The organism is Rugosimonospora acidiphila, from assembly GCF_039543385.1.
GTDB lineage: Bacteria > Actinomycetota > Actinomycetes > Mycobacteriales > Micromonosporaceae > Rugosimonospora > Rugosimonospora acidiphila.
Genome location: NZ_BAABJQ010000010.1, coordinates 56864 through 114534, shown reverse-complemented (window position 1 = coordinate 114534; position 57671 = coordinate 56864). Strand labels below are relative to the sequence as shown.

The following is a 57671-nucleotide window of genomic DNA, read 5'->3' as shown; positions in this document are numbered from 1 at the left end:
ACGCGTTCGGCCGCAGCCTCTGGCTGTCCGCGCTGACCGCCGTGCTCGGCGCGATCCTCGGCGCCCTGCTGGCGTACGCGCTGGTCACGGCCCGACCGGACGGGCTGCTGCGCCGCCTGGTCACCTCGGCCTGCGGCGTGCTGGCCCAGTTCGGTGGGGTCACCCTCGCCTTCGCCTTCATCGCCACCATCGGCCTGTCCGGGTTCGTCACGCTGTTCATGCAGAACCAACTCGGCATCAACATCTACTCCGGCGGGGTCTGGCTGTTCGACATGCCCGGCCTCGTGCTCGTCTACACGTACTTCCAGATCCCGCTGATGGTCATCGTCTTCCTGCCCGCGCTCGACGGCATCCGTCCACAGTGGAGAGAGGCGACCGCGAGCCTGGGCGGTTCGACATGGCAGTACTGGCGGCGGGTCGCCATGCCGCTGCTCGCCCCGGCGTTCCTCGGCTCCACCCTGCTGCTGTTCTCCAACGCCTTCTCCGCGTACGCCACGGCGGCGGCGCTGGTCAGCCAGGGCAGCCCGATCGTGCCGTTGCAGATCCGCAGCGCGCTGACCAGTGAGATCGTGCTCGGTAACCAGAACCTCGGTAAGGCGATGGCGCTGGGCATGGTCGTCGTGGTCGCCGTGGTCATGTGGCTATACGCGCTGCTGCAACGGAGGACCTCGCGATGGCTGGCCTGATCGCGCGCCGGGCCCGGCGGCAGGCGACGTTCCGCTGGATCGTCGTCGTCGTGCTCGGCATCTTCTTCCTGCTGCCGCTGGTGGCCATGCTGATGTTCACCATTCGGGAACCCGGCGGGCAGTACACGTTTGACACCTGGCGGCAGTTCTTCGACTGGCCACAGCTCGCCAACACCTACCCCGAGCTGTGGGAGGGCATGAAGTCATCCGGCGGGCTGGTCCTGCTGACCGTGGCGCTCATGCTGGTCATGCTGGTACCGACGGTGGTCTGGACCCGGCTCCGGCTGCCCTGGCTGCGCCGGGTGGTCGAGTACCTGTGCCTGTTGCCGTTGACGATTCCGGCGATCGTACTGGTGGTCGGGCTGGCCCCGGTCTACGCCTGGGTCACCTACTTCCTCGGTGGGTCCGCGCTCACCCTGACCTTCGCGTACACCGTCCTGGTGCTGCCATACGCGTACCGCGCCATCGACGCCGGCCTGTCCGGCATCGACGTGCGCACCCTCTCCGAGGCGGCCCGCAGCCTCGGCGCCAGCTGGGGCACGGTGATGTGGCGGGTGGTGCTGCCGAACATCCGCTCGGCGGTGCTGTCCGCGGCGTTCCTCACGGTGGCGCTGGTCCTCGGCGAGTTCACCATCGCCTCGCTGCTCAACCGGACCAACCTCCAGGTCGCCGTCAACCTGCTCGGCAAGAGCAGCGCGACCATGTCCGTCGCGGTGTCGCTGGCCGCGCTGGTGCTGGCCTTCATCCTGCTCTTCGCGCTCTCCTTCGCCAGCCGGCGGCGGGGGCAAACCACCAGGGGGACCTCGTGACCACGGTCGGTCTTTCAGACAGCGTCGCCGTACACCTGGACGGGCTGCGCCGCAGGTTCGCCGGCGTACAGGCGCTGGACAACCTCGACCTCGAAATGGCGCCGGGCGAACTGATCGCGCTGCTCGGCCCGTCCGGCTGCGGCAAGACCACTGCCCTGCGGGTGCTCGCCGGGCTGGAGGACGCCGACAGCGGCCGGGTGCTGGTCGGCGGCAAGGACATCACCAACGTGCCGGCCAACCGCCGGGACATGGGCATGGTGTTCCAGGCGTACAGCCTCTTCCCGCACCTGACCGCGCTGCAGAACGTCGAGTTCGGGATGGCGCTGCGCAAGATGAAGCCGGCGGCCCGGCGCGAGCGGGCCGGCGAGATGCTCGACCTGGTCGGCATCGGCACGCACGCGGAGCGGTACCCGCACCAGCTCTCCGGCGGCCAGCAGCAGCGGGTCGCGCTGGCCCGGGCGCTGGCCATCCGGCCCAAGGTGCTGCTGCTCGACGAGCCGCTGTCCGCGCTGGACGCGAAGGTGCGCGTCCAGCTGCGCGACGAGATCCGCCGCATCCAGCTGGAGGTGGGCACCACCACCCTGTTCGTCACGCACGACCAGGAGGAGGCGTTGGCTGTCGCCGACCGGGTGGGCGTGATGCGCGCCGGCCGGCTGGAGCAGCTGGCCGCGCCCGAGGAGGTGTACCAGCAGCCGGCCACGGCGTTCGTGGCGGACTTCGTCGGGCTGTCCAACCGGCTTCCCGGCACGCTGTCCGGCGCGAGCGTCGAGGTGCTGGACACCGTACTGCCGGTGGTGGATCCGAGCGCGGCGCCGGCCGGCCCGGTCACCGTGCTGGTGCGACCGGAGGCGGTCGAGCTGTCCGTCGACCCGGACGGCTCGAGCCGGGTGTTCGCGGCCAGCTTCCTCGGCCCGACCAGCCGGGTGACCGTGGCGCTGCCGACCGGGGACCTGATCATCGCCCAGGTCGCCAGCGCGATGCTGCCGGAGATCCCGCCGGGCGCCGCGGTGCGGGTGGCCCTGCGCAGGGTGCCGGTGGTGGTCGAGGCCGGCGGCGGGGCGGCTCAGCCGGCCCGCGTCTGAGGCTCGTTCCTAACCCTTCGACTCCCCCTCCCCCGGGCCGGCGGGCCCGGGTTCGGTCGAGATCCGCTCGGCCGGCCCGGGTCCGGCCGGTCCCGCCTCCGGCGGCCCGTACCCGGTCGGGTCCGGGCCGTCCGGGTAGCCGGGTCCGGCCGGGACCTGCTCGTCCGGTCCGTACGCCGGTGGCGGGCCGTAGCCCGTCGGGGGTGGGCCGGGCGGCGGTGGCACCCGGTCGAGCCGGTCGAGCAGGTCGTCCAGCCGGATGGGCAGGCTGCGCACCCGCACGCCGGTCGCGTGGTAGACCGCGTTGGCGACCGCCGCCGCCGCGCCGACGATGCCGAGCTCCCCGAGGCCCTTGATACCCAAGGGGTTGAGGTGGGTGTCCTCCTCCTCGATGAGGTACGCCTCGACGTCACGCACGTCCGCGCACGCCGCTACGTGGTAGGTGGCCAGATCCCGGTTGACGTACGCGCCGTACCGGGAATCCATCGCCCCCTCCTCGAACAGGGCCATCGAGATACCCATCGTCATCGCGCCGATCAGCTGAGAGCGCGCGGTAAGCGGATTGACGATCCGACCGGCGGCGAACACCCCGAGCAGCCGGTCGACCCGGATCTCGCCGGTGTCGATGTCCACCCGCACCTGGCAGAACTGCGCACCAAACGAGTAGCGCGCGTACGGCTGCAGGCCCTTGACGTCGTTGGCGGTGTCCACCCGTACCTCGATGCCGCCCTCCGGTACCTTCCCGCCCTCCAGCCGCAGCCGGTCGCACAGCGCCCGGCACGCCTTGACCACGGCCCAGCCCCAGGACGCCGTGCCCAGCGAGCCGCCCGCGCCCATGGCCGGCCCGATCGCGCTGTCCCCGATGCTGATCCGCACCCGCTCCAGGCCCACGTCCAGCTCCCGCGCGGCCACCTGCCACAGCGCCGTGCGGGCGCCGGTACCGATGTCGACAGCGTTGATCAGCACGTGGAAGTACCCGTCCGGCTCGGCCCGCGCGATGGCGGTGCTCGGCATCGCGCGGGCCGGCAGGGTGGACGCGGCCATGCCGGTGCCCAGCAGCCAGTCACCCTGCCGGTTCGAGGCCGGCCTCGGATCGCGCCCGGCCCAGCCGAACCGGTGCGCCCCCTCGCGCAGGCAGGCGACCAGGCCGCGGCTGCTGTACCGCAGCCCGTCCTCGGGTTCGAACTCCGCGTCGTTGCGGATGCGCAGCTCCACCGGGTCCCAGCCGCCGGCCACCGCCAGCTCGTCGATGGCCGACTCCAGCGCGAACGAGCCCGGTGTCTCGCCCGGCGCGCGCATCCATGCCGGCGACGGCACGTCCAGCCGGACCAGCCGGTGCGTGGTGCGCCGGTGCGGGCCGGCGTACATCCACCGGGTGATGACCGCGGTCTGCTCGGCGAACTCCATGAGCTCCGAGCTCTGGCTGATGGCGTCGTGGCCGATCGCCACCAGCCGGCCACCCGCGTCCGCGCCCAGCCGCATCCGCTGGATGGTCGGCGTGCGGTACCCGACGTTGACGAACTGGTGCTGGCGGGTGAGCGCCACCTTCACCGGGTGGCCGACGTGGCGGGCGGCCATCGCGGCCAGCACGACGTTGGGTCGGGGGTGGCCGCCCTTGGACCCGAAACCGCCGCCGATGTGCTGCGCGATCACCCGTACCGCGTCGGGTTCGATCCCGAACAGGCCGGCCAGCGAGGTCGCCACCGCGGTCGGGTACTGGGTCGAGTCGTACACGGTCAACCGGTCGCCCTCCCACCAGGCGATACTGGCGTGCGGCTCCATCGGATTGTTGTGCTCGGCCGGGGTGTGGTACGTCTCATCCACCCGGATCGAGGCGGTGGCCAGCGCCCCGTCGAAGTCACCCACCGCAGTGTCGGTCTGGTAGGTCGGGTTCACCTTGACCGGCCGGTACAGTCCCGGATGCCGATCGGTGAGCACCACGTCGTGCGGCCGGGTGTCGGCCTCGACGACCACCAGGTCGGCGGCGTGCCGCGCCGCCTCCAGGGTGTCCGCCACCACCAGGGCGACGAACTGCCCCCGATAGGCGATGGTCGGCTCCTGAAGCAGGTACAGCTCCGGATTCTCCTGGGACTGCAGGCGCATCGCGTTGGTGTGCCACAGCACGGTCAGCACCCCGTTCGTGGCCAGCGCCGCCTCCGGATCGATCAGCGTCAGCCGGCCCTTGACGAACGGCGACGGCACCGGCCAGGCGTAGACCGCCTCCGGCACCGGAAACTCGAACGCGTACCGCGCCGTGCCGGTCACCTTCTCCCGGCCCTCGACCCGGGTCACGTCGGCCCCGAAGGCACCGCGGAAGTCCTGCCCCGCCACCTCGATCTCGCTCTCCAGCTCGACTCGCTCCCGGGCGCCCTTCATACCCCTTTCCGCCGCGACGAACCGCGATCGGACCGGTCATCCGGAACGTGCCGTCCTCGCCGGCCCTGTCCCCCCGGTTTACCGCGATGCCCAAGGGGGCCGGTTTACCCCGATGCCCGAGGGGTAGCCCCGCTGGGCGGGCGCGGACCGTTCCGCGACGGCGGGAGGCGGTGCGATGACGACGACCGGTCAGCGGGACGTCGTGGACGTCCTGATCGACCAGCACGAACAGATCAGGAGGCTGCTCTCCGAGGTCCGTGCCGCGCAGGGCGGGCGCCGGCGAGACCTGTTCGAGGACCTGGTCCGGCTGCTCGCCGCGCACGAGAGCGCCGAGGAGACGGTGGTGCATCCGAGCGCCCGCGCGGTGTTGAGGGCCGGGCACGACGTGGTGGACCTGCGGCTGGACGAGGAGCACGGGGCGAAGCAGACCCTGGCCTCCCTGTACGGCCTCGGAGTGGACCACCCCACCTTCGACCGCCGGCTGGCCGAGCTGACCCGGCAGGTCCTCGAGCACGCCGCCAACGAGGAGAACGAGGAACTCCGGTACCTGCGGGAGAACCTCGAACCGGCGCGGCTGGTGGCGATGGCCGCGGAGTTCGAGGCCGCGCAGGCGAAGGCACCCACCCGCCCGCATCCCCGGGCGGGCACGTCGCGCGCGGCCAACCTCGCGGCCGGGCCGCCCCTGGCCCTGTTCGATCGGCTGCGCGACGCGGTCCGCGAGTGGCGCGAGCCCCACGACGGCCACGGCGCCTAGGCCGGGGAGGCAGCCGTGCGGACCAGCGAGAGCCAGATCGACGCCGGCCGGCGGCGGGTGCTGGTGGTGGTGTGTGACAAGGGCGAGGATCCGGTCGCCACGGTGACCTCGGCCGTGACGGAGCACGGGATCCTGGCCGCGCAGGTCACCGCGGTCGGCGGCCTCGCCGGCGGGGAGTTGGGGTACTTCGACCGGGTGGCCCGGCGGTACCTGCCGATCCCGGTCACCGAGCAGGTAGAGGTGCTTTCGTTGGTCGGCGACGTCGCCGGGCACGACGGCAAGCCCCGGCTGCACCTGCACGCGGTGCTCGGCCGCCGGGACGGGTCCACCCTGGGCGGGCACCTGCTGCGGGGCGAGGTCTGGCCGACCCTCGAGGTCATGGTCACCGAGGTGGCGGCGGAGCTGGCCCGGCGGTACGACCCGGAGACCGGGCTGTCGCTCCTGTCCCCCTGACGGCCCCTCGATGACCCGCGGGACGCCGCGCGCCTGGGCGGTACAGGTGCTCGGACTGGTGGCCGGGTACGCCGACGCGGCCGCGTACCTCGGGCTCGGTCACGTGTTCGCCGCCAACATGACCGGCAACACCGTGCTGCTCGGCATCGACGTGGTTTCGTGGGCCACTGGCCGGCGGTTGGTGAACGCGCCGCCGCTGCCGGTGGCGTCGCTGTTCGCGTTCGCGCTGGGCACGCTGGGCGCCGCCCTGGTGCTGCGGGCGGTGGCCTGGCGCACCGGGTACCGGCTCGGGCTGCTGCTGGAGGCCGTTCTGCTGTTCGGGGTGGCCGCCGGCTGGACGGTCGCCGGGGCACGCCCCGGCCTGTACCCGGCCCTGGCGCTGCTGGTCGTGCTGTCGGCGGCGATGGGCGCGCAGAGCGCGGTGGCCCAGCGGGTCGGTGTGCCGGGCGTGCCGACCACGGTGGTGACCAGCTCCATGGTCACCGCCATCGTCCGCACCGTGTCCGGCCAGCGGCCGGTGGCGCCGGCCGTGGCCTGGGCGGCGTACCTGGTCGGCGGGGCCGCCGGAGCGGTCGGCACCGAGCTGCTCGGCGCCGAGGTCGGGTGGATTCCCCCGGTGGTGCTCGCGGTACTGGCCGCCACCTCCACGGAGACCGACTCCGATACCGCTACTCGCCCGGCTCGTTGAGGTCGAGCACACCTAATCGAGCACGGTGCAGCCTTGGCCGACCTTGGCGAGGATGATGCGCAGGTGCCCGGGGGCGGGGTCGATCAGGTACCGGTTGCGGGCGACCAGCAGCAGTGGGATGTCCACGGCGCTGTCCGTGTACGCGTACGCGACCGGCATGACGATGCCCGCCGCGCGCAGCCGGTGCACCTTCTCCGCGCCCCGGCAGCCGCGCACCGGCCGCATGCCCGAGCGCCCCGGGCGCAGCTGCGCGGCGACCACCTCGACGCCGTCGAGACCGAGTTCCTGGCAGATCGCGACGGCCAGCGGCTCCGCGCACGCGGTGGCGATCACGACGCGGTCGCCGGCGTCCAGATGTGCGTGCAGCCGCTCAAGGGCGACGGCTATCCGGTTCCCGGAGCGCTCACCGGCGTGCTCGGCGGCGAACCGTTCGGCCAGCGCGGCGAAGCGCTCGGCGGTCAGCCCGGTGGTGGCGAGCCAGAGCAGGCCGGTGACCGCCAGCCGCCGGGTCGGCGGCACCACGAGCAGCGGCGCGAGCAGCGGGGCGGTCAGCATCGTGGCCACGGCCCGCAACCGGCCACGGAAGATCAGCTGCCGCCCGAAGCGGGAGAACGAGTCGCCACGCAGCAGGGTGCCGTCCAGGTCGAAGACGGCCACCGGGCGGTCGTCGTGGTCGCCGCCGCCGGGACCACCGTCGCCGCCCGGGCCGGTCGCCTGGGGAAGTTCGGTCATCGGACCCTATTGTTCCGCGCGCCACCCCGCCCTGCGGGCGACCACGTGAATGCCGAGCAGACCGACCCCGCCGAGCACCGGCACCGCCACCGGCATGAGCCAGCCAACCAGCCCGGTCAGGGCGAGCACGCCGGCCACCCCCAGCGGTACCCCGGGTGCGCGCAGGGCGGTACGCCAGGCCGAGCCGACCGCGCCGACCCAGCCCGCGCCGCCGGCCTGCCCCACCCGTACCACCGTGAGCCCGGCCAGCCCGGCGGCGGCCACCGCTACCAGTGCCGTGCCGGCCAGTGCCGCCGGCCCGCCCGGTACCGTCCCTCGCGCGACGGCGGACAGGTCGAGCCACAGCACCGCCCCCCCGGCCAGGGCGGCCGCCAGTGCGCCGAGCCCGGGGACCAGCCCCCGCCCGAAGGCGCGGGCCATCGCCGCGGCCGGAGGCAGGCTGCGGTGGGCGCACCAGTGGTCGACCGCGTACGAGCCGGTCGACACGGCGGCGCCCAGGGTGACCACCGGCAGCGCGGCGATCAGCAGCACCAGGCCGAGCAGGGCCAGGTCGGCGGCGCCGGCCAGCGTCTCCCGCCAGTCCGGCCGGGGCGCCGCCTCGTTCGAGTGTTCGCGGCTACCGGCGCCTCGCCCCGGCCGTCGCACAGTGGTGCCTGGTGCCGCCATCTCCTCACCCCTTCAGGCCGGCGGTGTTGATGCCCTCGACGAGCATGCGCTGGAACGCCACGAAGAAGAAGAACACCGGCAGCAGCGAGACCACCGCCATCGCGAACATCGGTCCGGTCGACGTCTGGCCGGTGGCGTCCATGAACATCCGCAGGCCCACCGGGACCGTCTTCTTGGGCAGGTCGTTGAGGTAGATGAGCTGGGTGAAGAAGTCGTTCCAGGTCCAGATGAACGAGAAGATGGCGGTGCTGACCAGCGCCGGGCGCACCAGCGGCAGGATCACGTGCCGGAACACGCCGTACGGGCTGCAGCCGTCGATCCGGGCCGCCTCGTCCAGGTCGCGCGGGATGCCCCGCATGAACTGCACCATGAGGAACACGAAGAACGCCTCGGTGGCCAGCACCTTCGGCACGATCAGCGGCAGCGGCGTATTGATCCAGTCGAGGTGCCGGAACAGGATGTACTGCGGGATGATCATCACGTGGTTCGGCAGCAACAGGGTGCCGATCATGACGGCGAACCAGAACCCGCGCAGCGGAAACCGCAGCCTCGCGAAGGCGTACGCGGTGACCACGCAGGAGGCCATGTTCGCCAGCACCACGCCGCACGCGATGATCAGGCTGTTCAGGAAGAACCGGCCGAAGGTGATGCTCGGCAGCCCGAACCAGCCATCGTGGTAGTTGCGCCAGGTCCAGTGCTTGGGCAGCAGGCCCGTGTTGCTGAGGATCTCGGTCGGCGACTTGAGCGAGTTGCCGACCATCCACACCAGCGGGTACAGCACCATGCACAGCAGTACCAGGATGATCAGCGCGCGCAGCACCCGGGAGGCCGGTGAGCCGCGCCGGACGGTCGGTCCTTTGCCCGGGCGCCGCCGCGACGCGGCCCGTGGCCTGGGTAGGGATTGCGTGGTCATCGCCCATCCTCGCCATCGCTGTAGTGCACCCACAGCCGGCCGGTGGAGAACAGCACGGCGGTGAGCAGTCCCACGACGGCCAGGAACACCCAGGCCAACGCGGAGGCGTACCCCATCTCGAAGTCGCTCCAGCCCCGCAGGTACAGGTAGAGCGTGTAGACCATCGTGGAGTCCACCGGGCCGCCGAGGCCGTTGCTGATCACGTAGGCCGGGGTGAACGTCTGGAAACCGTGGATCACCTCGAGCACCAGATTGAAGAACAGCACCGGTGACAGCATCGGCAGGGTGATCCGCCAGAACGAGCGCCAGCGGCCGGCACCGTCGACGGCGGCTGCCTCGTAGAGTTCGGTCGGGATCTGTTTGAGCCCGGCCAGGAAGATGACCATCGGCGCGCCGAACTGCCAGGCGCCCAGCAGCACCAGGGTGCCCAGCGCCGTGTCGGGATCGTTGACCCACGCCTTGCCGTGGATGCCCACGAGGGCGAGCAGATGGTTGATCGCACCGGTGCCGCCGAACATCGCCTGCCACACGATGCCCAGGGCGACGCTGCCGCCGAGCAACGAGGGCAGGTAGAACATCGCCCGTACCCAGCCGATGCCGCGCCGCTCGCGGACCAGCAGCAGCGCCACTCCCAGCGCGGCGGCCAGCTTCAGCGGTACCGCGATCACGGCGTACAGCACCGTCACCTTGACCGCGTGCAGGAACTGCGGGTCGTTGGTGAAGATCCGCCGGTAGTTGTCCAGACCTATCCACTGCGGCGTGGTGAACAGGTCGTAGTTGGTGAAGCTCAGGTACAGCGAGTAGAGGGTGGGGATGGCGGTGACCCCGAGCAGCCCGAGCAGCCACGGGGAGAGGAAGACGTACCCGGCGGTCCGCTCGCGCGCCCGCCACGAGGCGCGCCCCCGCCGTCGAGAGGCGGGGGCACGGTCGGGAGTCTGGTCGCCGGGCAACCGCGGCGAAGCCGTGGTGAGTGCCACGGGTTTACTCCTGTTCGAGAGGGGCCCGATCGCTCAGGCCGCGATGGCCGCCTTGGCCTGGCTGAGGAAGCTGCTCGCCGCGGCGGACGGGCTCGCCTTCTTGTACTGGACGCTCTCGGCCGCCGTGACCAGCAGCGTCTTGACCTGGCTGTGCCCCTTCGGCGGTACCGGCGGAGTCGGCCCGAACTTCGACGCCAGACCGGTCTCGAAAGTCACCGAGGTCTGGTCGGTGCTCTTGAGCGTCGGCGCGACGAGGGACCGCACGTCGAGGTTGGGGGCCAGGCCTCGCTCGGCGCCCAGGATCTTCCCGGCGTCGGGGTCGTTCGCCAGGAAGTTGATGACGTCGACCACCGTCGACTTGTGCTTGGTGCCGCTGTAGCCCGACCAGAACATCGCGGCCCGAGCCCACTCGCCCTTCGGGTCGCCGGGGTAGGTGACCAGCCCGAGCTGGTGGTCGGTGCCCGCCTGCAGCGCGGAGAGCTGGTTGGACCACAGGAACGAGGTCGCGCCCTTCTTGACCTCGATCAGCTGCTTGGCCACGTCGCCGCTGTTGGCGTTGTGGATGAGGTCGGCCGGCGGGGTGGCCTTCTTCGCCGCCGCGTTGGACCAGAGGGTGAACCAGCCGGTGAGGTCGTCGGCGGCGAAGCCGAACGAGCCGTCCTGCGTGTACAGGTCCTTGCCCTGCTGGCGCAGCCACACCTCCAGCGCCTTGTAGTCGCCGCTGGGGTCCATGGTGCCGTACAGCTTGCCGCCGCTCTTGTCGAAGACCTGGGTACCCCAGTCGATCAACTGGTCCCAGGTCATACCGACGCTGGGCTCGGTCAGGCCGAGCTGGCCGACGGAGGTCTTGTCGTAGAACATCGCGGGGGTGTTCTCGGCCGCGGCGATGCCGCCGACCCTGCCCCTGACCTCGCCCGAATTCGCCAGGCTGGCCGGGAACTTGTCGACCTTGATCTCTTTGCCCACGTACGGCTTGAGGTCCAGGCAGATGCCCTTGGTGGTGTACTCGGTCAGCCCGTTGTCGTCGATCTGGAAGATGTCCGGCGCGGTGCCGCCGGCCGCCATGGTGGCCAGCTTGTCGTAATACCCCGCGTTGCCCTGCCACTGCTGCTTGAAGGTGACGTTCGGGTGCTTCGACGTGTAGAGCTTGAGCACCTGGTCGGTGATGTCGGCGCGGGCCTGCGCGCCCCACCAGAACACGCTCAGCTCGACCGGCCCGGTGTCCTCGGCCTTCGGCTTGCCCGAGCCGCTGGAACCGCTGCCGCAGCCGACGAGCGCGGCCGGTACGCCGAGGCCGAGCACCGCGAGCATGCTGCGGCGGGTGGTCCCGTTGCGACGCCGCGCCATCGAGGGCGGATCGACGGACGGGGAGGGCGTGGATGGCATGACGATCACTCCTTGAGATTTGGTATTGGCGCCCCGCTTGCGGGGCACGGCGTCGGTGGCGACCCGGCGCGGCCGGGGAGCCGGACCGGTCGAGTCGCGAACGACCAGAGTGGTCTGGAGGGTCACCTTGGCGTTGGTACGGCGATCGGCGCCGTGCTGGAGCAGCATGTCGACCGCGGCGCGACCGGCGGCCGCGGTCGGCGTGGCCACGGTCGTCAGCCGGGGTCGCACGAGCCGGCTCAGCGGGATGTCGTCGACGCCGACCACGCTGATGTCCTGCGGGACACGCATGCCCAGGCGCAGCAGACCGTCGATGAGGCCGATCGCCATCAGGTCGTTGTATGCCAGTACCGCGCTCGCGCCGGAGCGCTGCACATGGCAGGCCGCCGCGGCGCCGGCCTGCTCGGTCGGGGGATTCGGTCCGTGGACGGTCAGGGTGACACCGCAGCTGCGTGCGGTGGCGGTGGCGGACCGGCGGATCTCCCGGTTGGTCCAGGAGCCGCGCGGGCCGGACAGCAGGATCAGGCGCTCGTGGCCGAGCCCGGCCAGGTGGGTGACCGCGGTGCGGGCGCCCTGCCCGACGTCCATCACCACCGCCGGCAGGCCGGCGACCACCCGATTGATCACCACTAGCGGCACGTCCCGGCCGAGCTGATCAATGAGCCCATTGCCCATTCGGGGGCTGCACAGCAGCACCCCGTCGACCTGGCGGGCGATCGCCTGAACCAGTTCCTCCTCGACCACCGGGTCCTCGTCGGTGTCGGCCACGAACAGGTGGTAATCCCGCTGGCGCGCATAGGTCTCCGACGCTTTGATCAATGGGGGGAAGAACGGGTTGGCGATATCGGCAACGATCAACCCGAGATTGTGCGTACGACCGGTGATGAGCGCGCGTGCCGCCCGGTTGGGCCTATATCCCATGGCCTCGGCAACAGCCAGAACTCGGCTGCGCGTCTCGGGATTGACCATTCGCGGCGCGGTGAACGTGCGCGAAACCGTCGACGCGTGCACGCCCGAGGCTTTGGCCACGTCTCGGATCGTCGTCGGCACGCCGGCCTCCTGGAAAGCGCTTGCAGAAACGGGACGAGAAGCTAACTGCGTGCGTGATGGCTCATTAATGCAAAGGTTTGCGATGCATGTCAATGCCTCGGTGTTGCAGATTTGTTGCAGCCGCCGATCCCATTGACGCACGGCATCACGTTGGGCGAGAGTCTTGGTGCAAGCGCTTTCCCGCGCCAAGAGGCAGGATCGCCCATGCCAGCCATTCACACCAGATATGCCATTGTCGGCACCGGCTCGCGCGCCGAAATGTTCGTCAAAGCGCTCGCCGTCGAGCACTCCGACACCGCCCAACTGGTGGCGTTGTGCGACGTCAACCCGGTTCGCATGAACGCCCACAACCGCTTGCTGGCCAGTCTGGACGCGCCGCCCGCGGCCACCTATCCGGTCGAGAGCTTCGCCGCCATGCTCGACAAGGAGTCCGTCGACGCCGTGCTGGTCACCTCGGTCGACCGCACGCACGACGAATACATCGTGGCAGCGCTGGAGGCCGGCCGTGACGTGATCACGGAGAAGCCGATGACCATTGACGCGCCGCGCTGCCGGCGCATCCTCGACGCCGTCGAACGCACCGGCCGCCGGGTGACCGTGACGTTCAACTACCGCTACAACCCTGTGCATGAGGCGGTGCGCCGGGTGCTGTCCGGCGGCGAGATCGGCGAGATCGGTTCCGTGCACTTCGAATGGCAGCTCGACCTGCGCCACGGCGCGGACTACTTCCGCCGCTGGCACCGGGAGAAGGCCAACTCGGGCGGCCTCATGGTGCACAAGTCCAGCCACCACTTCGATCTGGTCAACTGGTGGCTGGGTGCCCGGCCGGTCGAGGTGTACGGGATGGGCCGGCTGTTCTTCTACGGGCCGGCCGGCACCCGGCACGGATACGACCGCGGCTACCCGAGGGCCCACGGCGACCCGGCCTCGGCCGGCGACCCGTTCGCGCTGCGGCTGGCCGAACGGCCCCGGCTCAAGGAGCTCTACCTGGACGCCGAGGGCGAGGACGGCTACCTGCGCGACCGCAACGTGTTCGCCCCCGGAGTCACGATCGAGGACGACATGGCGGTGCTGGTGCGCTACGACACCGGCGCCACCATGACGTACCACCTCACCGCGTACTCGCCCTGGGAGGGGTACCGGGTGATGTTCAACGGCAGCAGGGGCCGGCTGGAGCTGGAGGTGGTGGAGAGCGACCACGTCGATCTCGCCGCGGCCGGCGAGGTCAAGGGCGACCACTCGGCGCTGCACGGCGTCGAGGCGGCCGCCGAGCGGGGCTGGCTGAAGCTGACCGTGCGCCCGTTCTGGGCACCACCCAGGGACATCGACGTACCCGGATACACCCGGACCGGTCACGGCGGCGCGGACGTCCGGATGCTGGCCACCATCTTCGGCGCCGCCACCGAGCCCGACCCGTTGGGCCGGGCGGCCACCGCCCAGGATGGCGCCCTGTCGCTGTCCACCGGCCTGGCCGCCAACGAGTCGTTCGCCACCGGCCGCCCGGTCCGGGTGGCCGACCTGCTGGACATCCCGTGAGCGGGGCGCCCCAGGCCCGGTCCGCGACCGGCGTGCGGACGGTGCCGCCGACCGTCGCCCTGATCGGCGCGGCCGGGCACGGTGAGCAACACCTGAAGCGGCTGGTCGGGCTGGCCGGCGCGGGCCGGGTGCGCCTGATCGGGGTCTGCGACGTGCGGCCGGTACCGGTACCCGACGGGGTGCCGCTGTACACCGACCATCGCCGCCTGCTCGCCGACCGCGCCCCGCAGGCGGTGGTCATCTGCACTCCCCCGCACACCCACCTGCCGATCGCGCTGGATGCCCTGTCGGCGGGCTGTGACCTGCTGCTGGAGAAGCCGCCGGTGCTCACGCTGGCCGAGCACTCGGCACTGTCCGCCGCCCTGGCCGCGTCCGGGCGGGCCTGCCAGGTTGGCTTCCAGGCGCTCGGCTCGCCCGCGCTGACCCGGCTGGTGGAGGCCATCGCGGCCGGCCGGCTCGGCACCGTCACCTCCGTCGCCGGGGTGGGCGCGTGGTGGCGGCCCGACGCGTACTTCAGCCGCGCGCCGTGGTCCGCCCGCCGGGTGCTCGACGGCCGGCCCGTGCTCGACGGCGCGATAGCCAACCCGTTCGCCCACGCGCTGATGGACTGCCTGGTCATCGCCGCGGCGGCCGGGGCGGGCCGGCCCGAGGTGCTCGCGGTCGAGCGGTACCGGGTGCTGGACCTGGAGGTGGAGGACACCGCGTGCCTGCGGCTGCGCCTGGCCGGCGGGTTCGACGTGACGCTGGCGGTGAGCCTGCGCTCCGCCACGTTCATCCCGGGCGACATCACCGTCACCGGCACCTGCGGCAGCGCCGTGCTGGAGTACCCGACCGACCGGCTGCGGCTGCCCGGGCAGGCCGCCATGGAGGCCGTGCCGGGCCGCGTCGACCTGCTGGAAAACCTGCTCGCCCACCGGGCCGCGCGCGAGGAGGGCGGTGCGCCGGTGCCGCTGCTGGCGCCGCTGCCGGTGACCGCGCCGTTCACCGCCGTCGTCGACGCCCTCGCCGGCGGGCCGGCCGCGCAGCGGATACCCGGGCGGTACCTCGTACCGCACGCGGCGGCGACCGCGGCCGGCCGGGGCCCCGACGGCCCCGCCACCGACGGCTCCACCAATGGCGGCCCCGCCAACGGCGGCCCCGGCACCGACGGGCTGGCGATCGACGGGATCGCCGAACTGGTGCGCCGGGCCGGCGACGAGCGGGCGCAGTTCACCGAACTCGGCGTGCCATGGGCCACCGGCGCATGGCGTTCCAAGGTGTCCACAGTGGAGGAGCATGATGCGCAAGCTCAGCCTGGATGACCTGTCGCGTGGCAAGGACGGACCCGTGCTGTCCGATGCGGTACCTGGTCACGTGCTGGAACGCGGCGGGGTGAGCACGTACCTCGCCGGCCAGCGAACCCATCCGGAGGGGCGCCACGTGCACGACGTCCCCGAGGTGTTCACCATCCTGCAGGGCAGCGGCCTCATCGAGATCGACGGCGAGCAGACCCCGTTCCAGACCGGCGACCTGTTCGTGGTGGATCCGGGCGAAGACCACCACCTGCTCAGCACGGGGGAACTGCCGCTGGTGTCGATGTGGCTGCACCTGCAGCCCGCGGGCTAGTCCTGCAGCCCGCGGGCTAGTCCTGCAGCCCGCGGGCTAGTCCTGCAGCCCGCGGGCTAGTCCTCCAGCCACGGTCGGGGAGGCTCCGGCTCGGTCGGCGAACGCCCATCGGAGATTTGAGGAGAGGGTTCATGCGTCTGCGAGTCATTGTTCCGGCCGCGTTGGCGGCCATCACCGTGAGTCTCGGCTGCGCCGGTACCGCCAACGCGGCGAGCGCCGGGCACTCCCGCGACGACCAACCATCGCGGCTGGCGCAGCTGATCGGCCGGCAGAGCCTGCCCGCCAACGACGGCTGGGCGGCCTCCGGCACCGGTACGTCGGGCGGCGCGGCCGCCACCGCGGACGAGGTGTTCGTGGTGCACAACCGCGGCGAGTTGGTGAACGCGCTCGGCGGCAACAACGCGACGAACGCGACCAACACCACCCCGAAAATCATCTACGTCAGCGGCAGCGTCAACGCCAACGTGGACGACGCGAACCAACCGGTCGGCTGCGACGCCTACGCGGACCCCGGATACACCCTGGACGCGTACCTGGCCGCGTACGATCCCGCCGTCTGGGGACGTACCAGTAAGCCCAGCGGACCGCTGGAGGACGCCCGCGCGCGTTCGGCCAAGAACCAGGGCGCCCGGATCAACATCAACGTCGGCTCCAACACCACCATCATCGGGCTGCCCGGCGCCCGCCTGACCGGCGCCAACCTGCTCATCCAGAACGTGGACAACGTCATTGTGCGCAACCTGACGCTGCAGGACGCGCACGACTGCTTCCCGGTCTGGGACCCGACCGACGGCAGCACCGGCAACTGGAACTCGGCCTACGACACCCTGTCGGTCATCGGGGCCACCCACGTCTGGGTGGACCACTGCGACTTCAGCGACGGCAACAATCCGGACTCCGACCAGCCGGAGTATCTCGGCCGGCCGTACCAGGTGCACGACGGGCTGCTCGACATCACCAAGGGCGCCGATCTGGTCACCGCGTCCAACAACTACCTGCACGACCATGACAAGTCGATGCTCATCGGCTCGACCGACAGCCCCACCTACGACGTGGGCAAGCTGCGGGTCACGTTGCACAACAACCGCTTCGCCAACCTCGGGCAGCGGGGGCCGCGGGTACGGTTCGGTCAGGTCGACATCTACAACAACCTGTACGACATTCCGAACGCCACCGGCCCGTTCGCGGCCGACGGGTACTCGTACTCGTGGGGAGTCGGCCACCTGTCGGCGATCTACGCGCAGAACAACGCCATCATGCTCGGCTCGGGTGTGGACCCCTCGAAGGTCGTCTACAACTGGGGCGGCACGGCGATGACCGAGAAGGGCACCTGGATCGGTCAGGGCCGCAGGTTCTCGCCGGCCAGCGCGCTGGCCGCGTTCAACGCCGCGAACCCGACGGCCGTCATCGGCACCGATGCCGGCTGGACCCCGACCCTGCGCACCCTGGTGCTGCCGACGGCGGTGGTACCGGTGGTGGTCGGGCTCACCGCCGGCACCAAGCTGCTCGGCTGACCGGTAGCGCGCGACGGCGCGCCGCCACCGGCGAGTGCGGGCCACCCACGGGGCGGCCCGCACTCGCCGCATCTGGAAGCGGGCCGTGCTCGCCGCGTCAGCGGGGCGGGGGCGCGGCGCTGGCCCGCCGGACGATCTCGCCGGCCACGTGCTGCACCCGGGGCGCCCTCGGCCGGCGGGACGGGTCCGGCGCGTCCAACGCCAGGCTCATCGCCCGCTTTCCCATCTCGACCAAGGGCAACCGGATGGTGGTCAGCGCGGGCGTCACATCGCGGGCGATCGGTACGTCGTCGAAGCCCACCACCGACACCTCGTCCGGTACGGCGACCCCGCGCTCGCGCAGGGCGGCCAGCGCGCCGACCGCCATCGTGTCGTTGAGCGCGATGATCGCGGTCAGCCCCGGTTCCCGGTCCATCAGCTCCACCGCCGCGCTCGCGCCGCCGTCCCGGCTGAAGTCGTCGTACCGGATCCGCCTGGCCGGCAGCTGGCGCCCGTAGTCGCGGGCGGCGCGCTTCAACCCGGCCAGCCGGTCGGTGGTGGTGGTGAGCACCCGGGGGCCGGCGATCACGCCCACCCGCTGGTGCCCGAGCTGGAAGAGTTCGGTGCCGAGCAGGTATGCGCCGTTCTCGTTGCCCGGCACCACCGCGTCGCCCACTATGTCGTGCCGGCCGATGACCGCCACCCGGCCGCCGGCCTGCTGGTACGCGCGGAGTTCCGCGTTGAACTCGCGGTTGAACTTGGCGTCGTGGTAGCCCGACCCGGCCGGCACGATGGCGGCGACCTGCTGGGCGCGCAGCAGCTCCACATATTCCAGTTCCCGCTCGGGGTCGCGGTAGCTGTTGCAGATGACCAGCAGCCGGCCGTGATCGGCGGCAACCCGTTGCAGTCCGCGCGTCAACTCGGCGAAGTAGGGGTCGGACACGTCGTGCACGATGACGCCGACGGCGGTGCGCTGCGGCCGGGCGAGCAGTTGGGCGTGCGCGTTGGGGACGTAGCGCAGCTCCTCGACCGCCTTCATGACCCGGGTGCGCAGCGCCTCGGTCACGTGCTTGGCGTTGCCGTTGATGACCCGGGAGGCGGTGGATGGGGAGACTCGCGCCCGGCGTGCGACATCGGCCAGCCGTACGACGCCGGAGGGGCCTTCAGCCATGTCGCCTACCCAGGTCTTGTCGGAATCTCCCGCCCCCGGCGTGCCGGCCGCTGACGAGGTGCGTTGGCCCTAACGAGTACTCGTGTGTGTTTACAGTAGCGCAGGAATCCGCTTTCCTAAGGTACCCTGGCCGGGCTGCATCCGGAGCCCCCGGAGAGCCCGAAATTCCCGGGCGCGCGACCCGTCCGGGGCCCACGCGTGACACCGCCCGCCCGATTTGCGAGGGGCGAGGCGCGGTCAGGGACATCGGTCGGCGCGTCGCGACCGCACTCCCGCGCTCAGCCGCGGTAGCGGTCGCGGTCGCGGTCGCGGTCGCGCCGAGTCCATCGCCCGCCGATGCCGCGACATTGCCCGACGGGTCGTCGATGCTGCCGCCGTCGCGTCGATGTCGCAACGGAGCGGGCGCCGGGAGAACCGCCCGCCGACCAGGGCACCGATCACCGCGGTGGTGGCGTGGCGGTGACCCTCACCTCGCTATACACCCAGAGGTATACCTCGTGGTGTAGAGTTCCGGCCATGTCACCGAGGGTCGACCGTCCGAGAGCCGCCGCCGGCAGTGCGCCGGACACACCGCGCGGCACCGGCCGCCCGTTCCTGCGGGGCTGGCTGAGCGACCTCGCGCTGGGCGCGCGGCTGACCCTGTCCGGCGGCCGGGAGGGGTGGACCAGGACGGTGCTCGCCGCGCTCGGCGTGGGGCTCGGAGTGGCCCTGCTCCTGGCCGCGGCGTCGCTTCCGGCCATCGAGCGGGCACACCACGAGCGCAGCGCCGCCCGCGACTACGTGTACGTGGGTGGGCCGCAGCTGTCCCGCGGCGACGACACGATGCTGATTTCCCAGTGGGACACGACCTTCCGTGACCAGTCCATCACCGGCTGGCTGGTCCAGCCCGAGGGGCCGAAGGCCCCGGTGCCGCCGGGCCTCTCGGCCGATCCCGCCCCGGATCAGCTCGTCGTCTCGCCGGCCCTGGCCCGGCTGCTCGGCTCCCCGTCCGGCGCGCTGCTGCGCACCCGGTTGAACCACCCCATCGTGGACACCATCGCGCGCGCCGGCCTGTCCGGCCCCAACGAACTCGCCTTCTACCTCGGCAGCGCCCAGCTGGAGCGGGCCCTGGGGGACGGCAGCGGAGTCAGTCGCATCGATCATTTCGGCGCGCAGGACACCGCCGAGGGGCTGGACCCCGTGCTGATGCTGCTGGTCGTCATCATTCTGGTGGTACTGCTGATGCCGGTGGCGGTGTTCATCGGCTCGGCCACCCGTTTCGGCGGTGAGCAGCGCGACCGCCGGCTGGCCGCGCTCCGGCTGGTCGGTGCCGACCGGCGGATGGCCGCGCGGGTCGCGGCGGGCGAGTCCCTGGTCTCCGCGGGGGTGGGGGTCGTCCTCGGCGTGCTCTTCCTGCTCCTCGGGCGGCAGTTCATCGTGCCGAGGCTCACGCTGTGGAACATCAGCGCGTTCGCCTCGGACGTGTCGCCCAACCCGGTGCTCGCGGCGCTCATCGTGCTCGGGGTGCTGGCGTCGGCCGTGGCGGTCAGCCTGTTCGCGCTGCGGCACGTGGTCATCGAGCCGCTCGGTGTGGTACGCCGGTCCGGCAGCGCGCGGCGGCGCCTGTGGTGGCGGCTGGCGCTGCCCCTGATCGGGCTCGCCCTGCTGGTGCCCGCCTTCAACTCGGTGCACCGCGAGGGATCGGGCCCCAACAAATACCAGTTCAGCTTCGGCATCGGGCTGTTGCTGATCGGAGTGGTCGCCCTGCTGCCGTGGCTGATCGAGTTGGTGGTGCGCCACGCCGGCGGGAGCACCGTGTCGTGGCAACTGGCCGTCCGCCGGCTCCAGCTCAACAGCGGCACGCCGACCCGTGCGGCCAGCGGCGTCGCGGTGGCCGTGGCCGGCGGCATAGCGCTGCAGATGACCTTCGGCAGCGCGCAGAGCGACTACACCAAGGCGACCGGCCAGGACCCGTCGCGCGCACAGGTGATGAGCACCCTGAGTACCGGCGTCGACGCCGCCACGGCGGACCGGAGCGCGGCGAGGTTCCACGCGACTCCCGGCGTCACCTCGGTGGATGCCGTCCTGAGCGGCAACATCGGCTGGGCCGGCTCCGGTGCGACGGCGTCCGAGCCCGCGGCCTCCGACGCCGAGGAGCCGGCCGGCACGCTGGTCGTCGGCGACTGCGCGACGCTGGCCAGGCTGTACAAGGTGGGCCCGTGTTCCGACGGCGACGTGTTCCTGGCCGCGGGGCCACAGCACAGCATGGGCGACGGTCCGCTACCCGCGCCGGGCCAGCGGGTGACCCTGGTACCCCCCGGCGGCGGTCCTGGTCCACAATGGACAGTTCCGTCGTCGGCGCGGACCATCGCCGCGGCGCCCGACCCCGGGGGCTCTTCGTTCGTGGGCGTCATGGCCACCCCGGGCGCGGTCACGGCGTCCGAACTGCGCACCCCGGTGCTCACCCTCTACCTGAGCACTGACCACCGGCCCGACGGGCTGGAGTACCTACGCAACACCGCGGCGGCGATCAGCCCGATGATGACGGTCGAGCCGCTGGCCGTTACGGCGCGGAACAACCAGTTCTCCACCATCCAGCGCGGGCTGTCCATCGGCATGGTGGCCGTGCTGCTGCTGATCGGCGCCAGCCTGCTGGTCGGCGTGCTCGAGCAACTGCGCGAGCAGCGCCGCACCCTCGCGGTACTCGTCGCGTTCGGCACCCGACGCAGCACGCTGAGCGCCTCGGTGCTGTGGCAGACTGCCATCCCGATGCTGCTCGGCCTGGTCCTGGCCGCCGCCGTCGGCATTGGCCTCGGCTCGGCACTGCTGGCGGTGACCGGCGTGTCCGTGACGCGCCTGCCGTGGACCGGCATTGCCGAGATGTCCGGCGCGGCGGTGGTGGTGGTCCTGCTGGTCACCGCGGCCAGCCTGCCGGCGCTGTGGCGGCTGCTGCGGCCCGAGGGGCTGCGCTCCGAGTGAGCCGGCCAAGCGCGCCACCGAACGCGCACAGACATCCGAGGACCTGAACGGGTCGGACCGACCCCACGACCGCGATGCGTCAGCGGCACGGGGCGCCGGACGAGGGCCGGTGCCAGCGGATAATCCGCAAACGAACGCAGATCAACAGACGCGGACAGTAAGCGACCGAAGCGCTTCGACGCCCCAAAGAAGTCGGCACCCGTCCGAAAAGATCCGCCCTCTCCGCAGTCTTGACAGCGCAACTATTGGCGGCATAGTTTCAACACCATCGATTCGTTCAGTCGTTGAACTATCTCGTGAATTCCGTCCCCAGCGCCGGGCGCGCCCCGTCGCGGCCAGGTGGCCGGCCCCACCGTCCCACCGGCCCCACCGCCCCGCCCAACGGGCGGCGCGGTCGCGGCCGCCGGCCGGTCGCGAACAGCCGGACCGGGAACCTCCGTAGGCCGCGCCGCCCCACGGTCGCCCCGCGCCCGCGCGCACCCGCCGAGGAGGTCTCATGGACCGACAGCGCCGACTCGCCCGGTCAATCGCCCTGGGCACCACCGCGGTACTCGTGCTGGGTGGGCTCAACGTCGCCACGGCACCGTCCGCCATCGCCGCCGGCAGCACCACCGCCTGGAGCAACGGCACCTTCGTCGTCGACACCCCCGACGTGGTACGCCGATCCGACATCGTGCTCGGTCAGCCCAACCCCAGCGCCAGCCAGTTCGTCCCGCTGGGCAACGGCACGCTCGGCGCCGCCGTCTGGGCGGCCGGTGGCTTCACCGCCCAACTCAACCGCACCGACACCTTCCCCGACCGCAAGTCACCCGGGCAGGTCACCATCCCGGGACTGGCCACACTCACCGGCGCGGCCGACTTCACCGGGTACCTCGACCTCTACGACGGCACCCTGCACGAGTCCGGCGGCGGCATGACGCTGACCGCGTACCTGCGGGCGGACAAGGCCGAACTGGTCGTGAACGTCACGGGGGCGGATCCCAACAGCACCCAGACCGCCCAGGTGGCACTGTGGAGCGGCCGATCGCCCGCGTCCCGGGCCTCGGGTACGGTCGCGACCCTCGCCGAGACCTTCGTGGACAACAGCGGCAGCGGGGCCTCCGGGCAGACCTTCGGCACGATGGCCGCGGTCACCGCGGGCGGGCGCGACGTGGTCGCCTCGGCACCCAACTCGTCCACCGCGCGGGTGAGCTTCCAACCCAACACCGACGGCTCGTACCGGGTGGTGGTGGCCGCACCCGGCTGGACCGGCGGCGACGCGGTGGCCACCGCGAGCGCGTTGCTGGGCGGTGACGCCACCGCGTCCGCGTCCTCCGTCGCCGCGGCCCACCTGTCCTGGTGGCACTCGTACTGGGCGGGTGCCGGCCTGATCAAGATCTCCTCGACCGACGGTACCGGCGACTACGTGGAAAACCTGCGCACCCTGTACCTGTATGACGAGGCCGCCAGCAGCCGGGGCACGTACCCGGGCTCCCAGGCCGGCGTCGCCGACCTGTTCAACTTCTCCCAGGACCACCAGGACTGGTTCCCGGCCGGCTACTGGTTCTGGAACCTGCGCATGCAGGTGCAGGCCAACCTGTCCGCCGGCGAGTTCGGCCTCGACGACCCGACCTTCCGCCTGTACCAGAGCAACGCCTCCAACATCGCGGCGTGGACGAGCGCCAACATGGGCGGCCGGCCCGGGCTGTGCGTGCCCGAGACCATGCGCTTCAACGGCAACGGGACCTACCAGGGCGCCACCAGCAACGCCTCGTGCGACCAGAACATCACGCCCAGCTACAACTCGCTGACCATCACCACCGGCGCCGAGATTGGGCTATGGGTCTGGCAGCGCTACCTGATGACGGACGACCGGTCATTCCTTTCGACCAATTACCCATTGCTCAGCGGCGCGGCCAACTTCCTGCTGTCGTATGCGACGACCGGCTCCGACGGGCTCCTGCACACCAAGGCCAACGCGCACGAGACGCAGTGGAACGTGAACGACCCGGTGACCGACATCCTGGCCATGCAGGCCCTGTTCCCGGCCACCGTCAAGGCGGCGCAGACCCTGGGTGTCGACTCGGGCCTGGTGAACCAGCTCAACTCGGCGATCCCGAAGATCCCACCCCTGCCCCGCACCGACACGGCCACGAAGACCCAACTGCTGACCGCGGCCGCCGACGCGGCCGGGGCGGACATGATCGGCCCTTCCAGCCAGCCGACCGCGCCCACCCACAACGACGAGAACCTCGGGCTCGAGGCGGTCTGGCCGTACAACGTGATCGGTGACAGCGGTTCGCTCACCGCTCTGGCCAAACGCACCTACACGTCCCGCAGCTACGTCAACGGCAACGACTGGAGCTTCGACCCCCTGCAGGCGGCCCGGCTGGGTCTGGGCGGCGAGGTGAGGTCGGACCTGCTCGCGGCGACCAGGTCCTACCAGGCGTACCCGTCGGGCCTGGCCAGCTTCACCGGTACGCCGGCCAGCGAGCCCTATCTCGAGCAGGCCGGCGTGCTGGCGGCCACCGTGGCCGAGGCGTTCGTGCAGGACTACGACGGCCTGGTGCGCATCGCACCCGCGTGGCCCAGCGACTGGACCGGCGAGGGCACCGTCTACATCCAGCACAACTCGAAGGTCTCCGTGCAGGTGTCCGGCGGCACGGTGAGCACCGTGGCCATCGCCTCGGGCTCCGGTGCTCCCATCACGGTACGCAGCCCGTGGCCGGGCCAGAGCGTGACGGTGGTGGACAACACCGGCGCGACCGTGGTCGGCGCGACTGTCAACGCCACGCTGACCATCCCGGCCGTGTCCGGGCGCACCTACCTCGTCGAGCCCACCGCCTCGCCCACCACCGCACTGCCGTTCGCCGCCGTCAGCGGCAGTCCGGCCGGGGCGGCCCGGCACCTCAGCGGCGGCGGGAGCATCGGGCTCGACGCGCGGGCACACTCCTCATCCGTCATCAGCCTGCGGGCGCACGCCAACGGCGACTACGTCACCGCCGAGAACGCGGGCGCACAACCGCTGATCGCCAACCGCACCGCCATCGGACCCTGGGAGCAGTTCGACCTGCTCGACGCCGGCAACGGCAACATCGCCCTGCGCGCCCACGCCAACAACAACATCGTCACCGCCGACAACGCCGGCGCCGCGCCCCTGATCGCCAACCGCACCGCCATCGGAACCTGGGAAACCTTCCAACTCACCCACAACCCCGACGGCAGCATCAGCCTCAAGGCACTCATCAACAACGACTACGTCACCGCCGAGAACGCCGGCGCACAACCGCTGATCGCCAACCGCACCGCCATCGGACCGTGGGAGGAATTCGACCTCATCAACGACTGATCGACGGCCCCGCCGGCCACGGGTGGGTGCGGCGTTGACGTCCCGCAACGCCGTACCCGCCCCCGCGGTGCCGCTCGCCGAACCGAACTGACCGCCCGGCGAACGATGGAGATCCAGGCGCACCGATCGCTGCGACGATTGATCCAGCCGTCCGGCACAGTTGTTCAGCGAGGTGTTCCCATGTATCAACAGGTGCTCGATCCGGTTTCCCATTCGCTCGGTCTGTCCGCGATTTTCGCGGCGCTCCCCCTCGTCGTCCTGTTCGTGCTGCTCGGGGTCCTGCGGGTCACCGCCTGGATCTCGGCACTCATCGCGCTGGTGGTGGCCCTGGTCGTCGCCACGGTGGTGTATCCGATGCCGATCGGCCAGGCCGCACTGGCCGCGACGCTCGGCGCCGCGTTCGGCTTCTTCCCGATCCTGTGGATAGTTATCAACGCTATCTGGATCTACAACATGACCGTCGACACCGGGCATTTCGACGTGCTGCGCCGCTCGTTCAGCCGGGTGAGCGACGACCAGCGGATCCAGGCCATCATCATCGCCTTCTGCTTCGGCGCCCTGATGGAGGCGCTGGGTGGGTTCGGCACGCCGGTGGCCATCACCTCCGTCATGCTGATAGCGCTCGGCTTCAAGCCGCTGCGCGCGGCGACCCTGGCCCTGGTGGCCAACACCGCCCCGGTGGCGTTCGGCGCGCTCGCCGTGCCGATCACCACGCTGTCGACGGTGACCGGGCTGCCGGTACACGACCTGGGCGCCATGGTCGGCCGGCAGACCCCGATCCTGGCGGTGGTGGTACCGCTGGTCCTGGTGGGCATCGTCGACGGCCGGCGCGGCCTGCGCCAGACGTGGGTACCGGCGGTGGTCTGCGGCGTGGCGTTCGGCGTCGCCCAGTACGCGACCTCGAATTTCATCTCGGTGCCGCTGACCGACATCGTCGCCTCGCTGTTCTCCGCCGCCGCCGTGGTGGTGCTGCTGCGCGTCTGGCAACCCGCCGCGTCCTCGATGGTGATGCCGACGGTGACACCGGTGGCCGGCGGTTCGGTGGACACCCCGGATTCCGGCTTCCAGTCCCGGGTGGCGCACCCGGACAGCCGCCGTGAGGAGCTGCGTGCGTACGCGCCATATCTGATCATCATTGTCATCTTTGTGGTGGCGCAGATCCACCCGATCCTGCACGCGCTCGACACCGTGACCCGGTCCTTCACCTGGCCCGGCATGCACATCCTGAGCACGTCCGGGAAGCCGTCCACCGTGGCCGTGTTCAAGTTCAACTGGCTCACCGCCGCGGGGTCGCTGATGTTCATCTCCGGCCTGGTCACCGCGCCCGTGCTCGGGATCTCGGTGGGCCGGGCGCTGCGCGCCTACGGCCGCACGCTGCGCCAGCTGGTCTGGGCGATCATCACGGTGATGGCCGTCCTGGCGCTGGCCTACGTGATGAACGCCAGTGGCCAGACCGCCACCCTGGGCAACTCGATGGCCGGCGCCGGCGCGGCGTTCGCGGTCCTGTCGCCGATCCTGGGCTGGCTCGGCGTCGCGGTCACCGGTTCCGACACGTCATCGAACTCACTGTTCGGCGCGCTGCAGGTGGCGGCCGGCACCAAGGCGGGCCTGAGCACCACACTGATGGCCGCGGCCAACTCGTCCGGCGGAGTGCTCGGCAAGATGATTTCGCCGCAGAATTTGGCGATCGCGGCCGGCGCGGTCGGCCTGACCGGCAAGGAGGGCGACATCTTCCGCCGGGTCTTCGGCTGGAGCCTGGCCTTCCTGGCCGGCATGTGCCTGCTGGTCTACCTGCAGTCCACACCGGTGCTGAGCTGGATGATCCCCTGAGAGCCTCGGCGGGGACCGCGGGGTCCCCGCCGAGCCCTCCGGGCGCCCGTCGCCAGCCGCAACCTCGGCACCGCGCCGACCCGTCTCGCCGGGAGGGCGTCCCCGCGCCGGAATCGGTTAGATGACCTCATGCACCTCGAGCACCCGGCCGCGCGGCTCCGCGTCGCCCAGCTCCGCGTGGTACTCGGCCCGCCGGGGATCGGCCAGGTAGGAGTCGTAACCTGACCGCGACGCGAACGACAGCACGTGCACCTCGGTACCCGAGTCCGCGGTCCGCAGCCGCTGCTCCAGGCGCCCACCGTGGTCGGCGAGCAGGGGCCGCACCAGGTCCTGGTAGCGCTGAGCGGCGTCCACGTGCTGCCCGGGCAGATCGAGCACCACGGCGACCCGCAGGCGCGGGCCGGTCGCCTTGCCGTCGAGGCGCTTGAAGAAGTGGACGTCGCTGTGGCCGCCGGGCAGCCCCTCGGTGCGGCCGGTCTCGACGTACCCGTGCCGCCGGTAGAAGCCCGGCGCCTGGAACGTCATCGAGGACACGACCATCCGGGTGCAGCCGCGGCGCCGGGCCTCCTGTTCGGCCGCGCGCAGCAGCCGGCTGCCCCAGCCCTCGCGACGGCTCTGCTCGCGTACCCACAGCAGCCCGATCCCGCCGCAGCCGCCCCAGGTCCAGCCGGCCAGCCCGCCGACGAGCGCCCCCGCCTGGTCCGTCACCCGGACCGAGAGCGACGCCTCGTCGTCGGCGCCGGTCATCCTGACGTTGAAGGCGGTCAGCTCCTTCTCCAGCCGGGCCTTCAGCTCGCTGTCGCCGTCGACGACATCCACCGTCCCCGCACCACGCGCGGCATCGCCACCGTCACCGGCCGGCCCACCATGCTTGATCGTCATGGCGGGCAGTATGCCAAACGCGAAACGGAGCCGGTCTCAATTTGATAACCGGAGTTGATCTCAACTTCCGATGGGCTGCGGCTCCCCCTGCGGCTGGCGGTAGCTGCGGATGATGTCGGCGTACCGGTGCCCGCTGGCCTTGATGGTGCGCCGCTGTGTCGGGTAGTCCACGTGCACCAGCCCGAACCGCTTCGCGTACCCGTACGCCCACTCGAAGTTGTCCAGCAGCGACCAGGCGAAGTAGCCGGCCAGCGGGGCGCCCCGGCGCGCCGCGGCGGCACACGCCGCCAGGTGGCGCTCCAGGTAGTCGGTGCGCTCCTTGTCCTCCACGTGGCCGTCCGGCTCGATCTCGTCCGGCCAGGCCGAACCGTTCTCCGTGACGTAGATCTGCCGCGCCTGGTACTCGTCGGTCAGCCGCACCAGCAGCTGCTCCAGCCCGTCCGGGTGAACCTCCCAGTCCATCCCGGTCAACGTCCAGTCCGGCACGCTGATCATCCGGGCCCACGGAACCGGCCCCTCGGGGTCGTCGGTGACCACCTGGCGGAAGTAGTAGTTGAGCCCGACGTGCTCCATCGGCGTGGCGATGATGTCCAGGTCACCGTCGCGCACCGGCGGCTCGATGCCGTACGCCTCGACCATGTCCCGCGGGTAGCCCCGGCCGTGCAGCGGATCCAGCCACCACCGGTTCGTGTGCCCGTCCGCCCGGCGCGCCGCCGCCACGTCCCGCTCGTCCTCGCTGGCCGGCTCGCACGGGCTCAGGTTGAGCACCGCACCCACCCGGACCTCGCCGCGCGACACCTCGCGCAGCGCCGCCGCGGCCAGCCCGTGGCCCAACAGCAGATGATGGGACGCAGGAATGGCGCGCGCCAGGTCCCGCTCCCCCGGCGCCATCCGGCCCTCCAGGTAGCCGATCCACGCCGAACACAGCGGCTCGTTCACCGTGAACCAATCGTGGATCCGGTCGCCCAGCCGCTCGCCCACCACCCGCGCGTACTCGGCGAACGCCAGCGCGGTGTCGCGCGCCGGCCAGCCGCCGCGGTCCTGCATGACCTGCGGCAGGTCCCAGTGGTACAGGGTGGCGAACGGCCGGATGCCCGAGGAGAGCAGCTCGTCGACCAGCCGCTCGTAGAAGTCCAGGCCGGCCTGGTTCACCCGGCCGGTGCCGTCCGGCAGGATCCTGGGCCACGCGATGGAGAACCGGTACGCGTCGACGCCCAGCCGCCGCATCAGCGCGACGTCCTCCTGCCACCGGTGGTAGTGGTCGCACGCCACATCGCCGGTGTCGCCGTTGTCGATCGCACCGGGAACCCGACAGTACGTGTCCCAGATGGACGGTGATCGGCCATCCTCAGCCACCGCACCCTCGATCTGGTACGCGGACGTGGCCGCACCCCATACAAAGTCCGGCACCAGGCCCCGCAGAAGCTCCATGACTCTCCTCGACTGACTAAACGGTTTACTTGACCGCGCCCGCGGTCAACCCGGCGACGAAGTGACGCTGCAGCGCGAGGAACCCGGCCACCACCGGAGCGCTGACGACCAGCGAGGCGGCCATCACCTGGTTCCAGTACACGTCCTCGTAGGTGGAGTAGCTCTGCAATCCGACCGCGAGCGTCCGCGTGCTGTCATTGGTCATCACCGAGGCGAACAGCACCTCACCCCAGGCCGTCATGAACGCGTACACCGCGACCGCGATGACGCCCGGCAGCGCGGTGGGCAGGATGACCTGGATCAGCGTGCGCAGCGGTCCGGCGCCGTCGACCTGGGCCGACTCGTCCAGCCCGCGCGGGATGGAGTCGAAGTAGCCGACCAGCATCCAGATCGAGAACGGCAGCGAGAAGGTGAGGTAGGTGACGACCAGACCGGTGCGCGTCGCGTAGAGCTGGAGCCCGGTGTACTTGTTGATGTTGACGTAGATGAGGAACAGCGGCAGCAGGAACAGGATGCCCGGGAACATCTGGGTCGACAGCACCGTGACGGAGAAGACCCGGCGGCCGGCGAACCGGTACCGGCTCACCGCGTACGCGGCGAAGATGGCGACCACCACGGAGCAGGCCATCGCGCACGAGCTGACGATGGCGCTGTTCACGAAGTACCGGCCGAGCGGCACCGTGTGCCACATGTCGACGAACGGTTCCACCGTCAGGTGGGACGGAATCCAGTCGAACGGACCCTGCACGTCGCGCAGCGGCTTGAGCCCGGACGTGAGCATCACGTAGATCGGGACCAGGGTGAACAGGGCGAGCGCGGTCAGTACCACCGCGCGGGTCACCTTGACCCAGCTTGGCTCACGCATCGGTCCTCCGGCGGGACGTGCTGTACAGGTAGACGGCGGTCACCACGAGTAGGAACAGCAACAGCAGCACGCTCATCGCCGAACCGAGGCCGAAGTTCCAGGTGACGAACGAACTCTGGTAGATGTGGATGGAAATGAGGTCCGCCGCGTGCGGTGCGGCCGAGCCGAACAACACGTATGGCGTATTGAAGTCGTTGAAGCTCCACAGGAACAGCACCAGCAGCAGTACCTGGTTGACCGGGCGCAGCATGGGCAGCGTGATGTTGCGCAGCTGCCGCATGAACCCGGCTCCGTCCATCGCGGCCGCCTCGTACAGCTCGGTGGGGATGGTCTGCAGCCCCGCGGTCAGCACCAGCAGCGCGAACGGCCAGGTGCGCCACACCGACACGACCACCAGCGAGACGAAGCTGTTGCCGCCGATGAGCCAGAACGGCCGGCTGTGGAACAGATGCAGCTCGTCTACCAGTACGTGGTTGACCACGCCGGTGTCCCGCTGGAGCATGAAGCTCCAGGTGATCACCGCCGCGTAGGCCGGCAGTGCGTACGGGGCCAGGAAGATCGTGCGGAGCAGGCCGCGACCGCGGAACGGCCGCTGCAGGAGGACGCCGGCGGTGACGCCGAACAGCCAGCAGAAGCCCACGGTCAACGCGCTGTACCCGGCGGTCACGCCGAGCGAGTGCACCAGATTGCTGCCGATCGGGCTGTTGAAGTCCAGCGCCACGCGGAAGTTGTTGAGGCCGATGTACGGCGCCGCCGACCAGTTGCGGATGAAGAACTGGGTGAGCCCGCGCAGGCTCATCCAGACGCCGGTGATCATCGGGATGATGTGCACCAGCAGTTCCAGCAGGACGGCGAGGAGCAGCATCAGGTACGGGGTGGCACGGTTCCCCTTGACCCGACGGCGGCGCCGCTTCCTGGCGGACGTGGTCGGATCGCCGGCCGCCGTACCGGGCCCGGCCGCCGGGGTGGTGACGGTTGTCATGAAACTCCTTACGGTGCCCGGAGGGGGGCGCGACTGCGGGGCGGGCGCCGGGGCCGCGGAGAAGGACTCCACGGCCCCGGCCTGCCCGTTGCGCGGAAGCCGGAGACTCAGCCGCCGGCCTTGACCTGCTGCTGAGCCGCCGTCAGTTTGGCCTTGATATCCGCATCGGTGACCGCCTTGCCGCTGGCCGCCTGCGCGAACAGATCCTTCATGGCACCGCCGACCAGCGTCTCGAACTGGCTCTCCTCGGGCACCGCCGGCAGCGGCGCGGCCGTGGTCGACAGCACCTGCTGGTACATCTTCACCGTCGGAGTCTGGAACGCCGGGTCGGAGTACGCGTCCTGCACCGTCGGCAGCGAGGCGTACGTCTTGTTCAGGGCGATCTGCTCGGGGGCGCTGGTCATGAACTTCACGAACTTCAGCGAGGCGTCCTTGTGCTTGGTGTTGGCGAACACCGCCATGTTGATGCCGGCCACCATGCTGTTGATGTGCTGGCCACCGGACGGCGCCGGCATCTCGAACGGCACCGGTGCCACGCCGTAGTCGTCGGGGCTCATGCCGTGCGTCTTGATGCCGCTGTCCGCCGCCTGCCACAGGATCATCGCGGCCTTGCCGGTCGCGAAGTCGGTGATCGACGTGTTGTTGGCGTACTGCACGTCGCTGGGGTTCACGATCTTGTCAGTCGCCATGAAGTCGATGTACCGCTTGAGCGCGGCCACGTTGGCGTCGGTGTCGAAGGTCGGCTTGCCGGACGAGTCGAACCACGAGCCGCCGTACTGCTCGCTGAAGGCGAACGCGTGGTGCGCGTTTTCCGTCGGGTTACCGGCCTCCAGGGCCAGGCCCCACTGGTCGCCGTGGGTGAGCTTCTTGCCGTCGGTGACCAGCTCGTCCCAGGTCGTCGGCGGGTTCGCGATGCCGGCGGCAGCGAACTCCTTCTTGTTGTAGTACAGCCCGTACGCCAGGGAGTAGATCGGCACCGCCGCCGGCGGCTTGCCCTGCACGCCGGTGGCCGACAGGCTGCCGGTCAGGAAGCGGTCCTTGCCCCCGATCGCGGCCATGGTGGAGTCGTCGAACGGCAGCAGCGCGCCGGTGGCCTGCAGCGTGGCCGACCAGGTGTTACCGATGTTCAGCACATCGGGGCCCTGGCCGGACGTGGTCGCCGCGAGGATGCGGTTGAGCAGGTCGGGCCAGCCGATGACCTCGAGCTTGACGGTGATGCCGGTCTGCTGCTTGAACTTGTCCAGCTCCGGCTGGAGAACCTGCTTGTCGTTGTCCAGGCTGGAACCCTGGTTGCTCGCCCAGTAGGTGAGCGTGGTGGATCCTCCACTGTCTGAGCTGCCGCTGTTGCTGCACCCGATGAGCGCGGGCGCGACCAGGAGCGCGGCAGCGGCCAGCAGGCCGATTCTGCGAGGGCTCACGTATGGCCTTCCTTTGTGTCCGGCGGGAACGTCGGTCTTTGGAGATGTCGCGCGAGACAGGCCGCGTGGGCCACCGGACGGCGTGTGGCCGCCGGACGAAGCATGACGGCCGCGCCGGCGAAGGCCCGGCCGTGGCGGCCGGTTGCGGTGCGGTGTGTTGAGCGTTGCGGTCTTTTGGGGTGGTGCGATGACGCGACGGTGCGATGACGCCGACGTGTGGTGACGCGGCGTGTGGTGACGCGGTATCCGGTAACGCGGTGGAGCGTGATGCGGTGGAGCGTGATGCGCGAATGGGCGGCAAATCGATAGCCAACGGACGGCCAGCCATCTAAACTTTGGCATTGAACTATGTTGTGGATTAAACATCCGGGCCAACGCCGCGTCAAGACGTGAGAGCGTTCTCTTGAGAGCCTGGGATGGGCCGGTCCGGCGGCGCCGTCCGCTATCGATTCTCTGCATAGCCGGCCCACGACTGTCCATACCGGCCCTGGCTTGCTACCGAGAACCGCGCGCCTTTCGTTATTCAACCGTGGTCTCGCGGTTACCTTGCCGCCCGACCGCCGGGCCGCCGGCCCGGCTGTGAGAGCGCTCCCCCGACCGCTACCGGTTCGCCACGGGCCGCGGCGTTACCCGGCTACCGGGTGGGCACCCGGCCGCGGGCACAGTCCTCGACGCGCCGCAGCAGGAGTTCGCGCTCCCGGTTGTTGCGGGTCAACGACGCCGCCCGCGCCAGCTCGGTACCGGCCTCGTCCAGCCGCCCCAGGCTCGCCAGCAGATCGCCACGCACGCTCGGTAGCAGGTGGTACTCCTTCAGCGATGGCTCCGCCGCCAGCGCGTCGACCAGTTCGAGGCCGGCCGCGGGCCCGTACGCCATCCCGACCGCCACGGCCCGGTTCAGCTCCACCACCGGTGACGGTACGAGCTCGGACAGCTCCCGGTACAGCTCCGCGATCCGGGGCCAGTCGGTCTGCTCGGCGGTACGCGCCCGCGCGTGGCACGCGGCGATCGCGGCCTGCAGCACGTACCGGCCGCGCGCGTCCCCGATCGCCTCGGCACGCTCCAGCGCGGCCAGGCCGCGGCGGATGAGCAGCTGGTCCCAGGCCCCCCGGTCCTGGTCCAGCAGCAGCACCGGCTCGCCCGACGGCCCGACCCTCGCCCGCAGTCGGGACGCCTGGATCTCCATGAGCGCCACCAGTCCGTGTACCTCGGGCTCCCGCGGCGTCAGCTCGGCCAGCACCCGACCGAGCCGCATGGCCTCCTCGCACAGTGCGGGTCGCACCCAGTCGTCCCCCGCCGTCGCCGAGTACCCCTCGTTGAAGATGAGGTACAGCACCTCGAGCACCGAGGACAGACGGGCGGCCCGCTCGTCGCCGCCGGGTACCTCGAAGGGCACCCGCTTGTCGGCCAGCGTCCGCTTGGCCCGCACGATGCGCTGGGCGACGGTGGGCTCCGGGATGAGGAACGCCCGCGCGATCTCCGGGGTGGTCAGGCCACCGAGCAGCCGCAGGGTCAGCGCCACCCGTGCCTCGGTGGACAGCACGGGATGGCACGCGATGAACATGAGGCGCAGGAGATCGTCGCCGACCTCGGCGCCGTCGACCGCGGCGTCGAAGTCGGCGACGCCCGTCCCGCGCTCGATCTCGAGTTCGCGCCCCAACTGCTCGTGCTTGCGCTCCAGCACCTTCTCGCGGCGGATGGCGTCGATCGCCCGCCGCTTCGCCACGGACATCAGCCAGGCGCCGGGATTGTCCGGGACTCCGGAGGAGGGCCACTGCTCCAGCGCGGCGACCAGCGCGTCCTGGGCGAGGTCCTCGGCGAGGCCGACATCGCGGACCAGCCTCACGAGTCCGGCGATGAGCCTGGCGGACTCGATCCGCCAGACCGCGTCGATGGTGCGGTGCGTTGGGGTAGCCGTCACAGCCCGACTAAAGCACTGACGGGCCCCGGTCCGCACGGCGGACGCGCCGCGCGGGGCGGACCAGGCGCCGATCGGCCCAGCGCCGGCGGGTACCGACCGGTCCACGGGGGCGCAAATCGCCCACCGGCCGGTCCCGTCGCCGTCGCCTCGCCGCCCCGACGGCAATGCGTCGAGCCACCCTGCTCCATAGGGATAGAGATAGGAGGAGGCAGAGAACAGCACCGCCTACTGCTGGCGCTCCGACACCCGCGCGCGCAGGCGCTCCTCGGCGTCCCGCAGTTCGGGGGTGAGGTTCGCGCCGAAGTCGTCGGCCTCGAACACCTGACGGATCTCGACCTCGGCGCCGCCGCCGAGCGGGCAGCGCTTGACCCACTCGATGGCCTCCTCCTTCGACCCCACCTGGATCAGCCAGAAGCCCGCGATCAGCTCCTTCGCCTCCGTGAACGGCCCGTCGATCACGGTGATTCCGGTGTCGGCGAACTGGACCCGCGCGCCCTTCGCACTCGACTGCAGCCCCTCGCCGGCCAGCATCACGCCGGCCTTGACCAGCTCCTCGTTATACCTGCCCATCGCGGCGAGCGTGCCCTCGTCCGGCAGCACGCCGGCCTCGGACTCCTCGTTGGCCTTCAGAATGACCATGAAACGCATGGCTGTACTCCTCGGGTTGGGGCCGGTGAGGTATCCCTCCCGACCGCTGACCGGCCAGGTGCCGGTCTCGTCAACGCGTCGAACGGTGGGGCCGGGATTCGACACAGTCGCCAAGATTTTTCCGGCGGGCCCGCCGGCGACGGGCGCCTAAGGCCCCGAACCGCGCACCGCATCGATCTTCTCCGCGGGATCGCATCGATCCACGCCGCTACGTTGACGCAGGGGTAGCGGCTCTGTAATCTCTAGCCAAAGTAGTGCAAGATTTTTGCACTCATCCCTTCAGTTCTCCATGAAATAGCGCAACTTCCGGCAAGGACGCACCCGCTCGGTGTCCGTGCACCCGCTCCGCCATTCCCGGAGAGGCCCACGTGATGTCGATTTTCGCTGTGCACGGCCGGTCACCACCCCGGCGGCTCCGCCGATCCTCGCCCGCTCCCGGCGAGGCACACCGGCTCGCCGTGCCCCGGCGATGCGAGCACCCGACCTCCGGGTCCGCCTCGCGCGTCCGCGCTCGAAGCGCCCCTCTCCACGAAGAAACGGCGCCCACCTGCGGTGCGGCGCCGATGTCCGTCCCTGCCGTTCCCACGAGGAGATAGAGGAACGCGATGAGAAAGAAGCACGTCACGCTGCGGATCGCCGCCGCGGCACTGGCCGGGCTCCTGGTGTCCGCGCTGCCGGTGCTCGGGGTGTCCCCGGCCTCCGCCGCCGGCCCCAACCTGGCGTCGGGCAAGACCGCCACGTCCAGCAGTTCCACCAGCCCGTACACGGCGAACAATCTCAACGACGGCAACCAGTCCAGCTACTGGGAGAGCAACAACAACGCGTTCCCCCAGTGGGCGCAGATCGACCTGGGCGCCAGCACCAGCGTCAACCAGGTGGTCCTGAAGCTGCCCAGCGGCTGGGGCGCCCGCACCGAGACCCTGTCCGTCCAGGGCAGCACGGACGGCGGCAGCTTCTCCACGATCGTGGCCTCCGCCGGCTACAACTTCGACGGATCGAGCAACACCGTCACCATCAACTTCGGCGCGGCCAACGCCCGGTACGTGCGGGTGAACATCACCGCCAACACCGGCTGGCCGGCCGGCCAGCTCTCCGAGTTCGAGATCTACGGCTCGTCCACCACGTCCTCCGCCAACCTGGCGCTGGGCAAGACGATGAGTTCGAGCGGCGTGTCACAGACGTACGTCGCGTCCAACGCCAACGACGGCAACGCCTCGAGCTACTGGGAGAGCGCCAACAACGCGTTTCCGCAGTGGCTGCAGGTCGACCTCGGCTCCTCGTTGAGCGTGAACAAGGTGGTGCTGAAGCTGCCGCCGTCCAGCGACTGGGCCACCCGCACCGAGGCCCTGGCGGTGCAGGGCAGCACCACCGGCTCCAACTTCAGCGACATCGTGGCCTCCGCCGGGTACGTCTTCAACCCGTCCACGGGTAACACGATCACCATCAACTTCACCGCGGCCACCACCCGGTACCTGCGGCTGAACATCACCGCCAACACCGGCTGGCCGGCCGGCCAGCTCTCCGAGTTCGAGGCGTACGGCCCGACCGGCGGTGACACCCAGGCGCCGACCGCTCCCAGCAACCTCGCCTACACCGAGCCCGCCACCGGCCAGATCAGGCTCACCTGGAACTCCTCCAGCGACAACGTGGGCGTCACCGGGTACGACATCTACGCCAACAACATGCTGCTGACCACCGTGCCGTCCAGCGCGCTCACCTACACCGACACCGAGCCGCAGACCTCCACGGTGACCTACTTCGTGCGGGCGCACGACGCCGCCGGCAACCAGTCGGGCAACAGCAACAGCGTGACGCGCACCGGGCAGAGCGGCGGGGACACCCAGGCGCCCACCGCGCCGAGCAACCTGGCCTACACCCAGCCGGGCTCGGGGCAGATCAGACTGACCTGGGGCGCGTCCAACGACAACGTCGGCGTCACCGGATACGACGTGTACCGCAACGGCTCGCAGGTCACCACCGTGAGCGGCTCGACGCTGACGTACACCGACAGCCAGCCGGACACGGCAACGGTCTCGTACTACGTCAAGGCGCACGACGCGGCCGGCAACTCCTCGGTGGCCAGCAACACCGTGACGCGCACCGGCAGCGGCGGTGGCGGCGGCTCCAACCTGGCGGTGGGCAAGCCCATCACCGGCACCGCCAACACGTACATCTTCGTGCCCGCCAACGCCAACGACAACGACCTCACCACGTACTTCGAGGGCTCCAGCTACCCGAGCCAGCTGACCGTCAAGCTCGGCGCCAACGCCGACGTCAACACGGTCGTGGTCAAGCTGAACCCCGATCCGGCCTGGGGCACCCGCACCCAGACCATCCAGGTGCTCGGCCGGGAACAGAACGCCACCACCTTCGCCACCCTGTCGGCCGCGCAGAGCTACACGTTCAACCCGGCGAGCGGCAACTCGGTGAGCATCCCGGTCAGCGGCCGGGTGGCCGACGTCGAGCTGTCCATCACCAGCAACAGCGGCGCGCCCGGCGGGCAGGTCGCCGAGTTCCAGGTCATCGGCACCCCCGCGCCCAACCCGGATCTGGTGGTCACCGGCTCGTCGTGGACCCCGACCTCCCCGGTCGAGACCGACTCCATCACCGCGTCGGCCACCGTAAAGAACAACGGCACGGCCTCCGCCGGTGCCACGAACGTGAACTTCTACCTGGGTACCACGAAGGTCGGTACCGCCTCGGTCGGCGCGCTGGCCGCCGGCGCGTCCACCACGGTGTCGGCCAACATCGGCACCCAGACCGCCGGCACGTACCAGCTGACCGCGAAGGTCGACGAGTCCAACACGGTCGTCGAGCTGAACGACGGCAACAACAGCTACACCAACCCGAGCAACCTGGTGGTCGCCCCGGTCCAGAGTTCCGACCTGGTCGGCACGGTCGCCTGGACGCCGGGCAACCCGGCGGCGGGCAACACCGTGACGTTCACGGTGACGGTGAAGAACCAGGGCACCGTCGCCACCGCCAGCGGCTCGCACACCGTGACGCTGACCGTGGTCGATACCTCCAACAACGGCACGGTCAAGACGCTGTCCGGCTCGTTCAGCGGTGCCCTGGCCGCGGGTGCGAGCACCACGGTGAACCTGGGCTCGTGGACCGCGGTCAACGGCAGGTACAACGTGCACGTGGTGCTCGCCGCCGACACCAACGAGTTGTCCATCAAGCAGGGCAACAACACCAGCGACACGGCGTTGTTCGTGGGCCAGGGCGCGAACATGCCCTACGACACCTACGAGGCGGAGGCCGGCACGGTCGGCGGCGGCGCCACGGTCGTCGGTCCGAACCGGACCATCGGCGACATCGCGGGCGAGGCGTCCGGCCGCAAGGCGGTGACGCTGAACTCGACGGGCTCGTTCGTGCAGTGGACGTCCCGCCAGGCCACGAACACCATAGTGGTGCGGTTCTCGATCCCGGACTCGGCCGGCGGCGGCGGCATCACCTCGTCGCTCGACCTGTACGTCAACGGCACCCTGGTGCAGCCGCTGAGCCTCAGCTCGCACTTCGCGTGGCTGTACGGCGCGGAGACGGGGCCCGGCAACTCACCGAGCGCCAGCAGCCCGCGGCACATCTACGACGAGGCGCATTTCCTGCTCCCGTCGTCGTACGCGGCCGGCAGCACCATCAAGCTCCAGAAGGACGCCTCGAACACGTCCCAGTACGCGATCGACTTCATCGACCTGGAGCAGACCGCGCCGGTGGCGAACCCCGACCCGGCGCACTACGCGGTGCCGGCCGGCTTCACCGGGCAGGACGTCCAGAACGCGCTGGACAAGGTGCGGATGGACACCACCGGCACGTGGACCGGCGTGTACCTGCCGACCGGGCAGTACTCGCTGACGCAGAGCCTGCAGGTGTACCAGAAGCCGGTCAAGGTGGTCGGCGCCGGCGTCTGGTACGCGCAGTTCAACTCGCCGTCCACCCAGGAGGACTCCGACCTCGACTGGTCCCTCCAGAGCGGGGCGAGCGGCTCCTCGTTCAGCGGATTCGCCTGGTTCGGCAACTACGACCAGCGCGTCGACGGTCCGGGCCACACGTTCGACCTGCGCAACCTGTCGAACATCACCATCGACAACGTGTGGATCGAGCACCAGGTGGTCGGCGTCTGGGGTGCCGCCGCGGTGATGAACTCGACCTTCACCAACATGCGGATCCGGGACACCTACGCCGACGGCATCAACCTCACCAACGGCAGCCAGGGCAACCTGATCAGCAACGACCAGGCCCGGTCCACCGGTGACGACAGCTTCGCGCTGTTCGCCGCCCAGGACCAGAACGGCGGCAACCTGACGGGCAACACGATCCAGAACGTGACCGCCCTGACGCCGTGGCGGGCCGCCGGGGTCGCCATCTACGGCGGCTTCAACAACACCATCCAGAACTTCTACGTCGCGGACACCCTGTGCTACTCGGGTCTGACCATCAGCTCGCTGAACTTCGGTTACCCCTTCGAGGGCTTCGGGTCCAGCCCGCCGACCACCATCCAGAACTTCACGCTGGCCCGCGACGGCGGCCACTTCTGGGGTGATCAGGTGTTCGGGGCGATCTGGGTGTTCTCGGCCACCCAACCGTTCCAGGGCATCCGGGTCAACAACGCGAACATCACGGATCCCACCTACTCCGGCATCATGTTCCAGACGGACTACGTCGGGAACTCCCCGCAGTTCTCGGTGACGGACACCATCTTCACCAACACCACGATCACCGGCGCGCAGCCCAGCGGGGACAAGTACAGCGCCAAGTCCGGGTACGGCATCTGGGCCAACCCGCTGCCCGAGCCCGGTCAGGGCCCGGCGGTCGGCTCGGTGACGTTCAACCACCTGGTGGAGAGCAACAACGCCGTCAACATCCAGAACACCACCAGCACCTTCACCATCACCGTGAACCCGTAGCCTCCACTCGATCCGTCCCACCGGTGCCGCCGGGAGGTCTCCGACCTCCCGGCGGCACTCCAGTTCGGGACGGCGCCGAGGCCCGTACATCCGCGAGTTCCCGCCTCGCGGCGACCGGACGGACGTGAGGCAGCGGGGTGGGTGCAGGCCTCAGTCGGTCGCGGCGGGCCGGGGGCGCAGGCCGTCGATCACGTAGTCCAGCAGCCGTTCCCCGTCGTCGGGGGCCGATTCGCAGGCCATCGCCACCCCGTGCACCAGCCGCAGCACGTCGGGCGCCTCGACGCCGGCCCGGATGACGCCGGCCGCCTTGGCCGGTTCCAGCAGCCGGATCAGCGAGCCGCGCATGAGATTCCGGCAGTAGTTCATGGCCGGCGCCTCCAGGCCCATGATGGCCTTGACCGCCGCGCTGAAACCCCGCCGGTGCTTCACGTAGTCCAGTTGGAGCCGCAGCCAGGCCGTCAGGGCCTCTTCCGGCGGCAGGCTCTCGGCCAGCTTGTCGGCCTGCGCGGACAGCGTCTCCAGGTCGTCCTGGTACACCCCGACCAGCAGTGACTCCCGGGTCGGGAAGTGCCGGTACAGCGTGCCCGGGCCCACCGCGGCGCGCTTGGCGATGTCGTCCAGCGGGGCCTCGGGGCCGTGCTCGATGAACACCTCACGGGCCGCGACGATGAGTCGGCCGTGGTTGCGCCGGGCATCGGCCCGCATCGGCTTCTCCACCGGAAGCGACACCCCGGACGGTACCGGGCGATTGTCCGCCGTCACGGCCGCACCCTCCCTCGCCACGCGACCCTCCGCCCGAACTAAGCGGAGAATGTCTCCGTATAGACTTGCGAACCGGAGAACCTGTCCGTATCGTAGCTCAGGAGGGAAGCGGAGAGTTTCTCCGTTTGTCGGGGTAATCCTCAGGAGTGAGCCTTGTCACAACAAACCTTGTCCACATCCACGTCCACGATCCAACGTACCGAGGCACCACCGCACCGGCGAGGGCTCGCCCTGGCGATCATCGTCACCTGCCAGCTCATGCTCATCCTGGACGCGACCGTGATGAACGTGGCGCTGCCCCGGATCCAGGTCGGCCTGCACTTCTCGTCCACCAGCCTGGCCTGGGTGATGAGCTCCTACACGCTGGCCTACGGCGGCCTGCTGCTGCTCGGCGGGCGGGCCGGCGACATCCTGGGCCGCCGGCGCATGTTCGTGCTCGGCATCGCACTGTTCACCGTCGCGTCGCTGGCGGGCGGCTTCGCCACCTCGTCCGCGTGGCTGCTGGCCGCCCGGGTCGCGCAGGGCGTCGGCGCCGCGGCCGCCGGCCCGAGCACCATCGCGCTGATCGCCACCACCTTCACCGAGCCGCGCGAGCGGATCAAGGCGCTGGCCCTGCTGTCCGGCGTGGCCAGCGGCGGATTCGCCGTCGGCCTGGTGCTCGGCGGCGTGCTCACCGAGATCGCCTCCTGGCGCTGGGTGCTGTTCATCAACGTGCCGTTCGGCCTGGCGGCGGTGCTGCTCGCACCGCGCTACGTGCGCGAGCCGCAGCGCCACCCGGCCCGGGTGGACCTGCCCGGCGCGGTCACCGGCACCGGCGCCATCGCCGCCCTGGTGTACTCGTTCATCAACGCCGCGTCGGCCGGCTGGTCCAGCAACCAGACCCGGCTCACCCTCGCGGCCGGGGTGCTCCTGCTGATCGCCTTCCTGGTGATCGAGCTGCGCACCAAGGCGCCGATCATGCCGCTGCGGCTGTTCGCCGACCGCAACCGCGCCGCCGCGTACGTGAACTTCCTGCTCGGACCGGCCGCGATGATGAGCATGTTCTTCTTCCTGACCCAGTTCCTGCAGGAGGTGCGCGGCTTCAGCGCGCTGTCCACCGGGTTCGCCTTCCTGCCGATGGCCGCGGGCATGTTCGGAATGACCCGGCTCGTTCCGCGGCTGCTGCCGCGGTTCGGTCCCAAGCCGCTCGCGGTGACCGGCGCGCTCGTGATGATCGCCGGGCTGGTCTGGCTCACCCAGATCTCGGTCAACAGCGGCTACACCGACGCGATACTCGGCCCGATGGTGCTGCTGGGGCTGGGTGGCGGCCTGAGCTTCAGCCCGCTCACCCCGGTCGTCATGGCCGGCGTCGAGCCCAAGGACGCGGGTGCGGCCGGCGGCGTGCTGCAGACCATGCAGCAGACCGGCACCTCGCTCGGGCTGGCCGTCCTCGTGACGGTGTTCGGCACCGCGTCCCGGCACGCCGCCGTGAACGCGCCCGCCGGGGCCGCCGGAGCCGCGCACATCCTGGTGTCCGGCATGGACGCCGCGTTCACCGTGGGCACCTTCATCGCGGTCGCCGCGTTCCTGGTGGCGCTCACCTTCCGCCACACCAACCTGGGGACGGGCCACCCGGCGCCGGGACAGGCACGGCACGCGGGTCCGGCCCCGCGCGAGAGCGACGAGATCGCCGAGCCGGTGGTCCTGCTGGACTGAGCGGTACGAGGGATACAGGGACGGCGGTCGGTGTTACCGGCCGCCGTCCCTCGTGCTGACGAGCCCCTTCTTCCGGACGGAGCGCGCCGAGGTCGCGCTCTCGACCAGCTCGGCCACGGCCGGAGAGGTGGGCGAGGCGTCCGAGGCGACGGCGGACACGGCCTCCAGGGCCCCGGCATCCAGGGACTCGGCGGCGGTCCCGGCCACGGACGACCCGGCCACGGATGCGGGGACGGAGGCCGGCTCCGGTGCGGGCAGGCCCGCGCCGCGCCGCCACCACGGTGTCTCGACGAAGCCCCGGCGCACCACCAGCAGCACCACGTTCGCGGTCCACTCCAACACGCCGTCGAGCCGGCCGAGCGTGCCGTTGGTGAACTCGAAGACGTCCTGGGTGGTGGGCAGGATCAGCTCGCACAGCAGCGCGCTGTGGCTGAGCATGGCGGCGACGTAACGCACGCCCCGGTACGTGGCGAGCTGGCGCGCGACCGTGTCCAGCAGCGCCGGCGCCACGGAGATGTTCAGGAAGATCTCGGAGCCGAAGCCCAGCGCCGCCGACGGGACCAGGGTCACCAGGTGGATGCAGCCCCGGCCCTGCAGCGTCTCGAACCGCCGCCGCACGGTGCTCTCGTTCACGCCCAGCGCGGTGGCCAGGCTGCGGAAGCTGGCCCGCCCGTCCTCCGCCATCAGGGCAATGATCTTGTGGTCGGCGGGGTCGAAGTGGCTCTGGTCGCAGCGGTGCAGCTCGACGCCGCGGGTCCGCACGGCACCGGTGTCGAGCTGCTGGCTCCAGTCGTGCGCCATCTTGTACACGTTCAGGGTGAGGTCGGTGTCGCAGCGCAGCACGCCGTCGATCGCCTGGACCTCGTTGACGATCCGGGAGTGCAGCGAGTCGGTGCGCCGCACGTTGAGCTCGGCGAGGATGTCGTACGCCCCGGTGACCAGGCCCAGGAAGCGCACGTCGGTACGCAGTGACAGCGCGCCGAGCACCCGCATCTGGGTGCCCGGCGCGCAGGTGATCCTGAGCATGAAAAGGTCGGACTCGCCGTCGTGGTTGATGTCGGGCATCACCGCTACCCGTACCACGCCGTCGCGAAGGAGCTGCTGGCCCCGGCGGGCCACGGTGGCCACCGAGGTGCCACACTGCTCCGCTATCTCGGTCCAACTGGCGCGGCCGTTCGCCTGCAAGGCGATGACGATCCGGCGATCCAGCTCGTCGAGATGGTCAGCGCCCTCCATCGGCTCCCACTTCACGCAGGAAGTCGCGCACCACCTTCCGCCACAGCTGCGCTTCTTCGATCTGCGGTGAGTGCCCGGACTTCTCGAATACGACAAGTCTAGCGTCCGGGATCAGCGACACAATCACCTCACTGGACGCAACCGGCGTGATCCAGTCGCCACGGCCGACGGTGACGAGGGTCGGGCAGGTGATCTTGTGCAGCTGGTCCTTGATGTCGTACGCCGGCATGTTGACCGAGAACGCGTAGTTGTGCGTCTGGTACCGGTACGGGGTCGCCTCGACCCGCGCCGCGACCTTGGCCGGGTCGTACACGTGATCGTAGAGCGGCAGGATCTCCGCCCAGCAGTCGCGCAGATCGGCGTCGTCGCGCACGGTTCCGGTGTTGATCCGCGCCAGCTTCTCCAGGTCGATCTTCACCCGGGTGGAGGTCTCGGCGTTGTGCTGGGCCGCCTTCTCGTTCTCGTGGTCGGCGGAGGTGTCCCGCAGCACGATCGCGGTGACCCGCTCCGGGTGCCGGATCGCGTACTCCATCGAGATGAAGCCGCCGTACGAGCCGCCGGCCATCACGAACCGCTCGACGCCCGCCCACTCGCGCAGCGCGTCCACGTCCGCGACCCACTGCTCGTGGCTGAACGGCGGTTGGCCCTCGCTGACGCCCGAGCCCCGCGCGTCGAAGGTGATGACGCGGAAGGTGTCCGCGAACGGAGAGAAGGTCGCCTTGGTCTCGGCGCTCGACCCGAGGCCGGGCGCGCCGTGATGCGCGATCATGACCGGAGCGTCGTCCGGACCGAAGACCTCGACCTCGAGTTCATTGCCGTTGATGCTCAGCCGCACCGGGAGTGTCCTTTCTCGACAATGGTTTCGCTAGACCGGAATGACGACGTCGTCCAGACCCCGGGGGTACGCGGTGAAGGGCCGCGCGCCGTCCTCGGTGATCAGCATCGAGTCCGAGATCCGGTACCCGCCGTGCTCCGGCACGTAGATGCCGGGTTCGTTGGAGACGATCATGCCGGTCTCGAGCACCGTGCCGTCGCCATCCTCCAGCCACGGCGGTTCGTGCATGCCCAGCCCGATGCCGTGGCCCTGCCGGTGGCGCAGGAAGCCGCCCAGCCCGTGGCCCCGGATCACGTCCAGGCACGCCTTGTTGACGTCGGCGCAGCGCACTCCGGGCCGCAGCGCCTCGGTGCCGGTCTGCTGCGCCTGGCGCACCGCCTCGTAGTACCGGCGCTGCTCGGCGGTCGGCTCGCCCAGGATGAACGTGCGCTCCCCCTCGACGAACCGGCCGCCCACCGCGCAGCCCAGCGAGAGCATGAACGGCTCGCCCGGCCGCAGCCGGTACCCCGACGGCAGGCCGTGCGGGTGGGCGCTGTTGGCGCCGGCATACACGAGACCGCCGGCCAGCGGCGAGACCACCACGACGTCGGTGTGCTCGGCGTACATGGTGCGGGAACCGACCGAGCCGACGTGCCCGGCCAGCTCGGCCTCGCTGGGCAGCTCTCCCCCGGCCGCCAGCGCGTCCTCGATGAGGGCGCGGCCGGCGGTCAGCATGAGATCGGTGATCCTGGCCGCCTCGGCGTGCAGGGCCACCTCCTCCGGCCGCTTGACCAGCCGGGCCCGGGTCACCAGGTCGGTGAGGACCAGCTCGGCCCGGGGGAAGGCCCGGGTGACCTCGGCGAGCCGGGCCACGCTCATGCTGCCCGCGTACCCGACCCGGCCGGTCACCGCGCCGAAGTGCTCGAACGGCGGCCGTACGCCCGGGAACTCCGGGTACGACACGAGCGTCGCGGCGGTGTGCTGCCACTCCGCGTGCTCCCGCTCGAGCTCCGGCAGCAGCAGCGTCGCCGTGCCGTCCACGCCCAGCAGCAGCGCGACGGGCCGCTCGCCGGGGTGGTGGAAGAAGCCGGTCAGGTACGCCACGTCCGACGCGTCGTCGGCGAGTAGCGCGTCCAGTCCGGCCTCGGCCATGGCGGCCCGCAGGCCGTCCTGCACCGAGCCGTAGAACTCGACCGGCAACCGTTGACTCTGCTGCCGCTCCTGCGCGGTCTGCGCCATGGGCTAGTCCTCCCGGGTACGGGGATTGCGGGCGTCGTTGTAGGTGATGGAGATGAGCGTCGCGGCGACCACCAGCAGGAGCATGGCCAGCGACGGGAACAGCGTGGTCCACCAGGCACTGGACATCGCGCCGGACTGCTCGGCCTCGAACAGGATCCGGCCCCACGACCAGTTGGTGACCCCACCCAGGCCGAGGAAGGCCAGGCTGGCCGCGGTGAGCACGGCCCGGGACGAGGTCAGCGCCACCGACACCACGACCACCGGCGCCACGGCCGGCAGCAGGTGCTTACGGATGATCCAGGTGGACGACCCACCGGTGAGCCTGGCCGCGTCCATGTACGGCAGCCGTACCGCCGAGAGCGCCTGGGAGCGCACCACCCGGGCCACCTCGGGCCAGGAGAAGAACGCGATGATCAGGATCTCGGTGAGCACGCTGGTACCGGCCAACGCGGTGACCAGAATCATCAGCGGCAGCACCGGCAGCGACAGGCACAGGTCCACGATCGTGCCGATGATGCTGTCCGCCTTGGGGAAGTAGGCCCCCAGCATGGCCACCAGCACACCGATGACGATCGCCAGCGCCGAGGCCGCCGCGGCGACCAGCACGCTGATCCGGGTGCCCCAGACCACCTCGGCGAAGATGTCCCGGCCGAGGTTGTCGGTGCCGAAGATATGCGCACCGCTGGGCGCCTGGAGCACCGCGCCGCCGTACCCCGAGGGGGAGGCCACGATCAGCGGCGCGAAGATGGCGACCAGCACGATGAGGACCAGCACGACCAGGGACCCCATGCCCAGCGGGTTACGCCGGAACGCGCCCCAGGTCGCCCGTGCCGCGGTCGGCGACTCGGTGCTGACCGAGTCGAGCACCGGAGCGGTGCTGCTCATGCCTTTCCCTCCTTCCTCATACCGTGCCCGCTCATACCGTGCGCACCCGTGGGTCAAGCACGCCGTACGCCAGGTCGGTGAGCATGTTCACCACCACCACGGTCGCGGCCAGCAGCACGAAGGCCCCTTGCAGCACCGGGTAGTCGAGTTGCGTGACCGCCTCGTAGATGCCGCGCCCGACGCCCGGGTAGGCGAACACCGTCTCGGTGAGCACCGCGCCACCGACCAGGTAGCCCAGGTTCAGACCGATCAGCGTGGTGGTCGGCAGCAGCGCGTTGCGCAGTGCGTGCTTCCACACCACCTTGCTGCGGGGCAGGCCCTTGGCGTTGGCCAGGACGGTGTAGTCCTCACCGAGCGAGTCGATCAGCGTGGCGCGCAGGGTCAGCACGTACGAACCCAGTTGCACCAGCATCAGGCTCACGCCGGGCAGCACCAGGTGCGCGATGATCGAGCCGTACCAGGCAGCGCCGTACACCCCGGGGGTGTAGGCGCCGCCGATCGGCAGCCAGTGCAGCTGCAGCCCGAACACGAACAACAGGAAGATGCCCACGGTGGGGACGAACAACGACTGCACACCGACGCCGAAGACCTGAATGAACCGGTCGAGCACCTTGTGCGGGCGAGTCGCCGCCAGCACCCCCAGGGGGATGCCGACGGCGATCGTCAACAACAGCGAGGATCCGGTCAACAGCAGCGTCCAGGGCAGCCGCGCCAACAGCACGGAGCTGACCGGGACCTGTTGCGTAAACGAGACGCCCAGGTTGCCGTGCAGCAGCTGCCACAGGTACTTGCCGTACTGGGTCAGCAGCGGCTGGTCCAGCCCGTACTGGTGCAGCAGGATGTTGCGCGCCTGCACCGTCATGTTCGGACTGGCGACCGCCAATGCGGGGTTGCCTGGTAGCAGGCGGAGCAGAAGGAACGTGACCGTACTGGCGAACCAGAGGGTCAGGATCGCCCTGCCCAGCCTGCGTACCGCGAATCTGACGACCGGAGGCATTTGCTCAGCCGGTCTTCTTCACGTTGGCCAACGACTGCGGGTCGAGCAGCGAGAGCAACTCGCTGGGCTTGACCGTGAACCCGGTCCACTTGTCGCTGTACGCGAAGTACAGGTTCTGCATGTACATCACGTCGTCGTAGACGTCGTTGTGGACGGTCGTCGCGGCCTGCGTGATCAGCTGCTTCTGCGTGGACTGGTCGGTGGTGGACTGGGCCTGCTTGATGAGCGAGCTCAGCGCCGGGTCGTTGACCAGCGAGTAGTTGATCGCGCCGCCGGGCAGGTAGGTCAGCGACATGTTCGTCGTCGGGTCGTCCATGATGGCGAAGTTCCCGAGGTAGATGTCGTAGTTACCCGACGCGGTGTTGGCCAGGTACGTGTTGCGCTCCTGACCCTCCAGGTTGATGGTGATCCCGGCCTTGGCCTCATCGTCCTTGATGATGGTCGCCGCCTGCGAGGACACCGGGTCCTCCAGCGAGTAGATGAGGTTGAGCTTCAGGTTCGAGACACCGGCCTGCGCCAGCAGCTGCTTGGCCTTGGTGGGGTCGTAGGTGTACTCCTTCAGCGAAGGATCGACCCAGTCCTTGAGCACCGGCGGGATCGGCGACGAGCCCGTGGTCACCGCCTGGCCCTGCAGCACGACCGACCGGATGGCGTTGTAGTCCACGCTGTCGGCCAGCGCCTGACGCACCTGGAGGTTGTCCAGCGGCTTCTTGGTCATGTTGAAGGCCATGTGCTCGTAGCCGAGGCCCGGCGCCTCCTGCACCTTGATGCCCGCGGAGGTCTGCAGAGACTTCACCTGGGCCGGCGGCAGCGAGTTGCCGATGAGGTCCACATCGCCGTTCTTCAGCGCCAGGATCTCGCTGTTGATGTCCGGGTAGACCCGGTACACGATCTTCTGAAGCGTCGGGGTGTTGTTCGGCGCGAACGGGTACGGGGTGACCCGGTCGAGGGTGTAGCTCTGCCCCTTGACGGCGCTGACCAACTTGTACGGTCCGGCGCTGACCCAGTCGCTGTTGTTCGGGAAGGTCGCCACGCTGCCGTGCGGCTGGAAGACGTGCTGCGGCACGACGTTCATCCAGAACCCGACCTCGGGAATGACGGTCGAGTCCGGACGGGTCAGGTGCAGCTCCACCCGGGTCGAGCTGGTCGCCGTGGCGCCGCTGACGTTGGACATCTGGCCGTACGTGGTGTTTCCGGCCGGCTTGTCCTTGAGGATGGCGTTGATCGTGTACGCGACGTCGGCGGCGGTGACCGGCTGGCCGTCGCTCCACTTCATGTCGTCGCGGATGTCGTAGTACCCGGTGGTCGGGTTGCTGTACCCGTAGTCCTTCGCCAGGTACGGCTGCTTGTTGCCGTTGGCGTCGATGGTCAGCAGCCGCGGGTACATCAGGTCGGTGATCCAGTCGTCAGTACGGCTGTTACCGATCAGGGGGTTGAAGTTGACCACGTCCGTGGTTGTCGCGATGGTCAGCGTGTCGCTGCTGCTGCCACCGCCGCCGCCCGAACTGGACGGCGGCGCGGGGCTGCAGGCGGCCACCGTGGCCGCCGCCGCGATGGCGGCGACCACGGTCAAGGGGATGCGTGCCCGCATTTAGACCCAAACCTCCTCTAGGACGCGGATGATGTTGCCGCCCACGACCTTGCGGATCTCGTCGTCCGAGTAGTCGTGGCTGACCAGCCATCCGATGATGTTGTAGAAGCACTCCGCCGGGTTCTCCAGGCCGTCCACGTACTTCACCCGCGGGTGGTCGACGTGGCCGTGGGCCTGGGAGATGGACAGGTTGCCGGAGAACGCGTCGTGCAGGCCAACGTGGTCACCGAACAGGGTGTCCGGGCCGAAGGCGATGTGGTCGATGCCGATGATGTCCACCAGGTGCGTGAAGTGGTCCATCACGGACTCGATGGAGTGGTTCGGGTGCGCCTCGGACAGCGTGGTGTGCGGCGCGGCCTCGAGGCCGAGGACACCACCGCGGTCAGCGGCCGCCTTGATGAGCGCGTCGGGCTTCATCCGGTTGGTCGGCCATACCTCGCGGGAGCCGCAGTGCGTGATGAAGACCGGCTTCTTCGAGTAGTTGATGACGTCGAGCGCGGTGCGGTCGCCGGAGTGCGAGATGTCGATGGCGAAACCGAGCTTGTTCATCCGCTCGACGGCCTTCTCACCGAAGTAGGTCAGGCCGCCGTCGCCGCGCTCCTTCAGGCCGCTGCCGAGGTAGTTGGCCTCGGAGTAGGCGATGCCGATCTGGCGCACGCCGAAGCCGTACAGCACGTCGAGCCGGTCGACCTCGTTCTCGATCGGGGTGGCCGCCTCCAGCGCGAAGACGTGGGCCAGCCGGCCGGTCTCGTGGGCGTGCCGGATGTCGGCAACCGTCTCGGCCTTGACCACGAAGTCCTGGTGGGCGAGGTCGGCCATGCGTACACCGAGGTCGAACAGGACATCCTGGTACTTCCAGCCAGCATCGCTGGAGATGCAGCACGTACCGTCCATGCCGTTGTCAAACACCGCGGTCATGCCGGAACGGGCGAGCCCCTGGTACCCGGTGGGTTCGCGCCCGGTACGGATGTGCTCGCGAAGGCGGCCCATGTCCTTGGGGAAGACCTGCACGTGGTCGTGCAGTGAGATCACGATCTCGTCGGTCAGGAGCTTCACGACCCGGGAGCGCTGGGTGTCGGAGAGTTCCAGCCCCTGGTACGCCGGCACTCGGCCGATCTGCTGGGCGTACTCGAACTCCTTGAAGTCAACTCCGCGCTCAAGGTAGTCGTACGCCGTGTAGCCCGTGTACCGCTTCGCCGGTTCGAGCATTGGACATTCCCCTTTCATCGTGCCGCAACGTCGCGGCCCCAGCGCTCCGGACTCCGTGCCGCGGGCGACTTCGTCGTCGCCCGGCGACCGGCGGCCCGGGGGCCGGCAAGTCACGTCGGGCGCCCCGGTCACCGGGAGTGCCGGGACGCCGCCGACGCGTCACCGTTGACGCGTTGCATGCAAGGGTTGCAATAATCCGGCGCAGAAGTCAATATCTGAACGAGGAACAGGCGTAACCAGGGGTTAAAGCGCGAACTCTAGGCGCAGAAGTCCTTTTGCGTAACATGGAGGAAATGTCGTGGATCACTCGCCGCCACCGGCGCTCAACGTCCGTGGCCTCTCGGTCACCTTCGGTACCCGGCAAGGTCCCGTACCGGCCGTGGTCGACGTCAACCTCGACGTGGCCCGCGGCGAACTGGTCGCGCTGCTCGGCGAGTCCGGCTCCGGCAAGTCAGTCACCGCTCGCGCGGTGATGGGCCTGTCGACCCGCAACGCGCAGGTGACCGCCGACCAGATCCGGCTCGGCGACACCGACCTGCTCGGGCTGCCGGAGTCCGAGCATCGCAAGCTGCGCGGCGCACGGATGAGCCTGGTCTTCCAGGACGCGCTGTCCGCGCTCAACCCCGTGCTGTCCATCGGCGACCAGCTCGGCGAGCTGTTCCGGACGCACAGCGGCGCGTCCCGGCGGCAGGCCCGCGCCGAGGCGATCGACCTGCTCGGCCAGGTGGGCATCCCCGGACCGGACAAGCGGGTCAACGACTACCCGCACCAGTTCTCGGGCGGCATGCGCCAGCGCATCCTGATCGCGATGGCCATCGCGCTGCGCCCCGAGCTGATCATCGCGGACGAACCCACCACGGCCCTGGACGTCACCGTCCAGGCGCAGATCCTCGAACTGCTCGACAAGCTGCGCCGCGAACTCAACATGGCCGTGTTGCTGATCACCCACGACCTCGGGGTGGTCTCCGAGGTGGCCGACCGGATCATGGTCATGTACGCCGGCCGGATCGTCGAGTCGGGTACCGCCGACGAGCTGCTGGGCCGGCCGGCCCACCCGTACACCCGGGCGCTGCTGCGCTCGGTGCCCCAGGCCGGAATGCGCGGCCAGGACCTCTACGCGATCCCGGGCAGCCCGCCCAGCCCGGCCAACCAGCCCTCCGGCTGCCCCTTCCATCCCCGGTGCGACTGGGCGGTACCGCAGTGCCGGACCGAACGCCCCATCCTGACCACACTGGCCGGCGGTCGCGCCGCGGCCTGCCACCGAACCGAGGAGGTGCTCGATGCCGCCGTCACAGGGTGATCTGGTACTCGACGCCCAGAACCTGCGCAAGACCTTCCGCGGTGGCCGCGGGTCCGGTGGCGGCCGGACCCGCGTCAGCGCGGTAGACGACATCAGCCTGAGCCTGGCCGCGGGCGAGTCGCTCGGCATCGTCGGCGAGTCCGGCTGCGGCAAGACCACGCTGGCCCGCATGCTGGTCGGCCTGGAGCGCCCGGACTCGGGAGCGATCATGGTGCACGGCCGGGACATCGCCCACTCGCGGGGCCGCGACCTGCGGACCCTGCGCCGGCGGGTGCAAATGGTCTTCCAGGACCCGTACACGTCGCTGGACCCCCGGATGAACGTGCTCGAGCTGATCGGCGAGCCGCTGGTGGTGCACCGGATGCTGGGCAGCTCCGCGGCCCGCAAGGACCGGGTCGCCGAGCTGCTCCAGCTGGTCGGGCTCGCGCCCGAGCTGATGAACCGGTACCCGCACCAGTTCTCCGGCGGTCAGCGCCAGCGCATCGGCATCGCCCGCGCGCTCGCCCTCGAACCCGAGGTGCTGGTCTGCGACGAGCCGGTGTCCGCGCTGGACGTCTCGGTGCAGGCCCAGGTGGTCAACCTGCTGCGGGACCTGCAGAAGCGGATGAACATCGCCATGGTGTTCATCGCCCACGACCTGTCGGTGGTGCGGCACGTCGCGGACCGCACGGCGGTGATGTACCTGGGTCGCCTCGCCGAGGTCGGCGAGACCGACACCGTCTACGACCGGCCAGCGCACCCGTACACGCAGGCGCTGCTGTCCGCCTCGCCGGTGGTCGACCGCACCAGCCGGGGACGGATCGCCAACCGCATCCCGCTGGCCGGCGACCCGCCGAGCCCGACCGACCCGCCCACCGGCTGCCGGTTCCACACCCGCTGCCGGCTGTCGCAGGACCTGTGCGCTCGGGAGCAGCCGAAGCTGCTGGCGACCGAGGGCGACCAGGCGCGGGTGGCGGCCTGCCACTTCGCCGGGGAGGCCCTGGCCGACGGCGCCCGCCGCGCCGAACTCGTCTGAGCGCAGCCAGAGCCGATCTGTGGCGGAGGCGAGCACAGACCAGGTCTTGATCGTCTGAGCGCAGCCAGAGCCGATCTGTGGCGGAGGCGAGCACAGACCAGGTCTTGATCGTCTGAGCGCAGTCGGCATTTCCCGCACTCGCGCGACGCTGGGCCCCGGTGAGCCTTTAGCTCGCCGGGGCCCCTTGGCGTTCCCGCCCGAACACGCGCCCCCGCGCACAATGTATTGATGACTCTAGATGCCTAGGGCGGAAGTCCCGTACAGTACGCCGATCCGTGGGGCATCCGGACACCCCGATGCCCCCGTGCCCCCGGCGGCCGACAGGCCGCCCGGCCGGCTACTCGACGGGAGGTCACCGATGCGTCTACCCCGGACCCGCAAGGTGGGCTGTGTGCTGTTCGCGGTCGCCGCCGCGCTCACGTACGCCACCCAGTCCGCCGCGGCGGACCCCGCAACCCAGGCGAGCCAGACCGAGCGACTGTCCATCTACCGGGTCGCGGCACCGTCCGACGCCGCCGCCCAGCGCCTGATCGCGAGCGGATTCGACGTGCTCGAACGGCGCGACGGGGCGGACCTGTTCGTGCTCGGCGACGCGGGCACCGCGGCCCAGCTCCGGGCGGACGGCTTCGCACCGGAATCCGCCCAGCCGCTGGCACCGGCCAACTGGACGACCCCACGCAGCCAGCTCGCGCCCGGCACCATGAGCCCGGCGGCCGTCGTCGACGAGACCTACGACGGCGGGTACCACACCCTCAACGCGCAGTACGCGCACCTTGACCTGATCGCGGCCAACCACCCCGACCTGGCCACCGTGGTCGACTACGGCGACTCGTACCTCAAGACCCGCAACGCCTCCGCCGGCCACGACCTCAGGGCCATCTGCCTGACCCACAAGCAGGCCGGCGACTGCGCGCTGAGCCCGAACTCGGCCAAGCCGCGATTCCTGCTGATGACCCAGATCCACGCCCGCGAGATCGTCACCGGCGACATCTCGTGGCGCTTCATCGACCACCTCGCCAACGACTACGCCACCGACTCCTCGGTGGCCGCCCTGCTCAACAGCACCGAGGTGTGGGTGATCCCGGTGGTGAACCCGGACGGGGTCGCCGAGGTCCAGCTGGGCGGCAACCACCCGTACCTGCAGCGCAAGAACGAGCACGGCAGCGGCTGCTCGAACCCGCCGACGGCCAGCAACCAGCTCGGCGTCGACCTCAACCGCAACACCTCGACCCACTGGCACACCACCGGCATCGACACCAGCGCGTGCGGCCAGCAGTACCCGGGCGCCAGCGCCAACAGCGAACCGGAGACCACGGCCATCGAGGCGCTGTTCCGCGAGCTGTTCCCCGACCAGCGAGGCACCGGGGACAGCACCCCGGCGCCGGTGACCACCCGCGGCGCGATGATCACGATGCACTCGGACGCCGGGATGAACCTGTTCCCGTGGGGTTGGAGCACCACGCACACCGGTAACGACGCCAAGCTGCGGGCCATCGCGGCGAAGATGAGCAGCTACAACCATTATCCGTACGGACAGCCTGGACAGATCCTCTACAACGCGTCGGGTACCAGCGACGACTGGGCGTACGGCGAGCTGGGCATCGCCAGCTTCACCATCGAGGTGGACAGCTGCGGCAGCTTCACGCCGGCCTACTCGTGCACCGCGACGGACTACAACAAGAACCTGCCCGCCCTGATGTACGTCGCCGGGATCGCCAAGGCGCCGTACGCCTGATCCCGGGGCCGACCGGGCCGGTGCGGGCTCAGATGATCCGCACCGGCTCGCCGGCCAGGAACGCCTCGATGTCCTCGACCGCGTGAGCGAAGAACGTCTGGTAGGTCTTCCGGGTGACGTAGCCGAGGTGCGGCGTGAGCACCGTGTTCGGCGCGGTGCGCAGCGGGTGGCCGGTGGGCAGCGGCTCGATGTCGAAAACGTCCAGCCCGGCGCCCGCGATCCAGCCCTCGCGCAGCGCGGTGAGCAGGGCCGCCTCGTCAATGATCGGCCCGCGTGACGTGTTGACCACGTACGCGTCCCGGCGCATCGCGCGCAGTTCGGCCTCGCCGATCAGCCCGCGGGTGCGGTCGCTCAGCTTGAGGTGCACCGTCACCACGTCCGAGCCGGCCAGCAGTTCTTCCCTGGTCACCGCGCGGGCGCCCACCTCCTCGGCCCGCTCCGGCCGCAGATTCTGGCTCCAGGCCAGCACCTCCATGCCGAACGCCCGGCCGATGGTGGCCACCTGGCCGCCGAGCCGGCCCAGCCCGATCACGCCGAGCGTGGCGCCGGCCAGGTCTCGCCCCACGGTGGCCTGCCAGCCGCCGGAGTGCACCCGCTGCGACTCCTGAGGAATCTGGCGGAACAGCGCCAGAATCAGCCCCCAGGTCAGCTCGGCGGTACCCGATGCCACGCTGTCGGTGCCGCAGACCGTGACGCCCTGGCGGTGGGCCGCCTCCACGTCGATGGCGGCGTTGGTTCGCCCGGTGGTGACCAGCAGGCGCAGCCGGGGCAGCCGGTCGAGCACGGTGGCGGGAAACGCGGTGCGTTCCCGCATCGCCATCACGATCTCGAAGTCGGACAGCCGCTCGACCAGCACGTCGGGGTCGGCGATGTGCTCGGTGAAGACGGTCACCTCGGTCTGGTCGCCGAGCCGCCGCCAGTCGCCGAACTCGCGCGCCACGTTCTGGTAGTCGTCCAGCACCGCGATCCGAACGGTCATGACTTCGCCCGCCTCTCAGGCCCACCACCTGGCCACCGCTGTGTGATCATGCCATGTCCGGGGGCCCGCGGCGGGCGGGGACGGCGGTGTGGCGGACCACTGGTGCGGCTCACCACCGGTGCGCTGCACTATCGGTGCGGCGGCCGGCGGGGCCGGCGCGACGGGCGGGCCCTACCAGGCCGCGTCGCTGGCCTCGGCGGAGTTCCCGATGAACCGGCCCCGTTCGTCGCCGTGGGCGGCGTGCAGGCCCACCGGCTGACCCCGTACCCAGACGCTGTCGGAGCAGATCGCGTCCCAACCGGCCGGCAGCACCACCTTCCGGCGGAACCAGTTGGCCGGATCGCCCGACTGCAGGTGGATGCCGGTCAGCCCGTACAGGCAGCTGGTGAGGAAGCCACCGAGGTTCGCGGTGAACGGGCCGGCGCGCTGGTGGTCGGGGAACGCCGCCGGGCTGTACTCGGTGGTGATCGTGTACGGGTCGATGATGAACTGCCCGTACCCCTTCTCGAACAGGTCCAGCGAGGCTTCCCGGTCGCCGAGCCGGGCGCCGAACACGCCGAGCATCGCGGAGAGCATGGGCTGCCCGGCGTACCGGTCGGCCATCCCGACGTAGTACTCCATCGTCCGTCGCTCGGTCTCCGGGTCGGTGACGAAGTCAAGGGGGAACATCCCGGCCGGCGCCTCCGGCGTGGCCGCCTGCTCCTCGTCCGGGTGGTAACCGTCGTGGTTGACGATCATTCGCCGGTCCGGGTCGGTCGGGATGACCAACCCCTCGGCGATCGTCTCCCAGCAACGGCGGTACGGCAGCTGAAGGTTGCGGGCGACGGCCGTCGTCTCGCGCAGCGCCAGCACCGCCGCCATGTTAATGAAGGCGCTGTTGTCCACCGTCGTGCCGGTCTCGGCAATGCCGATCACGCCCCGGATCTCGTACCCCCGGGCGGTGCGCTCCACCCGGCTCTCGATCCAGTCCGCGACCCCGGCCAGCACCGGCCACGCCTCGTTGCGGGCGAACGTCTTGTCGCCGGTGGCGTGCACGTAGCGCGCGAACGCGATGGCGATGTCCATGCTGACGTGGTGCTCGGTGGCCGGGCCCCGGGAGCCGACCGGCGCGGCCTCGTGGCCGTGGCGCAGGCTGCTCTCCCACGGGAACTGGACGCCGTGGTACCCGGTCAGCGTCGCGTTCTCCTGTGCGGCGTCCAGCCGGGAGCCCCGGTACCGCAGCATGCCCCGGGCCGCGGCCGGCTGGGTGAGCAGCAGCGGCGGCACCGCGAACGTCTCCAGATCCCACATCAGGTGGCCGCGGTAGTAGTGGTAGTTGGGCCAGTACGCCAGGCCGAACACGGACGTCGCGCTCGGCGAGGACGCGTGCACCGAGGACTGCAGGTAGTAGAAGGCTGCGTCGATGATCGCCTGCCAGCGGGTCGGCGCGCCCTCCAACCGGATGCGCCCCCGCCACAGCCGCTCCCACGCGACGCGGTTGTCGTGGCGCAGGTTGTCGAAGCCGCGCCAGCGTGCCTCGTCCACCAGCCGCGCCGCCTGCATGTGCGGCTGGGAGTGCAGCGAATCCGGCACCAGGCTGATGGTCGAGCGCAGCCGGTACCGCTGCCCGGCCTTGGCGTAGAACGTGTAGCTGGTGTTGAGCCGTTCGCCCCGGTGGTAGTCGAAGTTGCGCTCGAACCGGTCCATGCCCAGCAGTTCGCTGGAGAAGGCGATGCCGCAGGCGCTCAGGTCGCCGAGGCTGTGCCAGCGGAACGGACCCTCCGGCCAGTCCCGGCGGGTATCCAGGCTCCCCGGCTGGTCGTGCGCCCACTTCCCCGGCGTGTCGCGGGCGTCCACGCTGCTCGACATCGTCAGCTCGCACTCGCGGTCGACGTGCAGCGCCACCTCCTGCAGGATGATGGTCGGCTGGGTGCGGCTGCACAGCGTGAGAATCTCGATCTCCGCCTTGGCCTCGTCGGTCTCGAAGTCGACCCGGGTGTGCAGCTCGCCGCAGGAGAAGTCGTAGCGCTGCTCGCGCAGCACCGCCTTGCCCGGGTCGGACAGGGACACCCGACCGATCCGGATGTCGCCGCCCAGCGGGTAGGGCACCGGAGAGAAGGATTCCACCAGCGTGGCCGGGTCCAGCCCCTCGAAGCCGCTGAGCATGGCGACGCCGTACAGCAGCGGTATGTGGCCGACCCGCAGGCCGATGAGGCCGTTTGACAGGTACGCGGGCAGGTTGCCCGACTGCCACTGCTGGACCGGAGGTGGACTGATCGGCCCGGCCACAGAGCATCCCCCCATCCGCTTTGGAACACCGGGGCTACCCGGGCCGTGGGTGGCCAAACGCCCCGATCCGGTGACCACACCCGCATCCCTCAGGTTTGCGCGATGACCGGCGCCCCGGTCGGCGCGACCGGTAAACTTTGGACTTTCCGGACAGGGCGGTCGAGCCTGGGTCGAACGCCCGGATCGAGGACGGGCGAGTGGCGTGGCCGATCTCAAGCTGCAGGGCATGCGACTGCTGATCAACGAATCTGACGACTCGTTCCGGTTCTACCGCGACGCGATCGGGCTGTCGGCGCAGTCGGGCCGGGAGGGCGAGGAGTTCGCGCGCCTCATCGACGGCTCGGGAATCAACGTCGAACTGGTCACTCCGCAGGGACAATCGAGCCAGTACCACGGCGCCGA

Annotated in this window: 42 protein-coding genes and 2 pseudogenes (2 of these 44 running past the window's edge); 19 read left to right on the top strand and 25 right to left on the bottom strand. The window is 70.3% G+C overall.

Annotation, left to right across the window (positions count from 1 at the left end):
* The 3 genes in view from ABEA87_RS18655 to ABEA87_RS18645 are tightly spaced (each overlapping or abutting the next) and all read left to right on the top strand, a layout consistent with a single transcriptional unit that may run on beyond the window.
* Positions 1–686: the 3' portion of an ABC transporter permease gene (locus tag ABEA87_RS18655; protein ID WP_345631183.1), read on the top strand. Its footprint begins 247 nt before the window's first position; the window shows 686 of its 933 coding nt (coding positions 248–933); the start codon falls outside the window, past its left edge; the stop codon is at positions 684–686.
* Positions 674–1495: an ABC transporter permease gene (locus tag ABEA87_RS18650; RefSeq protein WP_345631181.1), complete on the top strand. Its 822-nt coding sequence runs from the start codon at positions 674–676 to the stop codon at positions 1493–1495. Before ABEA87_RS18655 ends, ABEA87_RS18650 begins: the two co-directional genes overlap by 13 nt.
* Positions 1492–2577, top strand: coding sequence for an ABC transporter ATP-binding protein (locus ABEA87_RS18645; RefSeq protein ID WP_345631178.1), 1086 nt, complete (start codon positions 1492–1494; stop codon positions 2575–2577). The genes ABEA87_RS18650 and ABEA87_RS18645 overlap by 4 nt, the downstream gene beginning before the upstream one ends.
* Before the next feature lie 9 nt (positions 2578–2586).
* Here the strand turns inward: ABEA87_RS18645 and ABEA87_RS18640 are convergent, their stop codons facing one another.
* Entirely contained in the window at positions 2587–4953 is a 2367-nt protein-coding gene (locus tag ABEA87_RS18640; protein WP_345631176.1) for a xanthine dehydrogenase family protein molybdopterin-binding subunit, read from the bottom strand.
* Between the two features lie 175 nt (positions 4954–5128).
* Here ABEA87_RS18640 and ABEA87_RS18635 point away from each other — a divergent pair, with 175 nt between their 5' ends.
* The 3 genes from ABEA87_RS18635 to ABEA87_RS18625 are packed head-to-tail and all read left to right on the top strand — an operon-like array spanning position 5129 to position 6848.
* The gene (locus ABEA87_RS18635; RefSeq protein WP_345631175.1) at positions 5129–5707 is read left to right on the top strand and encodes a hemerythrin domain-containing protein; all 579 of its coding nucleotides are present in this window, start codon (positions 5129–5131) and stop codon (positions 5705–5707) included.
* Positions 5708–5722: 15 nt separating this feature from the next.
* The gene (locus ABEA87_RS18630) at positions 5723–6160 is read left to right on the top strand and encodes a PPC domain-containing DNA-binding protein (protein ID WP_345631174.1); all 438 of its coding nucleotides are present in this window, start codon (positions 5723–5725) and stop codon (positions 6158–6160) included.
* 10 nt (positions 6161–6170) lie between these two features.
* Positions 6171–6848, top strand: a complete 678-nt coding sequence (locus tag ABEA87_RS18625) for a YoaK family protein (RefSeq protein WP_345631172.1) — start codon at positions 6171–6173, stop codon at positions 6846–6848.
* Between the two features lie 12 nt (positions 6849–6860).
* Here the strand turns inward: ABEA87_RS18625 and ABEA87_RS18620 are convergent, their stop codons facing one another.
* From ABEA87_RS18620 to ABEA87_RS18595, 6 genes and pseudogenes are all read right to left on the bottom strand, one after another.
* Positions 6861–7580, bottom strand: coding sequence for a haloacid dehalogenase-like hydrolase (locus tag ABEA87_RS18620; RefSeq protein ID WP_345631170.1), 720 nt, complete (start codon positions 7578–7580; stop codon positions 6861–6863).
* 6 nt (positions 7581–7586) lie between these two features.
* Complete coding sequence (locus ABEA87_RS18615; RefSeq protein ID WP_345631168.1) at positions 7587–8246, bottom strand: hypothetical protein; 660 nt, start codon at positions 8244–8246, stop codon at positions 7587–7589.
* 4 nt (positions 8247–8250) lie between these two features.
* Positions 8251–9159, bottom strand: coding sequence for a carbohydrate ABC transporter permease (locus ABEA87_RS18610; protein ID WP_425570910.1), 909 nt, complete (start codon positions 9157–9159; stop codon positions 8251–8253).
* Positions 9156–10136 (bottom strand): carbohydrate ABC transporter permease, encoded by a 981-nt coding sequence (locus ABEA87_RS18605; protein ID WP_345631167.1) that lies wholly within the window; start codon positions 10134–10136, stop codon positions 9156–9158. The genes ABEA87_RS18610 and ABEA87_RS18605 overlap by 4 nt, the downstream gene beginning before the upstream one ends.
* A gap of 33 nt (positions 10137–10169) precedes the next feature.
* Positions 10170–11288 (bottom strand): annotated as a pseudogene (locus tag ABEA87_RS18600) (ABC transporter substrate-binding protein); the annotation flags it as partial.
* A gap of 291 nt (positions 11289–11579) precedes the next feature.
* Positions 11580–12572 (bottom strand): annotated as a pseudogene (locus tag ABEA87_RS18595) (LacI family DNA-binding transcriptional regulator); the annotation flags it as partial.
* A gap of 204 nt (positions 12573–12776) precedes the next feature.
* On the opposite strand from ABEA87_RS18595, the gene ABEA87_RS18590 reads away from it, so the two are divergent.
* The 4 genes from ABEA87_RS18590 (at position 12777) to ABEA87_RS18575 (ending at position 17227) form a co-directional block, all read left to right on the top strand.
* On the top strand, positions 12777–14108 hold the full coding sequence (locus ABEA87_RS18590) for a Gfo/Idh/MocA family protein (RefSeq protein ID WP_345631165.1): 1332 nt from the start codon (positions 12777–12779) through the stop codon (positions 14106–14108).
* The gene (locus tag ABEA87_RS18585) at positions 14105–15409 is read left to right on the top strand and encodes a Gfo/Idh/MocA family protein (RefSeq protein WP_345631164.1); all 1305 of its coding nucleotides are present in this window, start codon (positions 14105–14107) and stop codon (positions 15407–15409) included. The genes ABEA87_RS18590 and ABEA87_RS18585 overlap by 4 nt, the downstream gene beginning before the upstream one ends.
* A complete protein-coding gene (locus ABEA87_RS18580; RefSeq protein WP_345631163.1) occupies positions 15387–15713 on the top strand; it encodes a cupin domain-containing protein in 327 nt (108 codons plus the stop codon). Before ABEA87_RS18585 ends, ABEA87_RS18580 begins: the two co-directional genes overlap by 23 nt.
* 131 nt (positions 15714–15844) lie before the next feature.
* Positions 15845–17227: a pectate lyase family protein gene (locus ABEA87_RS18575; protein ID WP_345631161.1), complete on the top strand. Its 1383-nt coding sequence runs from the start codon at positions 15845–15847 to the stop codon at positions 17225–17227.
* A 97-nt stretch (positions 17228–17324) separates the two neighbouring features.
* Here the strand turns inward: ABEA87_RS18575 and ABEA87_RS18570 are convergent, their stop codons facing one another.
* Complete coding sequence (locus ABEA87_RS18570; protein ID WP_345631159.1) at positions 17325–18377, bottom strand: LacI family DNA-binding transcriptional regulator; 1053 nt, start codon at positions 18375–18377, stop codon at positions 17325–17327.
* A gap of 516 nt (positions 18378–18893) precedes the next feature.
* Here ABEA87_RS18570 and ABEA87_RS18565 point away from each other — a divergent pair.
* From ABEA87_RS18565 to ABEA87_RS18555, 3 genes are all read left to right on the top strand, one after another.
* The gene (locus ABEA87_RS18565) at positions 18894–21335 is read left to right on the top strand and encodes an ABC transporter permease (RefSeq protein ID WP_345631157.1); all 2442 of its coding nucleotides are present in this window, start codon (positions 18894–18896) and stop codon (positions 21333–21335) included.
* 496 nt (positions 21336–21831) lie between these two features.
* Positions 21832–24663, top strand: coding sequence for a fascin domain-containing protein (locus ABEA87_RS18560; protein WP_345631155.1), 2832 nt, complete (start codon positions 21832–21834; stop codon positions 24661–24663).
* Between the two features lie 180 nt (positions 24664–24843).
* Positions 24844–26493 (top strand): L-lactate permease, encoded by a 1650-nt coding sequence (locus ABEA87_RS18555; protein WP_345631153.1) that lies wholly within the window; start codon positions 24844–24846, stop codon positions 26491–26493.
* A 117-nt stretch (positions 26494–26610) separates the two neighbouring features.
* Here the strand turns inward: ABEA87_RS18555 and ABEA87_RS18550 are convergent, their stop codons facing one another.
* The 7 genes from ABEA87_RS18550 to ABEA87_RS18520 form a co-directional block, all read right to left on the bottom strand.
* Positions 26611–27375, bottom strand: coding sequence for a GNAT family N-acetyltransferase (locus ABEA87_RS18550; RefSeq protein WP_345631151.1), 765 nt, complete (start codon positions 27373–27375; stop codon positions 26611–26613).
* Between the two features lie 60 nt (positions 27376–27435).
* Positions 27436–28806 carry a GH1 family beta-glucosidase gene (locus ABEA87_RS18545; RefSeq protein WP_345631149.1) on the bottom strand — a complete coding sequence of 457 codons (1371 nt, stop codon included), beginning with the start codon at positions 28804–28806 and terminating at the stop codon, positions 27436–27438.
* 25 nt (positions 28807–28831) lie between these two features.
* Complete coding sequence (locus ABEA87_RS18540) at positions 28832–29671, bottom strand: carbohydrate ABC transporter permease (RefSeq protein WP_345631147.1); 840 nt, start codon at positions 29669–29671, stop codon at positions 28832–28834.
* On the bottom strand, positions 29664–30653 hold the full coding sequence (locus tag ABEA87_RS18535) for a carbohydrate ABC transporter permease (RefSeq protein WP_345631146.1): 990 nt from the start codon (positions 30651–30653) through the stop codon (positions 29664–29666). Before ABEA87_RS18535 ends, ABEA87_RS18540 begins: the two co-directional genes overlap by 8 nt.
* A 107-nt stretch (positions 30654–30760) precedes the next feature.
* Positions 30761–32071 (bottom strand): ABC transporter substrate-binding protein, encoded by a 1311-nt coding sequence (locus ABEA87_RS18530; RefSeq protein ID WP_345631145.1) that lies wholly within the window; start codon positions 32069–32071, stop codon positions 30761–30763.
* Positions 32072–32705: 634 nt separating this feature from the next.
* Positions 32706–33989 carry an RNA polymerase sigma factor gene (locus ABEA87_RS18525; RefSeq protein WP_345631143.1) on the bottom strand — a complete coding sequence of 428 codons (1284 nt, stop codon included), beginning with the start codon at positions 33987–33989 and terminating at the stop codon, positions 32706–32708.
* A gap of 225 nt (positions 33990–34214) precedes the next feature.
* Positions 34215–34637, bottom strand: coding sequence for a YciI family protein (locus ABEA87_RS18520; RefSeq protein WP_345631142.1), 423 nt, complete (start codon positions 34635–34637; stop codon positions 34215–34217).
* Positions 34638–35242: 605 nt separating this feature from the next.
* On the opposite strand from ABEA87_RS18520, the gene ABEA87_RS18515 reads away from it, so the two are divergent.
* Positions 35243–39544 (top strand): galactose-binding domain-containing protein, encoded by a 4302-nt coding sequence (locus ABEA87_RS18515; protein ID WP_345631141.1) that lies wholly within the window; start codon positions 35243–35245, stop codon positions 39542–39544.
* 150 nt (positions 39545–39694) lie between these two features.
* Here ABEA87_RS18515 and ABEA87_RS18510 read toward each other — a convergent pair whose 3' ends face one another.
* Positions 39695–40306, bottom strand: coding sequence for a TetR/AcrR family transcriptional regulator (locus ABEA87_RS18510; protein ID WP_345631139.1), 612 nt, complete (start codon positions 40304–40306; stop codon positions 39695–39697).
* 153 nt (positions 40307–40459) lie between these two features.
* Between ABEA87_RS18510 and ABEA87_RS18505 the strand changes: the two genes are divergently transcribed.
* Positions 40460–42001: an MFS transporter gene (locus ABEA87_RS18505; protein WP_345631138.1), complete on the top strand. Its 1542-nt coding sequence runs from the start codon at positions 40460–40462 to the stop codon at positions 41999–42001.
* A gap of 33 nt (positions 42002–42034) precedes the next feature.
* Here ABEA87_RS18505 and ABEA87_RS18500 read toward each other — a convergent pair whose 3' ends face one another.
* From ABEA87_RS18500 to ABEA87_RS18470, 7 genes are read right to left on the bottom strand one after another with little or no spacing between them, the layout of a single operon-like run.
* The gene (locus tag ABEA87_RS18500; RefSeq protein ID WP_345631137.1) at positions 42035–43237 is read right to left on the bottom strand and encodes an Lrp/AsnC family transcriptional regulator; all 1203 of its coding nucleotides are present in this window, start codon (positions 43235–43237) and stop codon (positions 42035–42037) included.
* Positions 43224–44072: an alpha/beta fold hydrolase gene (locus tag ABEA87_RS18495; RefSeq protein WP_345631135.1), complete on the bottom strand. Its 849-nt coding sequence runs from the start codon at positions 44070–44072 to the stop codon at positions 43224–43226. Before ABEA87_RS18495 ends, ABEA87_RS18500 begins: the two co-directional genes overlap by 14 nt.
* A gap of 30 nt (positions 44073–44102) precedes the next feature.
* Positions 44103–45290, bottom strand: a complete 1188-nt coding sequence (locus ABEA87_RS18490; protein ID WP_345631133.1) for a M24 family metallopeptidase — start codon at positions 45288–45290, stop codon at positions 44103–44105.
* Between the two features lie 3 nt (positions 45291–45293).
* Complete coding sequence (locus ABEA87_RS18485) at positions 45294–46175, bottom strand: ABC transporter permease (RefSeq protein WP_345631132.1); 882 nt, start codon at positions 46173–46175, stop codon at positions 45294–45296.
* Positions 46176–46206: 31 nt separating this feature from the next.
* Positions 46207–47172, bottom strand: coding sequence for an ABC transporter permease (locus ABEA87_RS18480; RefSeq protein WP_345631131.1), 966 nt, complete (start codon positions 47170–47172; stop codon positions 46207–46209).
* Positions 47173–47176: 4 nt separating this feature from the next.
* The gene (locus tag ABEA87_RS18475; protein WP_345631129.1) at positions 47177–48763 is read right to left on the bottom strand and encodes an ABC transporter substrate-binding protein; all 1587 of its coding nucleotides are present in this window, start codon (positions 48761–48763) and stop codon (positions 47177–47179) included.
* On the bottom strand, positions 48764–49972 hold the full coding sequence (locus tag ABEA87_RS18470; protein WP_345631128.1) for a dipeptidase: 1209 nt from the start codon (positions 49970–49972) through the stop codon (positions 48764–48766).
* 298 nt (positions 49973–50270) lie between these two features.
* Here ABEA87_RS18470 and ABEA87_RS18465 point away from each other — a divergent pair, with 298 nt between their 5' ends.
* The 3 genes from ABEA87_RS18465 to ABEA87_RS18455 all read left to right on the top strand — a co-directional run bounded on the left by ABEA87_RS18465 (position 50271) and on the right by ABEA87_RS18455 (position 54022).
* Complete coding sequence (locus ABEA87_RS18465) at positions 50271–51272, top strand: ABC transporter ATP-binding protein (protein ID WP_345631126.1); 1002 nt, start codon at positions 50271–50273, stop codon at positions 51270–51272.
* Entirely contained in the window at positions 51253–52287 is a 1035-nt protein-coding gene (locus ABEA87_RS18460; protein ID WP_345631125.1) for an ABC transporter ATP-binding protein, read from the top strand. The genes ABEA87_RS18465 and ABEA87_RS18460 overlap by 20 nt, the downstream gene beginning before the upstream one ends.
* 358 nt (positions 52288–52645) lie before the next feature.
* Positions 52646–54022 (top strand): M14 family zinc carboxypeptidase, encoded by a 1377-nt coding sequence (locus ABEA87_RS18455; protein WP_345631123.1) that lies wholly within the window; start codon positions 52646–52648, stop codon positions 54020–54022.
* A gap of 28 nt (positions 54023–54050) precedes the next feature.
* Here ABEA87_RS18455 and ABEA87_RS18450 read toward each other — a convergent pair whose 3' ends face one another.
* Entirely contained in the window at positions 54051–55001 is a 951-nt protein-coding gene (locus tag ABEA87_RS18450) for a D-2-hydroxyacid dehydrogenase family protein (protein WP_345631121.1), read from the bottom strand.
* A gap of 171 nt (positions 55002–55172) precedes the next feature.
* Positions 55173–57269 carry a glycoside hydrolase family 65 protein gene (locus ABEA87_RS18445; protein ID WP_345631119.1) on the bottom strand — a complete coding sequence of 699 codons (2097 nt, stop codon included), beginning with the start codon at positions 57267–57269 and terminating at the stop codon, positions 55173–55175.
* A gap of 202 nt (positions 57270–57471) precedes the next feature.
* Here ABEA87_RS18445 and ABEA87_RS18440 point away from each other — a divergent pair, with 202 nt between their 5' ends.
* Positions 57472–57671, top strand: the 5' portion of a protein-coding gene (locus ABEA87_RS18440; RefSeq protein WP_345631117.1) for a VOC family protein. Its footprint extends 175 nt past the window's final position; the window shows 200 of its 375 coding nt (coding positions 1–200); the start codon lies at positions 57472–57474; its stop codon lies off the right edge, out of view.

Excerpts from the sequence above, each read along its gene's own strand:
- ABEA87_RS18650 (WP_345631181.1), top strand. The coding sequence starts at position 674 with ATGGCTGGCCTGATCGCGCGCCGGGCCCGGCGGCAGGCGACGTTCCGC.
- ABEA87_RS18640 (WP_345631176.1), bottom strand. The coding sequence starts at position 4,953 with ATGAAGGGCGCCCGGGAGCGAGTCGAGCTGGAGAGCGAGATCGAGGTG.
- ABEA87_RS18635 (WP_345631175.1), top strand. The coding sequence starts at position 5,129 with ATGACGACGACCGGTCAGCGGGACGTCGTGGACGTCCTGATCGACCAG.
- ABEA87_RS18625 (WP_345631172.1), top strand. The coding sequence starts at position 6,171 with ATGACCCGCGGGACGCCGCGCGCCTGGGCGGTACAGGTGCTCGGACTG.
- ABEA87_RS18620 (WP_345631170.1), bottom strand. The coding sequence starts at position 7,580 with ATGACCGAACTTCCCCAGGCGACCGGCCCGGGCGGCGACGGTGGTCCC.
- ABEA87_RS18615 (WP_345631168.1), bottom strand. The coding sequence starts at position 8,246 with ATGGCGGCACCAGGCACCACTGTGCGACGGCCGGGGCGAGGCGCCGGT.
- ABEA87_RS18610 (WP_425570910.1), bottom strand. The coding sequence starts at position 9,159 with ATGACCACGCAATCCCTACCCAGGCCACGGGCCGCGTCGCGGCGGCGC.
- ABEA87_RS18590 (WP_345631165.1), top strand. The coding sequence starts at position 12,777 with ATGCCAGCCATTCACACCAGATATGCCATTGTCGGCACCGGCTCGCGC.
- ABEA87_RS18580 (WP_345631163.1), top strand. The coding sequence starts at position 15,387 with ATGCGCAAGCTCAGCCTGGATGACCTGTCGCGTGGCAAGGACGGACCC.
- ABEA87_RS18575 (WP_345631161.1), top strand. The coding sequence starts at position 15,845 with ATGCGTCTGCGAGTCATTGTTCCGGCCGCGTTGGCGGCCATCACCGTG.
- ABEA87_RS18570 (WP_345631159.1), bottom strand. The coding sequence starts at position 18,377 with ATGGCTGAAGGCCCCTCCGGCGTCGTACGGCTGGCCGATGTCGCACGC.
- ABEA87_RS18565 (WP_345631157.1), top strand. The coding sequence starts at position 18,894 with ATGTCACCGAGGGTCGACCGTCCGAGAGCCGCCGCCGGCAGTGCGCCG.
- ABEA87_RS18560 (WP_345631155.1), top strand. The coding sequence starts at position 21,832 with ATGGACCGACAGCGCCGACTCGCCCGGTCAATCGCCCTGGGCACCACC.
- ABEA87_RS18555 (WP_345631153.1), top strand. The coding sequence starts at position 24,844 with ATGTATCAACAGGTGCTCGATCCGGTTTCCCATTCGCTCGGTCTGTCC.
- ABEA87_RS18550 (WP_345631151.1), bottom strand. The coding sequence starts at position 27,375 with ATGACGATCAAGCATGGTGGGCCGGCCGGTGACGGTGGCGATGCCGCG.
- ABEA87_RS18545 (WP_345631149.1), bottom strand. The coding sequence starts at position 28,806 with ATGGAGCTTCTGCGGGGCCTGGTGCCGGACTTTGTATGGGGTGCGGCC.
- ABEA87_RS18540 (WP_345631147.1), bottom strand. The coding sequence starts at position 29,671 with ATGCGTGAGCCAAGCTGGGTCAAGGTGACCCGCGCGGTGGTACTGACC.
- ABEA87_RS18535 (WP_345631146.1), bottom strand. The coding sequence starts at position 30,653 with ATGACAACCGTCACCACCCCGGCGGCCGGGCCCGGTACGGCGGCCGGC.
- ABEA87_RS18520 (WP_345631142.1), bottom strand. The coding sequence starts at position 34,637 with ATGCGTTTCATGGTCATTCTGAAGGCCAACGAGGAGTCCGAGGCCGGC.
- ABEA87_RS18515 (WP_345631141.1), top strand. The coding sequence starts at position 35,243 with ATGAGAAAGAAGCACGTCACGCTGCGGATCGCCGCCGCGGCACTGGCC.
- ABEA87_RS18500 (WP_345631137.1), bottom strand. The coding sequence starts at position 43,237 with ATGGAGGGCGCTGACCATCTCGACGAGCTGGATCGCCGGATCGTCATC.
- ABEA87_RS18490 (WP_345631133.1), bottom strand. The coding sequence starts at position 45,290 with ATGGCGCAGACCGCGCAGGAGCGGCAGCAGAGTCAACGGTTGCCGGTC.
- ABEA87_RS18485 (WP_345631132.1), bottom strand. The coding sequence starts at position 46,175 with ATGAGCAGCACCGCTCCGGTGCTCGACTCGGTCAGCACCGAGTCGCCG.
- ABEA87_RS18480 (WP_345631131.1), bottom strand. The coding sequence starts at position 47,172 with ATGCCTCCGGTCGTCAGATTCGCGGTACGCAGGCTGGGCAGGGCGATC.
- ABEA87_RS18475 (WP_345631129.1), bottom strand. The coding sequence starts at position 48,763 with ATGCGGGCACGCATCCCCTTGACCGTGGTCGCCGCCATCGCGGCGGCG.
- ABEA87_RS18470 (WP_345631128.1), bottom strand. The coding sequence starts at position 49,972 with ATGCTCGAACCGGCGAAGCGGTACACGGGCTACACGGCGTACGACTAC.
- ABEA87_RS18460 (WP_345631125.1), top strand. The coding sequence starts at position 51,253 with ATGCCGCCGTCACAGGGTGATCTGGTACTCGACGCCCAGAACCTGCGC.
- ABEA87_RS18455 (WP_345631123.1), top strand. The coding sequence starts at position 52,646 with ATGCGTCTACCCCGGACCCGCAAGGTGGGCTGTGTGCTGTTCGCGGTC.
- ABEA87_RS18450 (WP_345631121.1), bottom strand. The coding sequence starts at position 55,001 with ATGACCGTTCGGATCGCGGTGCTGGACGACTACCAGAACGTGGCGCGC.